Raw genomic sequence first — 55763 nt, forward strand, 5'->3', positions numbered from 1 at the left:
CAGGCTGGGGGCGGGCTGGCGCGAGGCGGTTTCGATCACGGCCTTCCAGTCCCAGCCCGAGCCGGGTTCCAGCTCTTGCGATGCGCCCAGGTAGTGGGCACAGGGCTGGAGGATTTTGGCCACTTCCACCGTGGCCATCAGACAGGCGTCGAAGCCGAGGTAGTCGAGCTTGACACCCGTGGCGGCCTGCGCGCCTTGCAGAGCGGCGGCCAGAGCAGGTATAGACATGGAGCGCGGGCCGTCCGGAAAGTTCTCGTCGCCGCCAAAGCCCTCATAGCCCGAGCCGTGATCCCACATCATCAACAGGGTGCGCTCGGCGGGGTAGGTGCGTATGGCCCAGGTCACGAAGTCTTGCAGCGTGCCGCCTTCGTTCATGTTGTGCGCGCCCAGGTCGGCCAGCTCTTTGAGCCTGCCGTCCGCCAGCTCGAAGCGCTTGACGGTCTTCCAGCTGGTGACTAGGCCCTTGGGATCCACTTTGTCAGCGCCGCCCGTGGTGATGACGATGCGGGTGTGGGGCGAGCCCTGGGCGGACAGCATTTCCATCAGATTCAGCGTGCCTGCGCTGCCCTCGCTCTCCAGGTTGGAGCCCAGCAGGTAGACGAGCAGTGTGGTGCGGGGCTGTGAAGCATCGTCGTTGCTGCCGCTATCGCCTCCGCAGGCGGTGAGCCCTGCGGCAAGCAGAGCAGCGGCGGTACCGAGCATGTGGCGGCGTGAAAGAGTGGACATATTTTTCTCCTTAGGTGGTGGGGATGGCTCAGGGTTTGAGCTTGGACGGAAGCAGGCCACGCTTGAATTCGTCGATTAGCTTGTGGGCTTGCTGCGGATTGCGGTACGTCGGGACGGCTGGGGCCCTGCGCTGCGGAGGCATATCCAGCGCCAGCGGGTGGCCCTGGCAGACGGTTTCGCGCTGTGTGGGGGATTCGCCCAGCAGGTAGCTCGTGACGGCGGGATCCACGCAACTGTCGCCATAGGGGTAGAGGCCGTGCTTATAGGAGGCTTGCACGTAGATGCGACGCGCGGCGGGGAGTTGGGAGAAGAAGTGGTCGGCCCCAGGGGTGTGAGTGGCTGTGTCGTATTGCGACTGCAGGAATAGCAGCTCCAGCGGCTTCAGTGGCTCCAGTCCGGGTTTTTGGACCTTGGGGCCGCCCCAGAAGGCGCAGGCGTGAAAAGGGATATTGCCAGGGGCGAACAGGGGAGCGCGCTGTGCCAGGCTGCGTATCCACCCGGCCCAGGCGGTCGGGTCGGTGATGGCGGGCGTGTCGTTGCAGTGGATCGCCGTGAGCACGGACTGGGAAGTGTCTAGCTCAACGTTGCCGGGCTGAGGCCGTAGCCAGGTGTTGGTGTAGGCGTACAGGAGCTCCTGCGCCTGCTGGCGGATGTTGGCATCGCGTTCGGCGTTGGCTGGGTCGAACACGTAATGCTTCAGGGCGTTGGCCGCGGTATCTGGGTTGATGGGCTGGGGCGTGTCCTTGAGCAGTATGTTCAACCCGTGCGCGGCAGAGATGGTGCCCAGGTATTGGTCGGCGTCATCGGGCCCGTAGCCGAGGTTGGTCAACCGAGCAACCAGTAGTTGCTGCACCTTGGGCTCCAGGCCTGTGACGAGGGCAAGTACCTCATCTGTCGTAGCGCCCAGGTGAAATGTATCCGCGTGCCGCGCCGCGTAGGGCACCAGGAGGTGGTCGAGCAGGTATTGGCGCGCGGACGGTTGGCCGCCAAAAACGCCTTGCTCCAGCGTGCCACTGAAATCGACGGCGCTGTCCAGCACCATGCGGCCCACTTTTTCAGGAAACAGACCGGCATACCACGCACCCAGCCAGGTGCCGTAGGAATAGCCCACGTAGTTGAGCTTTTTCTCGCCCAGCAGGCTGCGCAGCAGATCCATGTCGCGCGCCGTGGCATCGGTGTTGATGAAAGGGGTGATGGGGTTCTTCAGACAGGCCTGGGCCTGCTTGCGGCCGTTGTATTCGGCGTTGGCCAGGTTGGCAGGCGTGTCCCAGTGGGCCGCGCTGGTATCGATCGGGCGCATCAGCTCGTTGGTTGCGCATTGCAGTCGTGTGCTGGCACCGGTGCCGCGCGGCGAGAGGCCCACGCTGTCGTATTCACCCAGCAGGCGCAGTTGCATGGCGCCCTGTGGGCTGTCGGGGTTGCTCTGGGCAAAGGCCTTGAGCAGGGTGAAGGTCTGCTTTAACCCGTCTATGCCAGGGCCGCCGGGGTTGAACAGCAAAGCACCGCGCCGCTTGTCCGGCGAGGCGGCGGCCAGGCGCATTACGCTGATGAATACGTCGCCCCGCTCGGGATGGGCCCAGTCCAGCGGTGCGCGCACCATGGCGCAGCGCAGCCGCTCGCCTGCCAGCGCCCAGAGCTCGTCAAGCTTGGCGCTGCGCACGCCGACGATGGTGGGATCGCACTCCGTCCATTGCACGGCCTGCTCGCGGTACGGCTGCAGCGGATCGGGCGGGCTGCTGCTGTCACTGCCTCCGCCGCAGGCCGCCAGCGCGGCAGCCAGCGCCGCGCTGGCGGCGATCCGGGGAGTGTATTGACGGTGTTTTTGACCTGCAGCCCAGAGGAAGCCAGCGCGGATAGCTCTCATTTTTGTTACCAATGATTTTTAAGGTAACAAGTCTGCTGGGCTGCAGAGAGCTTGGGTATCCCTGAAATTGGTTATTTTTCGCAGGGAAACCCTGGCGGAATGGCCAAACCGCTCAGAGGGCGCTCATGGCCTCTGCGGTGATTTCCAGGCTGCGCAGGCGCAGATCGGCGTCGAACACATCGCTGACCATCATGAACTCGTCGGCCTGGGTCTCATCGGCCAGCTTTTGCAGGCCTTGGCGCACGGTATCAGGCCCGCCGACGACGCCCACGGCCAGGAAGTCGCCGATGGCAGACTGGGCACGCGGGTCCAGCTGTTCCCAGAAGTTTTCCACCGGTGGCATGAGGCGGCTGCGGTTGCCCGTCAGAATGCCCAGCACGCGCTGGTAGGTGCTGCTGGCCAGGAACTGAGCCTCTTCATCGCTGGGCGCTGCAATCACGGGCACGCCGACGATGGCATAGGGCTTGGCCAGCGCAGCGCTGGGCTTGAACATCTGGCGGTAGAGGCCGAGGGCCTGGTGCAGCATGCGTGGCGCAAAGTGCGAGGCAAATGCATAGGGCAGGCCCAGGTGCGCGGCCAGCTGGGCCGAGAACAGGCTGGAGCCCAGCAGCCAGATGGGCACATGGGTGCCAGCGCCAGGCATGGCCACGATGCGCGCGCCATCCTGGGCATCGCCCAGCAGGCGCTGCAGCTCCTGTACATCGCGCGGAAAGTCTTCCTCGGTCTCCACACGGTCGCGGCGCAGCGCGCGCATGGTCGGGCCGTCGGTACCGGGTGCGCGGCCCAGGCCCAGGTCGATACGGCCCGGATACAGCTCGGCCAGCGTGCCAAAGGCCTCGGCCACGACCAGCGGCGCATGGTTGGGCAGCATGATGCCGCCTGAACCCACGCGAATCTTTTGCGTGGCGCCCGCGATATGGCCGATCAGCACGGCCGTGGCCGAACTCGCAATGCCGGGCATATTGTGGTGCTCGGCCAGCCAGTAGCGTTCAAAGCCCAGTTTTTCAGCCTGCCGGGCCGTGCGCACGGCGATCTGCAGGGCTTCGGCCACGGTGCCGCCTTCGCGCACGGCGACCAGGTCGAGCATGGACAGCTTGACGGTGTTCAGGGATTTCATAACAGCCTCAGTGCTTCTTAATGTATAGCTGGCAGCGCTTGATGCATCAACGCTTTGAGCCAATTTCTCTGCCAAAGATGATGCCGACCAGCACGCCCCAGGCCAGCAGCACGCCGGCGATGGCGTAATAGGCGCTGCCGATTTGCATGGCAAACACCGAGCCCAGCAGGGCCACGAGCGCGGCCACGCGAATCACGCGGCGCAACTGCTGAACCTGCAGGCGTTTGCGGATGCCGACCAGTGCGGCAAGACTGACGACGGCCAGCGCGATCAGCAGCAGAAAAAGATCGCCGCCATAGGGCTGGGCGAAGGAGCGAAGGTTTTCAAGCATGGATTCATTGTGGCAAAGCGAAAAGAGCTTTGCGCACAGAGGCCATGCTTCTCAGGCAAGCCCTCAGTCGCGCGTCACGCGCATGACTTCCTCGGCGGTGGTGATGCCTTCGCGTACCAGACGTTCGCCGTCTTCACGCATCAGCTGCATGCCGCGGGCCTGCGCGGTCTCGCGAATCTCTGCCTCGCTGGCGCCGCTGTGAATCTGGGCGCGTATGGTGTCGTCCACCACCAGCATTTCGAAAATGCCCGTACGTCCCTTGTAGCCGCTGGGCTCGTTGACATCGATCTTGCGCACCAGGCGCTGGGCCAGCACACCCAGCAGCGATGACGAAAGCAGAAACGGCTCCACGCCCATGTCGATCAGACGCGTCACCGCACTGGGCGCGTCATTGGTGTGCAAGGTGGCCAGCACCAGGTGGCCGGTGAGCGAGGCCTGGATGGCGATCTGCGCGGTTTCGAAGTCGCGGATTTCGCCGATCATGATCACGTCCGGGTCCTGGCGCAGTATGGCGCGCAAGGCCTTGGCAAACGTCAGATCGATCTTGCTGTTTACCTGGGTCTGGCCCACGCCGGCCAGCTCATATTCGATGGGGTCTTCCACCGTCATGATGTTGTTGTGGCTGGCGTCCATGCGCTGCAGTGCAGCGTACAGCGTGGTGGTTTTGCCCGAGCCCGTGGGGCCGGTGACCAGCACGATGCCGTGGGGCTGAGCGGTGAGATGGGTGAAGCGTTTGAGCGTCTGGCCGCCCATGCCCACGGCTTCGAGGCTGAGTTTGCTCTCGCTCTTGTCCAGCAGACGCAGCACGGCGCGCTCGCCATGGGCGCTGGGCAGGGTGGAGACACGCACGTCGATTGCGCGTGTGCCCAGGCGCAGGCTGATGCGACCGTCCTGGGGAAGGCGCTTTTCGGCGATGTCCAGGTCGGCCATGATCTTCAGGCGCGAGATCAGGGCCGCATGCAGGGCGCGGTTGGGCTGCACGACTTCGCGCAGATCGCCGTCCACGCGAAAGCGCACGCTGGAGTGGCGCTCGTAAGGCTCGATGTGGATATCGCTGGCGCCATCGCGCGCGGCCTGCGTGAGCAGGGCATTGAGCATGCGGATGATGGGCGCGTCGTCGGCGGTTTCCAGCAGGTCTTCCACGGCGGGCAGGTCCTGCATCATGCGTGCCAGATCGGCATCGGACTCGACCTCGCTGACCACCATGGCGGCGCTGGAATCGCTTTGTGCATAGGCCGCACTGATGCGATGGGCCAGCGCGGCGGAGTCCAGCAACTGCCAGCGCTGTACGCCATGCTTGCGCTGCACTTCGGAAACCGCAGACCAGTCGGGCTGCGGGCTGTGCCAGAGCACGGTTTCCTGGCCGTCATCCTCGATCAGCAACTGGCTGCTGCGCGCAAAGGCATAGGGCAGTGGGTAGCGCATGCGGGGCCCTTGCTTACAGAGTGCCCGGGCCGGGTGTGGCAGGCGGCACGCTCACGGGTTTGCCGTCCACGGTAGGGTGGTTGGGGCGTGTGAAGTCCACCAGTTCGGGCTTGGCGCCGGGCACGATGACCACATTAGGCTGCAGTACTGTGGAGGGGCTGCCGAAGCCGGGCAGAACGGGCGCGGCATTGACATTGCGCATCAGCAGGTTCGGGTCGGGCTGTGCGTTTTGCTGCACGCCGCGAATGGCCTCGTAGCGGTCCTGGGACAGCTGGGTGGTCGCCGTGGCATCGCGCAGCACCGTGGGGCGCAGAAAGACCATCAGATTGGTTTTCTTGCGTGTACGAGCCGTGTTGCGGAACAGGTTACCGATCAAGGGGATATCGCCGAGCAGGGGGACACGCTCCTGGTTCTGCGCGTATTCGTCGGCAATCAGGCCGCCCAGCACGACAATGGCGCCGTCTTCGACCAGCACATTCGATTCGATGGAGCGCTTGGTGGTCGTGGGGCCGGAATTGGCGGCAGTGGCCGAGCTGGAGCCCTTGACGGCCGAGCTTTCCTGGTACACGGCCATCTTGATGGTGCCGTTCTCGTTGATCTGCGGACGGATCTTCAGCAGCGTGCCCACGTCCTTGCGTTCGTAGGTGGTGAAGGGGTTGATGGAGCCGTTGTTGCCGCCGGTATTGGTATAGGAGCCGGTGGGAAAGGGCACGTTCTCGCCGACCATGATGCTGGCTTCCTCGTTGTCCAAGGTCATCAGATTGGGAGTGGAGAGAATATTGGTATCGCCATCGCCCTGCATCAGATTGACCAGCGCGCCCAGGCTGGTGTTGCCGTTGACGGTCTGGGTAAAGCCGAGATTCATACCCTTCATGCCCGCGATGGCCGCGCCGTTGTCCTTGGAGACCGTTCCGGTATTGACCAGATCGCTGACCGCGCCGGCCACGCCAAAGATATTGGGAATACCGCTGACCGAAGTGCCATTGCCCAGCACGCCCAGCACGCGGCCGTTGTTGCGGATGATGGAGCTCCACTGCACGCCCAGCTGGGCGGCCTTGTCGGCAGAGACTTCGACAATCAGCGCCTCGATCAGCACCTGGGCGCGGCGGCCGTCGAGCTTGTCGATGACGGCGCGCAACTGGCGGTACATGGGGGCGGGCGCGGTGATGATGAGCGAGTTGGTGGTCGGGTCGGCCTGAATCAGGCCGCCTGTGGAGGGCTGCTGTGCGGTGCCAAAGCGTGAGCTGGGGCCGGCGTTGCCGCCGCCCAGGCCCACGGTGGCGCTGCCGTCGGTGCCGCGCGAGACCACGGGTTGCTGCGTGGCAGAACCCGTGCCGCCGGCTGCGGTGCTGGTCATGCCCGGCTGGTTGCCCAGGGCGCCTGCGGCCGTGGCCTGGGCACTGATGGCGGCGCGCAGCGTGGCGGCCAGGGAGACGGCGTCGGCGTTCTTCAGATAGACGACATGGATATTGCCCTCGTCGCCGCCGCCGATCATGGCCGGCTGGTCCAGGCGGGCGATCAGCGAGCGGATCTGCGCCAGCTTGGCCGGATTGGCGGCGCGAATCAGCACCGCATTGCTGCGCGGCTCGGCCAGGATGGAGGTGCGAAAGCTGTTGTCCATCTGGCCGGCCGGTGCGGCGGCGCCTCCTGTCTGCGACAGGCCTGCGGTGGCCGGGCCGCCATCCAGCAGGCGGTTGACCAGGGCCACCATGTCGGCCGCCACGGCGTGGCGCAGCGGGATCACTTCCACATCGGTGGCGTTGGAGACATCGGTGCTGGCGATGATGCGCGAGATGCGCTGCAGATTGTCCGCATAGTCGGTGATGACCAGCGAGTTGTTGCCGGGGTTGACGTTGATGGTGTTGTTGGGGCTGATCAGCGGGCGCAGCACGGGCACCAGATTGTTGGCGTTCTCGTAGTTGAGCTTGAAGATCTGGGTGACGATGCCGCCGCCGCTACGCCCGCTGTGGCCAACGGCCACGTCGTTGGTCTGCAGCTTGGCATCGGCCTCGGGAATGACCTTGAACAGGCCGGCGGACTCCACCACGGTGAAGCCCTGCATGCGCAGCGCCGCCAGATATTGCTGGTAAGCGGTGGCAGGGGAGACGGCCTTGTCCGTCAGCAGCGTGATCTGGCCCTTGACGCGGGGGTCCACCACCACGTTGCGGTTGGTGATGGCCGCCATGGCGCGCGAGACGGCCTCGATATCGGCATTGGTGAAGTTCAGCGTGACTGGCTCGCCAGGGCGCAGACTGGGTGTGGATTGAGCGTGAATTTGACCGCTAGTGCACACCACAATTGCGGCAGCAGCTATGGATTTAAGAGTGTTGCGCCAAACGGAACCCGGATGCTGAGTCATAGGTCAACCAAAAGTGATGATGGAGCGCGCGCCTTGGCGGCGTCCCAGAATATTGAGCAGATTGGAGAGCGCGGCTTCGCGCTCGGGGCTGGCAGATGCCTCGCCGTTGAAATGCAGTCGTGAGTCCACCCACTGGCCCAGGCCGCTGAGCTGCAGGTCGCCGCTCAGCGTGGACAGCTGCAGGCGGGGGCTGTCTCCACCCTGGATGTCCAGGCGGTAGCTGCCCAGGGGCTTGAGGGGCGAAAGCCTTGAGGATACGGCCAGGGCTTCCAGCCGGGTCAGCCCTTCGCTGTTGGCACGGCCCGCGCGGTAGTGCAGTTGCAGCTTTTGGGTGGACAGACGCAGCTGGCCTTGCAGCGCCACGGTATTCCAGGGGGTGCCCAGGCCTGCCAGCAGTTCCGCGGGCAACTCGATCAGGCTGTCCTGGATTTGTGCCGTCATGGCGTTCCAGCCAAGGCTGACTCTGGCCTTTACCGGAGCCGGTGTGCAGCAGTCGCTGTGCAGCGACATCTGCAGACCGTTGAAACCCGGGCGCAGCGTCCATTCCAGTCTTGTTGGCAGGCTGGTGCGGTCCCGGCTGCCTGCACCCTCGGCCAGAACCAGGCGGGCCGAACCGTTCCAGACCGTGCCGCGGGCTTCCTGCAGCAGCACCTTGCCGGCGGACGCGGCCTGCACGGCGCTGACCAGCCAGGCCGCAGGCGCCCAGATGAGGGCCGCCAGCAAAGCGCCGCAGAAGGCTCCGCTGATGGCCCAAGTCCGTGGCGAGCGCAGTGCGCTGCCGCCACGCGCTGAGCGTGCCGGGACGACGGAAGACAGAGGTGATCTCATGACGGCCTTACTGCGCCGCGCTGCCGGGCAGGTCCAGCAGCAGGCTGCCGCTCCAGCGCGTGGTGGCATCGCCAGCATTGCCGGCGGTCTGGCGGTTGAGCTTCATTTCGGCCACGGCCGCATGGCTGTTGTCCCGGGCCTGGCTCAGCCAGCGCGCCAGAGCGGGTGCCGGAGCCTGTGTCAGCGTGATCTGGGCGCGCTGGCCCAGCCACTGCAGCTTGGCGTTGGCACCGAGCTCGGCAGCGACGGATTGCTCCAGCAAGGTCTTGGCATCGGCGCTGCTGCTTTGCGGTTGCTGGCGCAGCAGTTCGGCCTGGGCCTGCATCTGCAGCATGGTCTGCAGCTCGCGGTCGGCTGCCGCATGGCGGGCCGGGGCAGTGCGCAGGCTGTTCAGGGCCGGGGCCAGGGCCACCCACCACAGCAAAGCCAGCAGTACGACAGAGCCAGCCAGCAGCACCAGATTCTGCTCGCGCTGGGCCAGCGCGTTCCAGTGCTGGCGCAGAGGTGCTAGGGCGGTCTGAATAGCGTTGGGCTGCTTCATGGCTGGCTGGACTTGGGCTTGGAGGAAAGCAGCAGATCGGCGCCTTCAGGGCTGAGCAGGTAGCCGGTGGCTTGCAGGCTTTGCTGCGCATCGGTCAGTGCCTCTGGCGTGAGGTTCAGGCCCGAGATGCGCAACTGCTTGTCCTGGTACTGCAGTGCACTGGCGTTCTGCACGCCGCTGATGGCAGCACTGGCGGCCAGCAGGGCTTCCGCGTCGCTGCTGGAGAGCGCGCCTGAGTTGCTGCGCAGCAGCTCCAGCTCGCGCTGCATCTGCGCGGGCGCATCGACGACGACCGGCACATGGGGGAAAGTGGTCTGCAGCACCTGTTTGGCCTGCTGCTGGCGCTGGGCGATGGCACGGTTTTCCTTGAAGGCCCAGGCGTTCAAGCCCAGCAACTGGGCAAGCAGGGCAATGCCTGCCGCCCAGCGTGCTGCGCGCCATTGGGGTGCCTTGGCAAAGCTTTGCCAGGCATCGAGCAGACGGCGGCGCAGCCGGGTGCTGCCGCCCAGGTCCAGATCGAACTGGGCCAGGTCGCCACGATACTGGCTGGCAGCCAGCAATTGCTGGGCCTGGGTGTAAATGCTGACCGGACGCTGCAGCGCTTCGGCAGCACGCGTGTGCTGGGGCTCGGCCAGCACGGGTAGATCGGGCGGCAGCTGGCTCAGCAAGGCCTGAAGCAGTGCCGCGTCGGCCTGCAGCGGGATTCGGGCAAGACTGGTTTTCTGCTCCAGGCCGGTAACCGTGAGCTGGGCCTGATCCGCATCACCGGACAGCAGCAGCTGTGGCTTGCTGGCAGGCCATAGCTGCGGGGCGATGCGGCTGACGGCGTGGCCGGCCGCTTCCAGTGCCTGCAGATGGGCCTGCAGCCAGGCCTTGTCGCAGGTGGCAACCCAGCTGGTCTGTCCCGCTTCGGCATCTGCGTCGAGAGCCAGATGCAACTGGCTGGAGTCATCCAGCAGTTTTTCTTCCAGCAGGCCGTCGAGTACGGCACGCACGCGTTGCTGATGGCGGCGGCTGCGCAGTTGCAGGCCGGGCGGCAGGGAGACGGCATGCCAGGAAAGGCGCGCTGCAGGAATGACGGCTGTGATCTGACTTGCACGGCCGGAGCCGGGAAGCAGGGATGCGGCAGCCTGGCCGCTGCGTTGGATGTGCTGGCCGTCGCTGCTGAGAACGTAGGAATATTCACCGCCTGCGCTGGTGTATTCCGCTGGCAGTTGTATTAGCAAGTTGCTCATGGGAGGGATGGAGCATTCTATGAGGGCAATGTGACAGTAGAGCGTCAGCGCTGCGCGATTGCGGGCATTCCCCAGTCGGCCTGCTCCTGCCACAGCGTGGTGACGGTCATGTCCTTGCGTTGTATCAGTGAGCGCTGGCTCAGTATATTGTCCCCAAGCCGCAAGCGTCCGCGGGCTTCGAAGTAGGAGGTGGTGACAGTGTGCGCGCTCTTGTCCAGCACGTTTGAGCGCCCCAGAGCGGTGCGGGCTGCCGCCACCGATTTGAAGGGGGTGCTGTCGCGCAATTGCACCAGTTGGCTGGCACCGGCCCAGTCCAGGTCTTCATCGCTGGCGTAAAGCACCTCGGCGCTGGCCGTGTTGATGTTGACCTGGGTGGCCTCTGGCAACAGGGTGACATAGGGCTCTATGCGCATCAACAACTGCGGCTCAATGCCCAGCCACGCCAGCTGGCGCACCGTGCGCGGCATCAGCGGTGCATTCTGGGCGCTGCCGCGTGCGGCCTGCTGCAGGCCGCTGGCAATCTGGGTGACGGCACTGGCGGGCAGGCCCAATCGGTTGAACAGGCGCACAAACGGCTTGAGGGCTTCGGGTGCGATGGCCTGATCGCGACCGCTGTAGAGATTGCGCAGGTTCAGCCGTGACTGCAGATCTATGACCTCGCCGGACAGAAAAGCGTCCTGCATATCGGCCATGCCATCTCCCACCTGGGTGACGTTTTTCTGCGCAGCCAGGAAAGTGGACAGGCGCGCTTCCTGCAGCGGCACAGCCCAGGGCTCGCCCAGATGGTCGATGGGATTGTTGCGGTTGGCCCGGGAGTCCTCCTGCAACACCACGCGCGACCAGTCCAGAGCGCTCAGCAACAGCCAGGCCGCCTGCACGCGGTTGCGCTCGGCGGTTTCCACCTCGACATCGCGCCACTGCTGCCACAGTGCGGCCGAAGCCAAGGTGGCCACCATGACCACGGTGAGCATGGCCGCCAGCAGCGCTGCGCCGCGCTGGCGCGCGCCTTGGCTTTGAACAGGCACGACACAAACCATGCGCTTGAAAGCGGCGCGGCCCATGCGAGAAACGCCGAGCAAGGGCCGCTCCGCAGCGAAGGTGTTGTCCCCCTGGGGGGAAGGCGCGTAGCGACTCAGAGGGGATCTCATGGCTTCATGATCTGTTATTCGAGCGCAGCGGGTTCACCCAATCCAGCGTCAGCACGCCGTTCATGGCACGGCCTGGCGGCAAGGTCAGCTCGATGCGAATGCCGTCAGGAGTGAGGGGCAGGTCGCTGCTCTGTGCATCGGTTTTGCTGCCATCGCTGGATTGTGGGTTGCTCCAGGCATTGTTGCGGTAGTAGTACACGCGCCACAGTTCCAGGGGCAGCAGCACGGTTTCACGGCGCATCTGGTCGCTGGACGGATTGCGCCCCCATTGCGCTGCCTGCATCCAGGCGTCATTCCATTCGCTGACCGTGCGCGCTGGCAGCGATTGCCAGCGCACCCATTGAAACTGACCGTCCACATTGCGGCGGCTCCAGGCCACGACCCAGGCACCCTGGTCCACCGGGCCGCTGCTTTTGCGCGTCATGCGCAGCACCTGGCCGTCCCAGTCCAGAACCTGGCGGCCTTGCAGCGGCATCAGGGCATTGAGGTCGGCACTCCATTGCGCCAGCACGGTTTGCAGCACGGCCTGCTGCTCGCCCTGGGTGCGGGTGCTTTCCTGGGTGCGGATCATGCCGTCCAGCCCGCGCCAGCTCATGATGGCAACCAGGGCCATGGCGGCTAGCGCCACCAGCAGCTCGATCAGCGTAAAACCGCGAGCCCGTTTTGTTGGAGGGGCTGCAATAGGTCGGTGAAGCATAAAACCGGCGCGGCCCAAGCCAGGGACGGCCAGCAAGGGCCTGAGCCGGCCGCGCCGCCCCGCAGCAGGGGCGGCCCCGGTAAAGGCCGTCGTCCCCACTTGGAGGGACGGCGCGAAGCGACTCAGGGGGGGCATCAATACTTCCCGACGATGGTGGAAACGCGCAGCACGGGCGAGGAATCGGCAAAGACCTGGGCATCCACACGCCGGAAGCTGGGGTTGGGGGTGGGACGCACACTGATCTGTACCTGCAACTGACGGCCCAGTTGCGGGCAGTTGACGGTGGAGTCGCCCACGGCCGGCATCTGGTTGATCAGCCTTAGCCTCACCAGCTCGTTCTGGGCGCAGGTCTGGGCCAGGATGACATCGGCCTGCCGCTGCGCATTGCGCGTCAAGGCATTGCTGGCCTGCAGTCCTGCCAGCAGGGCCACGGCGACCATGCCCACGGCGACCAGAACCTCGATCAGCGTAAAGCCTTGCTGGAGGCGATGGGGCTTCATGGCCTGCTGCCCTGCAAGGACTGCACCTTGAAGGGGCGCAGCCCATCGGTTACCAGTTGCAGTGGAGGAGAGTTGCCGTCGGGCAGCGAAAGCGTGATGGTCTGGCGCGGAATCAAAGGCTCGGGACCCAGGACCACAGGGGTGGCAGGCTGTACGGTGACAGCTGTTTGCAGCCATTGGCCGGGCATTTTCACCCCCTGAGGCAGGCCTTCAAAGCGAAACCCTTGTGGCATGGGACGCCAGATTACCAAAGAACCATTGGTGCGCGCCTGGGCGCGGGCTGACTCCAGCAGCGTGGCCAGCCGCTCGGCCTCGCGCTCCAGCTGCCGTTCTCCACCGTCACGAATGGCCAGGCTGACGCCAGCGGTTGCCAGCGCCATGATGGAGATCACCACCAAAAGCTCAAGAAGCGTGAAGCCGGTGGATTGAGTACGGGCCATGAAGTGGAGGGGCTATCTATGAAAGACCGCTGTAAAGAGCTTTTGGGCATGAGTTTTCGTCGCCGGGCCGCCCCAAGACGAAAACCGGCGCAAGCCGGTCAGGTCCCCCTCGGGGGGCTGCGACCACACGCAGTGAGGGAGCGTGGGGGCTCATTTCTATTGCCAGGAGCCAATATCCGCATCCTTGCCCTCGCCCCCAGCCTTGCCATCCGCGCCGAACGACATGATGTCGATGGCGCTCTTGATGCCGGGGTTCAGGTACTGGTACGGATTGCCCCAGGGGTCATTGGGCAGCTTTTCCAGATAGGGCTTCCAGTTGGTGGGCACGGGGCCGGAGGTGGGCTTGGTCACCAGAGCCTGCAGGCCTTGCTCGCTGGTGGGATAGCGCTGGTTGTCCAGACGGTAGAGCTTGAGTGCCTGGTTGATATTGGCGATATCGGTCTTGGCGGCCGTCACGCGCGCATCGTCGGCGCGATCGAGCACATTGGGCACGATCAGCGCTGCCAGCACGCCAATGATGACCAGCACCACCATCAGTTCAATCAGCGTGAAACCACGGCTTGCAGCGTGGCGGATGGCTTTCAGGTGGCGTCGGCAGGAAATTGTCATGTGGCGCTTGTAGGATGAATGCTGTACGCCACGATCATAATCTGCGAATGCGACGCTTATCTTTCAGCTCCGGTCAGGGCAATGCCATGCCCGTCAAACTCACCACCCTGCTGCTGTGGGCAGGAGCAGCGGGGATTGTCGTTTTCTGGGGGCTGCGCTTTGCAAGCCACTCAGGCAGCGAAGCCCCTGTGGTGGCTGCCGCGCAGCCGGTGCAGGCCAATGCTCAGGCCTTGGCCAAGGCGCTGGGTGCCGTGGCCTTGCCCGCCAGCGGCCCTGCAGTGACGCCCGTGGCCAGCCGCTATGCGCTGATGGGCGTGGTGGCAGGACGCGAGTCGGGTGCTGGCGCTGTGGTGATTGCCGTGGGTGGTCAGCCCGCCAAGGCTGTGCGGGTGGGTGAGGCCGTGGAAGAGGGGGTGATCCTGCAATCCCTGAGCACGCGCGAAGCCCGCCTGGGGCCTGCCAATGGGCCGGCCGCCACGGTGCTGGAGTTACCCAGGCCGGCGATTGCGGCTTTCAACTGAGATGCGCTAGCCGAGACGTACTTGCAGCCACTGCCCATAAGCAGGGGCAGGCAGCGTCCAGTCTGCGCTTCGTGGCTGTTCCAGGCCGTGCTGCAGCAGCCATTGCACGCAACGGGCTACACCCGCATGACAGATCCAGACCTGATGGTTGTGCGGACTGAGCCGGGCCTCTTGCAGGGCTGCGTTCACCCGCTCCAGCATCTGCATGAGTGATTCACCGCCACCAGGCGCGTGCTTGCCCAGATTCTTGGCCCAGGCGCTGATGGCGGGCTCGCCGATTTCATCCCAGCGCAGTCCCTCCCATTGACCAAAATCCATTTCCTGTAGACGTGCATCTGGTTTTGCAATGAAATCAGGCTCTAACACTTTCAGTGCATGCGCAAGCTGCTCACATCTTTGCAATGGAGAGTGAAGAATGTTGAGGTCGCCGCGCCAGGGGGGCAAGGCCTGGGCCAGAGCCTTTGCCGCTTTTTGCGTTGCCTGGGCATCGGCTACGACATCGAGGCGGCCGTAGCAGCGGTCGGTATCAATCAGAGGGCGTGCGTGGCGCACCAGCCAAAGCGTTTTTCTGAGCGTCTTCACAGAATGGGGCGCACGGCCAGAGTTGCGGCAAACAGGATGGCCAGTTCATTGAGTTGCTGGCAGGCGCCCAGACAGTCACCCGTCATGCCGCCCAGACGTTTGCGAAACCAGCGTTGCAGCAGCCAGGTGACGATGGCGCAGGCCAGTACGATTTTGGCAATCAAGGCCCAGGTGCCCAGCCACCATAGCAGGCCTAGCGCTGGCAGGCACCAGATGGCACCCGTGACCAGCCCGCCCCAGCCCAGTTGCTTGCCGGCGATGTTCAAGGTCTTGCTGGTGGCGGCCAGTCCCACATGCGGCAGGCTGTGCATGAGCAGCAGCGGCGTAAAGCGCGACAGCACATGGGCGCAGCACAGCAGCGCCATGACGGGAACCGGCCCCCAGAAAGCGGCGACGCTGCTCATGAGCACGGCAATCAGCGTGATCTTGGTCAGCAGCGCCATGAGCAGCGCCATCACGCCATAGGAGCCCAGGCGCGAATCCTTCATGATCTCCAAGGCGCGCTCTGGCGTTACAAAACCGCCCAAGCCATCGGCCACATCGGCCAGGCCATCTTCATGGAAGCCGCCGGTCAGCCACAAGGTGCCCGCCGTGCTGATGACGGCGGCCAGCAGCGGCGTCCAGGGGCTGGCCAGCGTTAACCACTGAATCAGAGCCACCAAAGCCGCGGCCCACAGGCCTACCAGCCAGCCCACGCCCGGCAGATGCGCTGCGCTGGCGCGCTGCATTTCCGGACTCCAGCCCATCCAGGCCGCCAGCCGTCCATGGATGGGGATGCGGCTGAAGAACTGCACAGCCAGCAGAAAGTGGCGCAGGGTTTGCATGGCTTGATAAAAAAGGAGCTGCATACGCTGGATAAGCTTTGATTTCAGCTGCTTTTGTCTCTGAAACCAAGCTGCAGAAAGCGCTACTAGATCCTGATTTTGCAGACCTTACTTCAAAAAAAGCTGGTAAGCCGGGTTGTTGGTTTCTTCCACCCAGGGGTAGCCCAGGTTTTTGAGGAAACTGTCGAACTTCTTGCTGTCCTTGGCCGGCACCTGCATGCCCACCAGAATGCGGCCGTAGTCCGCGCCCTGGTTGCGGTAGTGGAACAACGAGATATTCCAGGTCGGCGCCATCAGGCTCAGAAACTTGAACAGCGCGCCGGGGCGCTCTGGGAAGACAAAGCGCAGCAGACGCTCGTCCTGGGCCAGTGGCGAATGGCCGCCTACCATATGGCGCAGATGCTCCTTGGCCATCTCGTCAAAGGTCAGATCCAGGGCTTCAAAGCCGTGTTTCTGGAAGTTCTTGGTGATCTTTTCCGACTCGCCCCTGGTCGGCGTGGTCAGGCCCACGAACACATGGGCCTTGTCTTCATGGCTGATGCGGTAGTTGAACTCGGTCACATTGCGCGGGCCGCCGGGTAGCTTGCCCACGACCTCGCAAAAATGCTTGAAGCTGCCGCGCTCTTCGGGGATGGTCACGGCAAACAACGCCTCGCGCTCTTCGCCGACTTCGGCACGCTCGGCGACAAAGCGCAGGCGGTCGAAGTTCATATTGGCACCGCTCAGAATGGCGGCATAGGTCTCGCCCTTGGTCTTGTGCTTGGCCACATACTGCTTGATGGCGGCTACGCCCAGGGCGCCCGAGGGCTCGACGATGGAGCGCGTGTCGGTAAAGATGTCCTTGATGGCGGCGCAGACGGCGTCGGTATCCACCACCACAAAGTCATCGACCAGGCCCTGGGTGAGACGGAAGGTTTCCTCGCCCACCAGCTTCACGGCCGTGCCGTCGGCGAACAGGCCGACATCGGCCAGCTCCACGCGCTGGCCGGCCTCCACCGACTGCAGCATGGCGTTGGAGTCCTTGGTATGCACGCCGATCACTTTGACGTCAGGGCGCACGGCCTTGATGTAGTTGGCGATGCCGGCAATCAGACCGCCACCGCCGATGGGCACAAAAATGGCGTCCAGGCGCGGGCTGCCCAGCTTCTGCAGCTGGCTCAGCATTTCCATGGCGATCGTGCCCTGGCCGGCAATGACGTCGGGGTCGTCGAACGGGTGAACAAAGGTCAGCCCCTGTTCCTTTTGCAGCTTGACTGAGTGCTTGTAGGCGTCAGAGTAGCTGTCGCCTGCCAGCACCACTTCGCCGCCCAGAGCGGCGACCGCATCGATCTTGACCTGGGGTGTGGTCGTGGGCATCACGATCACGGCGCGGCAGCCCAGCTTCCTGGCGCTTAGCGCCGTGCCCTGGGCATGGTTGCCGGCTGAGGCGCAGATCACGCCTTTTTGCAACTGCTCGGCCGTGAGGTTGGCCATCTTGTTATAAGCGCCACGCAGCTTGAAGCTGAAGACAGGTTGCTGATCTTCGCGCTTGAGCAAAATCTTGTTGTGCAGGCGGCGCGTGAGATTCTTGGCGGGTTGCAGATCGGACTCCACGGCCACGTCGTAGACGCGGGCGTTGAGGATGCGGGTCAGATAGTCGGCGGGAGTCAGTGCTTGGGACATGGGCAAAAAGAGCAAATCAATTGCCTGGCGCCCAAGCAAGGCACAGTGTTTGTGAGAGCGGGCGCAGGATTGCGACCATCATAGGCTCTTGAAAGTGCGGCTGCAGTACTGGCTCAAGAGGTGGGTGCTGTCTGATGGAGAACTGAATGTGTATGGGCAAAAAAAAGCCCCCAGCTGTGAAGCTAGGGGCTGAATCCACCATTAGAGGAGGTGGAGGAGACAAATGGTGCGATACAGACTGGGACTTACCATGGTTCTGTGGTCCATCTGCGGGTTAGACCCCACAGGTAACGCTTGAGTTGTATTGTATGGGTTTCGTTTTTGCGGTGCAAAAAATATTCGGGTTTTTATGGATTTGATGCAAAATTGCAACAGTTTTGAGAGGAGATGCTATGGAATGCACGGTTAGTTGGACAGGCGCTGCAACGGGAACGCGCTCGGGCATGGGTTTTGTGGCAGAGACCGGCAGCGGTCATGTGGTCAATATGGACGGTGCGCCTGATGAAAAGACTCCGGCCAATGGTGGTCGCAATCAGGCGCCGCGCCCCATGGAGATGTTGCTGGCCGGTGCTGGTGGATGCACCGCCTATGACGTGGTGCTGATCTTGAAGCGTGGTCGCCACGATGTTCGAGGCTGTAGCGTTCAGCTGACTTCCGAGCGCGCAGAGACCGACCCCAAGGTATTCACCAAGATCCACATGCAGTTCACCGTCAGCGGCAAGAACCTGCCCGCAACTGCGGTGGAGCGCGCCATTGCCATGAGCCATGACAAATACTGCTCGGCGACCATCATGCTGGGCAAGACGGCAGAAATCACCACAGGCTTTGACATCATTGAAGCCTGACGGATATCGACTTCGGATATCCAAGATCAAAGAAAACGGGCTCTGTCAGGGCCCGTTTTCTTTGCATTAAGCCGCAAATCAGATGCGGTGAGCCGTGGTGGTCATGACTTTGGCGGCGAGACGCATCAAGCCTTGTATGGGGGGCGGCAGCTGTATGGCGCCCTCGTCGATGGCTGCTGCGGCATGGCGTTCTTCGTCATCCTTCATGCGTTCCACCACGGCGCGGGAGGCTTCATCCTCATCGGGCAGGCGTCCCAGATGGCTGGCCAAGTGGGCTGAGACCTGGTTTTCGGTTTCCACCACAAAACCCAGGCTGGCGGCATCGCTGACCTTGGCGGCAATCGTGCCAATGGCAAAGGCTCCGGCAAACCACAAGGGGTTCAGCAGTGAAGGGCGATCGCCCAGCGCATGCAGCCGCTCACGCGTCCAGGCCAGGTGGTCCATCTCTTCGCGTGCGGCATGCAGCAGATGCTCACGCAATTCCACATCCTTGGTCACCATGGCCTGAGCGTTGTAGAGCGCCTGTGCACAGACTTCGCCCACATGATTGACGCGCATCAAGGCGCCAGACAAGCGACGCTGCTCGTCAGATAGATCGGCCTCGGCGATGCCAGAAGCGGGGGAGCGTTCGGCGGCAGGCGGATCGGCAAACAGGGTGCGAAGGGCTGTATCTGCAGCGGTCAAAAATTTATCCATGGCTCTTAAACAACAAGGCGCGGCGCTTGCGATGGCGGCAATGCATATAAGGTACACCAGAGTGCCTCATCCGCGGCTTGCGCTGGGGCAATCCAAGGAGAGAACTCCTAGGGGCCGCCCCCTATAGCGCTGTGCTCGGTTTGTTGCGGTAGTGCAACGAAAATGGATGGAATCGGCCCGTTTTAGGTGAATTCCTTTGCGCTGCTGGCAGGGGTCTGGTGCAATAGACCCAACTTCCCCACCAGGAGGTTGGCGCGGGAAACCGGTGGAGCTCGAGGCTCAAGTCTCTCTCCCATAGAACCGGCGCCCTTCTAAACCTTGGAGTAACTCGTAATGAAAAAATCTCTGATCGCCCTGGCAGTGCTGGCCGCTTCCGGCGCCGCAATGGCTCAATCTTCCGTGACCCTGTTCGGTATCGTTGACACTGGCGTGTCTTACGTGAACAACGCTACTGGCAACGATTCCAGCAAGTATGGCGTTGGCACTAGCGGTAACGCTACCAGCCGTCTGGGCCTGCGTGGTACCGAAGACCTGGGTGGTGGTCTGAAGGCTGGCTTCTGGCTGGAAGGCGAAATCTTCGGCGACACTGGTAACGCCAAGGGCTTTGATTTCAAGCGTGAATCCACAGTGCGTTTGTCCGGCAACTTCGGTGAAGTTCGCCTGGGTCGCGAAACAACTCCCACTTTCCGTGCTGGTCTGAAGTATGACCTGTTCGGCGCTACTGGTATCGGCCAGTTCATGGGTTACAAGGACTGGGCTGGTACAGGCCTGGCCGACGGCAACACGATCCGTAAGGACAACATGCTGTCGTACTCTTCGCCCAACTTCAGCGGCTTCACTGCCAACATCAGCTACGCTTTCGACGAGAAGGCTAACCAAGCTACCCTGGGTGGCAACGGTGGCCGTTACGTTGGTGGTAACGTCGGTTACGACAACGGTCCTCTGAGCGTGACTGCTGCTTACGGCACTCTGAGCTACGGCAACGTGGGCGACCGTGACGAAATGTCCATCGGTGCTTCTTACAACTTCGGCGTGGCCAAGGTTGTGGGTCTGGCTCAGCAAGTCAAGTACAAGCCTGAAGTCGGTTCCAGCGCCAAGTTCAACAACTACATGCTGGGCGTGTCCGCTCCCGTGGGTGGCGTTGGCGAAGTGAAGGCCCAATACGCTTACTACGACCAAAAGGGCAACGACACCAAGGCTCAACAGCTGTCTCTGGGTTATGTGCACAACCTGTCCAAGCGTACCGCTCTGTACGGCACTGTTGCTTACATGAAGAACAACAAGAACTCCAACCTGGGCCTGCAAGCCAAGGGTGTGAACGACGGTTCTCTGTCGGCTCTGGGCAAGAACCAGACTGGCGTGCAAGTTGGTATCCGCCACGCTTTCTAATCATTTGCTGGCATAAGCCAGTAATTGCTTAAAGCTTAAAAGGCCTGTTGAAAGACAGGCCTTTTTGTTTTTTCGGGTAAACCTTAAAGGGGGAATACTGAGAGGGTATTTCAGGGCGGGAAAGGCCTGTGTTGTGCTTGTGCAAATGGTTACGCAGTGGGTATGAGCATTTCTAGAATGAAATTTCCACCAACCGCTTGTTAACTAAGAGAGAGACAACACAATGGCGACATCATTTGTGAAAAAAACATTGGCTTTGGCTGTGCTGGGTTCCCTGGGAACAATGGCCTATGCGCAAAGCAGCGTGCAACTGTATGGCATTGTGGATGCGGCGATTCGTCATACGACGAATGAAGGAGCGAATAAGAGCGGCCTGACCAAGATGATTGGTGGAGGTATGTCGGAGAGCCGCTGGGGTATCAATATCAAGGAAGATCTGGGCGGAGGTTTGTCGGCTATCGCCAATCTGGAGAATCGCTTTTGGACGGACTCTGGCACGCCCAGCACGGCGCAGCCTTACTTTGCTCAGTCCTGGGTGGGTTTGCGCAGTACCAGTTTTGGGCAGCTGACCATGGGGCGTCAGTACAACGTACTGTTCGATCTGGTGACTTCGACCTATGCATCGTTCCCATATTCCCCTTATATGGATGCCTACAAGCCTGAAATCGGCATGTCTCTGGGTGCGCGCGCAAACAATATGCTCAAGTACGTGGCTGAGTTTGGTCCGGTTCGCGCGGGGCTGCAGTATTCTTTTGACGAAGGTAATACTTTTGCCAAAAAAGGCGGCGGTATTGATATGACGCCAGGAGGTTTGGCGCTGAAAACCGCAGGTGGATATCTGCGCTACTCTGCCGATGGAATTTCCGTGGGTGGTGCTTTCCAGCGAACGACCTTGCCGGCCGGTACTGATGTGGACGCCTGGACACTGGGTGGCTCCTACCGTACCGGTGCTTTGTACCTGATGGCCGGCTATGGCCAGAACAAGGTCAAGGATAGTCTGGGGGCTGCGGGTGCCGGTGCTATTTTCGATGCCGGTTTGCTGAACGCATACTGGACTGGCTCTTCCAATGGAGGTTTTATTGCGGGTAATGCCCCCGGGAATTTTGCCAACAAGCGCGAGATGTTCAAGGTGGGCTTTGGCTATCAAGTCACGCCTCAACTCAATGCGGGCCTGCATTACTACCACGCCAAGCAATCGGGATCGGCGACCGGTGCCTTCAATGGCAAAGCAGACTTTATCGTTGCAGTGGCTGACTATGCCTTCTCCAAGCGCACTGACGCTTATTTCGCTGTGGATCACACCAAGACCAAAGGCGGTGCAGGCGTGATGCTGGATGCCAATGGAGCGAAAACACGTACCGGTGTCACCGTTGGTCTGCGCCATCGTTTTTAAGCGAAGCCTTCAAATACAAAAAAGCCAGCCAATCATTTGGCTGGCTTTTTTATGTTCTGGATAAACAGCCTGGACGTGAAAAAGGCCGCATTTGCGGCCTTTTGTTTTGAGCAGAACCGGATGGTCTGAAGCATCCGGTCAGCAGCCTGGCAATTACATGCCCATGCCGCCCATGCCGCCCATGCCGCCCATGCCGCCCATATCAGGGGCACCGGCGCCTTCGGCCTTGGGGGCTTCGGCGATCATGCACTCGGTGGTCAGCAGCAGGGATGCCACGGAAGCGGCGTTCTGCAGGGCGGTGCGGGTCACCTTGGTGGGGTCCAGGATACCCATTTCCAGCATGTCGCCGTAGGTGTCGTTGGCAGCGTTGAAGCCGTAGTTGCCGTTGCCGTTCAGCACAGCGTTCACGACCACCGAGGGCTCGCCACCGGCGTTGGCCACGATTTCGCGCAGAGGAGCTTCCACGGCCTTGAGCACCAGCTTGATGCCGGCGTCTTGTTCGGCATTGCCGGTAGCCAGAGCGCCCACAGCTTGCTTGGCGCGCAACAGGGCCACGCCGCCGCCGGCCACGATGCCTTCTTCCACAGCAGCGCGGGTGGCGTGCAGGGCGTCTTCCACGCGGGCCTTCTTTTCCTTCATTTCGACTTCGGTGGCAGCGCCAACCTTGATCACGGCAACGCCGCCGGCCAGCTTGGCCACGCGCTCTTGCAGCTTTTCACGGTCGTAGTCGGAAGTGGCTTCCTCGATCTGAGCGCGGATTTGCTTCACGCGGGCTTCGATTTCGGCAGCTTGGCCAGCACCGTCGATGATGGTGGTGTTTTCCTTGCCGATTTCGACGCGCTGGGCCTGGCCCAGGTCTTCCAGAGTCACCTTTTCCAGCGACAGGCCGACTTCTTCAGCAATGACCTTGCCGCCGGTCAGGATGGCGATGTCTTCCAGCATGGCCTTGCGGCGGTCGCCGAAGCCAGGAGCCTTCACGGCCACAACCTTCAGGATGCCGCGGATGGTGTTGACCACCAGGGTTGCCAGGGCTTCGCCTTCGACGTCTTCGGCAATGATCAGCAGAGGACGGCCGGCCTTGGCCACGGCTTCCAGCGTGGGCAGCAGGTCGCGGATGTTGCTGATCTTCTTGTCGAACAGCAGCACGAAGGGGTTGTCCAGAACAGCGGATTGCTTTTCGGGGTTGTTGATGAAATAGGGCGACAGGTAGCCACGGTCGAACTGCATGCCTTCAACGACGTCGAGTTCGTTGTCCAGCGACTTGCCTTCTTCCACGGTGATCACGCCTTCCTTGCCGACCTTGTCCATCGCGTCAGCGATGATCTGGCCGATGGACTCGTCGGAGTTGGCGGAGATGGAGCCAACCTGAGCGATTTCCTTGGACGTGGTGGTGGCCTTGGATTGCTTCTTCAGCTCTTCCACCAGGGCGGCGACAGCCTTGTCGATGCCGCGCTTCAGGTCCATGGGGTTCAGGCCAGCGGCCACGTACTTGGAGCCTTCGCGCACGATGGCTTGGGCCAGCACGGTGGCGGTGGTGGTGCCGTCACCGGCGATGTCGTTGGTCTTGGAGGCCACTTCCTTCACGAGCTGGGCGCCCATGTTCTGCAGCTTGTCCTTCAGTTCCACTTCCTTGGCCACAGACACACCGTCCTTGGTCACGGTGGGGGCGCCGAACGAGCGCTCCAGCACCACGTTACGGCCCTTGGGGCCCAGGGTCACTTTGACGGCGTTAGCCAGAATGTTCACGCCTTCAACCATGCGTGCACGTGCTTCACCACCGAATACTACGTCTTTAGCTGCCATTTTTGGCTCCTAGAAATTTGGTTCAATTTGGCTTTAATCGCTTACTGAATAAGCGCTAAAAGCTATGAATATGGGAGTTCTTGAAGTTCTTGCTCTCAGGCGCTCAAAGGCAGACCTGAGGCAAGCGTAAATCGAAGGTGATTTACTTTTCGACGACTGCAAACAGGTCGTCTTCCTTCATGACCAGCAGCTCGTCGCCGTTGATCTTCACGGTCTGGCCCGAGTACTTGCCAAACAGAACGCGGTCGCCGACCTTCACGTTCAGAGCGATCTGCTCGCCCTTGTCATTGCGCTTGCCGGGACCCACAGCCAGCACTTCGCCTTGGTCAGGCTTCTCGGTAGCAGCATCAGGGAGCACGATGCCCGAGGCTGTCTTGGTTTCGTTTTCGAGGCGCTTGACGATCACGCGATCGTGCAGGGGACGCAGGTTCATACCAACTCCTAAATACATCAACAAAGTTGAAACAAGACTTGCCAGCCTTCTTGGCTGACATTCGGAACATATGGGGTCAAGCTGTTAGCACTCAACCACCTTGAGTGCTAATAATAAGGCAAATTGCCCCGCTTTCAAGAGCAGACCCTGTCATGTTGAGGGCAAGTACTAGCCCGGAGGGCCGCATTTGGTCAAAGCCGGTGTTTGCTCCGCTTTGATTGCAGGGGGCGCATGGTGTGGCTCCGCAGTTCGCTGACGCAAAGCACAGGCAGAAGGCGGGAGGGATACAAGTCACGGTGCGTACCGCAGGCACCGGCTTGGGATGGTTTCAGGATTGATGCGCCCGATGAAAGCTGCTCACTCTGAAGCGCGTTTGCCGGATGGTCGAGCTGGAGGCTCAGACCAAGCGGCGATGGGGTTCCGGTTTACTGAACCGGGAAAGGATTGTTTTCGTCGCGCGGTGCGTTGAAGTCAAACGAGGGAGTGGTCTTGATTTCGTACAGGCTGCGATCCTTGCCTTCGAGCCACTTGGGAGGCTTGCCACGGCCGGACCAGGACGCACCGCTTTCCGGATCGTAGTACTTGGCTTCGGCCTTTTTCTTTTCCTCGGGCTTCCAGGGGAAGACTTGCTGCACCGTGAAGCCAAAGGTGTCGATCAGCTGCTTGATGGTGGCCAAAGCCTCTTTGGCTTCGGTGTGGCGCGCTTCTTCTATGCGCTTGTCCAGCTCGTTCTTGCGAGCAATGAGTTCTTGGTAGCTAGGCATCCACGGATTCCCATAGTGTGTGATAGGGCGGCTGATGCCGCCTCTGCTCTTGTTTTTTGGCAGAACTTCTCATTCTGACTGAAACCGAATTTGTGAACAGAACGGATATTGCGTATATCGCATTTAGTCATGGGTTTTGCGTCAGTTTGATGGCTTTCACACAAGAGTCGTTGCCGCTTTGTTGCTTTAGTTCGACTGCTTGGGGTGAGCCAGGGCCTGCAGCGCAGAGCCCGTCATACGATAGCGAATCCACTCGTTCTGGGGCAGCGCACCCAGGCTGTCATAGAACTGGATGGATGGCGTGTTCCAGTCCAGGCAGCTCCATTCGAAGCGGCCGCAGTCTTTGTCCAGTGCAATCTGTGCCAGACGCTGCAACAGTGCCTTGCCTGCGCCATGACCGCGGGCGTCGGGAGTGACATACAGGTCTTCCAGATACAGACCATGCTGGCCTTGCCAGGTGGAGTAATTGAAGAAGTACACGGCAAAGCCTATGGCCTTGCCCTCAACCTCGCAGATCAGGCCGAAGACAGCAGGATGTTCGCAAAACAGCGTGCGGCGGATATGCTCGGGCGTGGCCTTGGCTTCGTCTTCGGCCTTTTCATAAATGGCGAGTTCGCGCACAAAGTGCAGGATGAGGTCGATGTCCTGCTCGGTGGCAGGGCGGATATTCAGCTGGCTCATAATTTTTTGAAGAAAAGTGCTTCCAGCGCTTGATGGTAAAGCGCTGGAGGCTATGGTTTTTATATTGAATCTCAGGCGATCCGTCTCGCTGGCTCATTGCGTGCCAGGGTGATGGGCAGGAACTGGCAGAGGATCTGAAAATGATCCTCGAAGAACTCTGCCTCCATCTGGGCCAGATCGGCCACAGGAATCCAGCGTGCCAGCGCTGCATCGTCCGCACCTTGCACGGGCGGCAGACTGGGCTGTACGCCCAGGTCCAGATAATGCACATGGGTGATGGTGCGCCCGCGCAGGCTGCGGTCCGGGTGATCGAACACCTGCACGGCCTGCAGGGCGGCCAGCAGATCGGCCTCGCTGACCGCCGAGCAGGTCTCCTCGCGCAACTCCCGCACACAGGATTGCCAGAGGCTGTCGCGTTGCTCCAGAAAGCCGCCAGGCATGGCCCACAGGCCCTGGCCTGGCGCGTGGCCGCGCTGAATCAGCAGCACCTGATCCTTGCCCTTGGCATGGCAGCGCAGCAGGGCGTCCACGGTCACAAAAACCGGGGAGTAGGGAGCCTTGGCCCAGGCCTGCTTGTAGGCCTGCAGCATATGCCACTCTTTTTGCATACGTACATACAGCGGCTGGTGTGCCCAGTGGCGTAAAAAATCCAGAGTGCTCTGCGGCATCTGGTCGGCGAGTTGGGTCAGCGCTGCATCCATGGCCTGGGGTGAGGCGGAGCCTTCGCCAAAGAAGATTTCGCGCAGCGGCGTGGCATCGAACTGCCCCAGGCGCGGCAGGCTGATCAGCTCCCAGCCGGGAAAGCGTGCCAGATAGCTGCTGCTGGAATCCTTGAAGTGACCGACCAGGGCCACGCTGGCACCCTCGGGTACATGGGCGGCCACAGCGTCGCGCACGGCCTGCACCCACAGAGGCTCGTTGTAATAGTCGCGCACGGGCACGCAGTGCACACGCTCGGCATCCTCTTTGGATAGCGCATCGCGCATCATCTGTGCGCGTTCCTGCCAGCTGAAGGGGTTTTTCGGGTTGGGCGCCTGCCAGGCGCTGCCCAGCACCACCACCACCTGGCGTGCACGTTCCAGCGCGGCGCGCAGCAAGGCCATATGACCGTTGTGCAAGGGCTGAAAGCGGCCAATCAGCACGGCGGTGTGCAGGGGTACCGATGTCGGCAAGGTTTCCGGGGCTGTGGAAAGAACACGCTTGCTGGTGGTGTAGGAACTGGCTTGAGGCATGAGAGCAAAACCCGTACAGAAATCGGTGCCCGCGAGGGCGGATATGGTCAAAAATGGCTGCAGCGCTTATTTGAAAAGCGCGGCCAGCTCACTTTTATGGAGCGGTCACACGGCCGGGCAAACCGGAGGTTGGCGGTCGAAACGAGGCGTGAAGCCGCAGGCTGTGCGGTTGGTACGACAAGGACGGACGCCGCAGCTTCGCATCAACGTATCAAGGTTTGTGTTGACGGCTCTTATTCATAGTGTGCCGCAATTGGCATCTGCCGGCCCGTACCGAATGCGCGTGGACGTACACGCAGCATGGGCGGGGCCTGGCGGCGCTTGTACTCGCTGCGGAACACCAGCTTTTGCACGTGGGCGATCGTCTCGGGGCCGCCGGGCTGTTGCCTGAGCTGCTCCACAAACGCGGCTGCCTGAATGTATTCCTTGCCGGGCAGATGTTGGCCTTCGATATGCCACTTGAGGATTTCATCCAGCACCGGATAAGGCGGCAGGCTGTCTTCATCCTTCTGGCCCGGGGCTAGCTCGGCCGATGGCGGCTTGTCGATGATGACCTGCGGAATCAGCTCGCGGCCCGCATGCTGGTTGATGTGGCGTGACAGCTCGAAGACCTCGGTCTTGTACAGATCGCCAAGCAGACCCAGGCCGCCATTGGTGTCTCCGTACAGCGTGCAGTAGCCCACCGAGACTTCGGACTTGTTTCCCGTGGTCAGCAGCAGATGGCCAAAGGCATTGGAAAACTCCATCAGCGTGGTGCCGCGTGCGCGGGCCTGCAGGTTTTCCAGCGCCAGACCCTTGAGTGGCTCCCCAAAGCTGGCCTCGAACTGGCGTGCATAGGTGGTGACCAGCTCCTTGATCGGGTGCTCATAAAGCTTGATGCCCAGATTGCGGCACAGATCTACCGAATCGTCGACCGAGCCGGCCGAGGAGTAGCTGGACGGCATGGTGATGCCGACCACGTTGTCCGCGCCCAGAGCATCCACGGCCAGTGCCAGCGTCAAGGCTGAATCGATGCCGCCCGAGCTGCCAACCACAATTTGTTTGAAGCCGCAGCGCCGCGCGTAGTCGCGCAGACCCAGCACGATCTGCTGGCGGTAGAACTCCATGGTGGGCAGGCCCTGCACGGGTATGGCCTGGAAGGGAGCGCCATCCACGCTCTGAAAGCGGCCGTTGTCGCCCAGCTCCAGTGTGTAGATATCTTCTTCAAAACGCTTGGCCTCGAACACCACGCCGGCCTCGGGTTCGACGGCGAACGATGCACCGTCAAACACGATCTGGTCCTGGCCACCGATCTGGTTCACATAGAGGATGGGCAACTTGTGGCGCGCGGCGGCCTGGGTGAAGACCTCATGACGCTGCTCGCGCTTGCCCAGATGACTGGGGCTGGCGTTGATGCTGACGACCATGTCCGGCGCGGCGTCGCCCATGCGCGAGAAGGGGTTGGTCGCATAGTCCGCGCCTTCGTCGTTCCAGCCGTCTTCACAGACCAGAAAGCCCACTTGGCAATGGCCTATGCGCAGCACCTTGGCCGTGTCGGCGCCGGGCTCGAAGTGGCGGCGTTCGTCAAAGATGTTGTAGGTAGGCAGCAACTGTTTGTCGTACTGCAGGCGAATCTGCCCGTTCTTGAGCACCAGCAGACTGTTGTGCAGCGGTTTGCCCGGCCCTTTGTGGCGCGTGGGCGCGCCCACGACCCAGTGCAGAGCTGGAAACTCTCGCGTGGCAGCCAGCAGGTCCTGCAGACCCGAATCAAGCCGCTGCAGAAAGCTGGGCTCGTCCAGCATGTCGCCGGGGTAGTAGCCGGACAGCGACAGCTCGGAAAACACGACCAGGTCGGCCTGGTCGGCAGCGGCCTTGGCGGCGGCTTCACGCATGCGTCGGATATTGCCGCCAATATCGCCCACCATGTAGTTCAGCTGGGCAAGGGTGACTTTCAACATAAGCTCTCTCCGGTGGTTCAGGCAGCCTTGGCAGCGGGCTCGGGAATATTGAAGACCTGGCGCAGATAGGCCAGATAGGTCTCGTCGTTGCACAGCGTCTTGCCGGGCGAGTCTGAAATCTTGGCCACGGGCTGGCCGTTGGCATGGGTGAGCTTCATCACGATGTTGATGGTCTCCAGGCCCATATCATTGGTCAGCCGGGTGCCTATGCCGAAGCCGCACTGGATGCGATCGGCAAAGCGGTGGTAGAGCGCCAGGGCCGTGTCCAGGTCCAGTCCGTCCGAGAACACCAGGCGCTTGTTCTGCGGGTCTATGCGCAGCTGGGCATAGTGGGCCAACGCTTTTTCGCCCCATTCGAAAGGGTCGCCAGAGTCATGGCGCAGGCCATCGAACAGCTTGGCAAAGTACATGTCGAAGTCGGCCAGAAACGCATCCATGCCCACGGTATCGGTCAGGGCGATACCCAGGTCGCCACGGTATTCCTGCACCCAGTCTTCGAGGGCCGCGACCTGGAAGTCACGCAGCCGCACGCCCAGCGCCTGATAGCTTTGCAGATATTCATGGGCCATGGTGCCGATGGGAACCAGATTCAGATCGCGGGCCAGCAGCACATTGGATGTGCCTTTGAACCATTGCGCGGTCTGCTCGGCAAAAGCCTGCACCACCTCGCGCTGCCAGGGGCCGGAAAAGCGCCGGCGTACACCGAAGTCAAACAGCTCGAAGGGGTTGCGCAGCTTGGCCTCCATGGCCAGATGCCTGAGCTGCTCGATCTTGAGAGCCAGACGTTTGCGGCCCTCGGTGAGTGCGGTCTCGGCATCAAAGCGGCGGAAGTACAGCTCGTTGACGATGGCCAGCACATAGATCTCGAAGCCCATCACATGGACTTGCGGGCCCCTGGCCACGATGTGCAGGGTCTCACCCTCGGCCCAGGCTTTGATGAAGGAGCGCTGGAACTGGAAGATGCGCAGAAAGTCGATGAAGTCGCTCTTCATGAAGCGCAGGCTGGCCAGGTAGCCCAGGTCCTCGGGCGTGAAGCGCAGGCTGCACAGGGCATCCAGCTCCTGATTTACCTCGGGCAGCAGGTCGGTCAGCGGGAAGGCGGTGGGTGTGCGGCAGACAAATTCATACTCCGCCTCGGTCTGGGGGTGGCGGTGCAGCATGGCCTGCCACATGGTGAATTTGTAGAGGTCGGTATCCAGCAGGCTGGTGATGATGGGAGTCATGCCGTTTTTCTTTTCAAAAATAGGAGCGGCTCGCGCTTTGCAGGAAAGCGCTTGAGGCAGATTTGTCTCATAGGCCGAAGCTGACGCTGGTTTCGCAGCGTACACCGATTGCCTGCATGCGCTGCAGGAAGTCGGTGTGTGCGGACTCGAAGCCGCCCACAGGGCTCATGCAGTCCGTCAGCAGCACGATGCGCGAGAAGTCCTGGCTGCCCCAGTTTTCCACAATGTGCTCGGTGGTGGCGCGCACGCAGTGGCTGCTGGCCTCGCCTGCAATCACCAGGGTGCCGCTGGCGCGCAACTGGGCCAACAGCGCAGTGTTCAGGCCGGTTTCGGGGTCCTGCGGGTCGGGTACCTCGGCACGGATGGCGCTGTAGTGCTCGGTCCAGGGGTTCATGCCCTTGAAGACATGGCGCGCGGCGCGCAGCTGGCTTTCTTCCCAGTCGCGGCAGGCCTTGAGCACGCTGGCATGGATGCCATGGCCCCAGCTGCCGATTTCACAGTGCATGGGCCAGACCATCAGCGTATAGCTGCCCTGGGCCTCGAGCTGGTCCAGATAGGCCAGGGTGCGGGCCAGCTCGACACTGTTGCGTGGTGCAAATTCGCCGGCACGTACTTGAGCCGCCGTGATCTGGGTGAAGGGCGTGATGGAGGCACCATTGCGCTGCTGCCAGAAAGCCGGATGGGCGATGTCATAGCTCTGGTGCGAATCCAGGGTGATGGTGATCTGGTCGATACCTGCGGCATGGGCCGCGATCCAGCCCGCCAGGCGCAGCATATCTTCGTGAGCGCCCGAAACGGGTAGCACCGGAGCCAGGATGGGTTCCGGGTGCATGCCGGGATTGGAGTAGGCGGGCAGCCAGTTGTCCGGCAGATCACAGAAGTCGTTTTGCGGGTCAATGATGAGTAGCTGTGTGCTGTGGTGGCTCATGGTTTTCATCTTCCGTGCATTGTGCGATGGCTGCAGTTTAAGAGGCTTAAATTAAAAATGCAACTAAGTAATTTTTGATGATTGTGAAATAATTACTAAGAGAAAAAATAGTTGGTAAAAAAATGAATCAAAGAGATGAGCCCAGAGCTCCGGTGCATGTCAGTGTCGATGTGGTGTTGCTGACGCTGGTCGAGCAGCAGCTGCATGCCGTGCTGCTGCGGCGTGCGGCAGCTCCGTTTGCCGGTGTCTGGGCTCTGCCCGGTGGCTATATCCATGCCGAAGAAGACGCCGACGCCAAGGCCAGTGCGGCGCGGGTGCTCAGAAGCAAAGTGGGTATTGAGGGGGCGTATCTGGAACAATTGGCCACCTTTACCGGCCCGGCGCGCGACCCGCGCGGCTGGTCGGTGGCGATTGCCTATTGCGCCTTGCTGCCGGTGCAGAAACTACCGCCGGAACGCGAAGATATCAACGTGGTGGCGGTGTCTGAACTGCCACAGCTGCCGTTTGACCATCGCTCCATCCTGAATGCCGCACTGGCGCGTGTGCGCAGCAAAAGCCTTTATTCCTCGTTGCCTGTGCATCTGTGCGGCGAGACCTTCACGCTGCCGCAGTTGCAGCAGGTCTATGAAAACCTGCTGGGCGAGACGCTGAACAAGGTGAGCTTCCGGCGCAAGATGGATGAAATGGATTGGCTGGAGGCTGTGCCTGGGGCCATGCAAAGCGGTGCGGCGCATCGGCCAGCCCAGCTCTACCGTGTCAAGCCGGTCTTCAGGCAGGAGCTGGCACTGAGCCCCAGAGGTCTTTGAGCCCGGCTAAAAATACTGCATCGCAGGATCTTGGCCTACCTGACCGAGCTGGCCGTGATTCCGGTAAAACGAAGTGCGACAGTGATGAAAGACGATGGCAAGCCCATGCCCAGGTGTCGCGCAATGCTGTGGGCTCTGATGCTCTCCGGCCAATCACGCCGGCAATAAAAAAGCCACCCAAGGGTGGCTTTTGGAAAGGGCTGGGTTATTTCAGCCCGGCTGCTGCACGCAGCGCGGCAGCCTTGTCTGTGCGTTCCCAGGTGAACTCGGGCTCTTCGCGGCCGAAGTGACCGTAAGCTGCTGTCTTGCTGTAAATCGGGCGCAGCAGATCCAGCATCTGGATGATGCCCTTGGGGCGCAGGTCGAAATGCGCGGCCACCAGCTTGGCGATTTCCGCATCGGGAATCACGCCCGTGCCTTCGGTGTACACGGTGATGTTCATGGGGCGGGCGACGCCGATGGCGTAAGCAACCTGCACCTGGCACTGGCGCGCCAGACCGGCGGCGACCACGTTCTTGGCCACATAGCGGGCAGCGTAGGCGGCCGAGCGGTCCACCTTGGTTGGATCCTTACCGGAGAAGGCACCACCGCCATGGGGGCAGGCACCGCCGTAGGTGTCCACAATGATCTTGCGACCGGTCAGGCCGCAGTCGCCCTGAGGGCCGCCCACGACAAAGCGGCCCGTGGGGTTGATCAGGTACTTGGTCTCCTGCAGCCACTCGGAGGGCAGCACGGGCTTGATGATTTCCTCGATGATGGCTTCGGTGAACGATGCCTTCATCTTGGTCGCTGTTTCCGACTGATCGGGGCTGTGCTGGGTGGACAGCACCACGGTGTCGATGCTGTGGGGCTTGCCGTCCACATAGCGCAGGGTCACCTGGCTCTTGGCGTCGGGGCGCAGAAACGGCAGACGGCCATCCTTGCGCAGCTGGGCTTGGCGTTCCATCAGGCGATGTGCGTAATAGATGGGCGCGGGCATCAGCTCGGGCGTTTCGTCGCAGGCGTAGCCGAACATCAGGCCTTGGTCGCCGGCGCCCGTGTTCAGCTCGTCATCGCTGGCCTTGTCCACGCCCTGGGCGATGTCCTGGCTTTGCTTGTCGTAGGCCACCAGCACGGAGCAGCCCTTGTAGTCGATGCCGTATTCGGTGTTGTCGTAGCCGATGCGCTTGATGGTGTCGCGGGCGACCTGGATGTAGTCCACATTCGCGCCGGTGGTGATTTCACCAGCCAATACCACCAGACCGGTGTTGGTCAGTGTCTCGGCTGCCACGCGGCTGTGCGGGTCTTGGGTGAAAATAGCGTCCAGAATCGCGTCGGAGATCTGGTCCGCCACCTTGTCTGGATGGCCTTCAGAAACCGATTCCGAGGTGAACAGAAAATCGCTGTTTGCCATAAATGAAAAACTCCTTCAGTACTTGGGCAATTGCGTTGCCCGAGCCTTCAGGAGCCTGGCGAACGCTTTAGCAGTTTTGTTTTTACGTCGCCCTGCAAGTTGCTCTTTAACTCAGCGACCCGCCTATTCTAATGCCTTCCCTGTTTCGACTGTTTGCTGCACTGCCTTTGTGGCTATTACATGGCCTTGGTGCTGCCATGGGCTGGTTGATCCTGGTGCTATCACCCACCTATCGGCGCCGATTTGTGGCTAACGCGGCGCAGGCTGGCTATGGATTTGTCCAGGTCAAGGCGGCTGTAGGGCATGCCGGGCGCATGGTGTTCGAGATGCCGCGTATCTGGCTGGGGCAGTTGCCGCAGTGCAATATCGTCGGTGGTGAAAGTGCCGAGAAGGCTTATGGCCGGGGCAAGGGCATCGTGTTTCTCACTCCTCATCTGGGCTGCTTCGAGATGTCCGTGCAGGCAGCGGCGCAGCGCTGGGCTGCCGAGCATGGCGACATCACGGTGCTTTATCGTCCGGCGCGCCAGAGCTGGTTGGCCGAGATTCTGGAAACCGCACGCAATCGTCCCGGTGTGCAGGCCGTGCCCACCACCTTGGCGGGGGTGCGCCAGATGATCAAGGCCCTGCGCCAGGGCGCGGCCGTCGGTTTGCTGCCCGATCAGGTGCCACCCAACGGTTTGGGGATCTGGTCGCCTTTTTTCGGGCGTGATGCGTATACGATGACCTTGGCAGCACGCCTGGTGCTGCAGACCGGTGCCACGGTGATCCTGGCCCGGTGTGAGCGCAAGTCCTGGGGGCGGGGCTACACGCTGTATTTAGAGGAATTGCCTGTGCCCGAATCTCAAACGCTGGAAGCCACGGTCCAGCTCATCAATGAGGCCATGGAGGCCACCATTCGCCAGTGCCCGCAGCAATACCTGTGGGGCTACGGCCGCTACAAGCAGCCGCGCGAGGAAAAGCTGCAGGGAGACAAGGCATGAGCGGCAGCAAGATTGCTATCGGCTTCATGCATGTGCTGGCCAAGCTGCCGCTGCCCATGCTGCGCGGTCTGGGCAAATTCATTGGTCGGGTGCTGTTTGTGGTCGCCGGTCAGCGCCGGCGCATTGCGCTGCGCAATCTGGAGTTGTGTTTTCCCGATGTGCCGCAAGCTCAGCGCAAAGCCTGGGCAAAAGAGTCTTTTGAGGTCTTTTGCCAGACGTTTCTCGACAGAAGCTGGTTGTGGTTTGGCTCCGAAGCGCTGGTGCGCAGCCGCGTCAAGCTGGTCGGAGCGACACATGAGCTGGAGGGCGACACGCCGACCATCGTGTTTGCGCCGCATTTCTACAGCATGGATGCTGGCGGCCTGGCCCTGCCGCTGAACACCGAGCGTGAATTCACCTCCATCTTTGCGACCAACCCCGATCCCGATCTGGACGCCTGGTTCATGGCCGGCCGCCAGCGCTTCGGCAATGTACGCATGCTCAATCGCGCCGACGGCGTCAAACCCATCATCTCCTGCGTGCGCAAGGGAGGCTTGTTGTATCTGCTGCCCGATATGGACTATGGCAAGAACGACTCCGTCTTCGTGCCATTCTTCGCGGTAGAGAATACAGCCACGATCCCCTCGCTCTCGCGCTTTGCGCGCCTGGGCAAGGCCAAGGTGGTAGCGCTCTACAACCGCATGACTCCGGAAGGCTATGTGGCCGAGCTGACGCCGGCCTGGGAGAACTTCCCGACGGAAGACCATGTGGCCGACACCGCCCGCATGAACCGCGAGTTGCAGGCCGCCATCATGACCATGGTTCCGCAGTATTACTGGGTGCACAAGCGCTTCAAGACGCGCCCTGATGGCGAGCCATCGCTGTACTCCGGGAAATAGGCGTCAGATCGTTCTCCATGCCATGATGGCTGGGCGCCAGAAGCTTCCTTTTCAGGAGCGCACTGGCGTCTGAAGAAACTCGGTCAGGGCGCGCTGCACAGCCTCGGGCCTCTCATGGACCACCCAGTGGCTGCAGCCTTGCAGATGCTCTATCTCCAACTGCGGCACCCATTGCTCCAGCCCATGCAGCAAGGCGGGCTGCAGTGCCAGGTCGCTATCGCCCCAGAGAATGCGCACCGGCACAGGAATGTGCAGCATTTCATCGGGTAGGCTGAGCTCGCGAATGTCCTGCAGCTCATCGGCGCTGCCGCCGGGCCGGGGCGGCACCAGGGGGCTGGCAGCGTAGAACATGCAGGCGCCATGCACGCCCAGATCCCAATGCTCGCGGTATTGCTGCTGACGCTCGGGCGTCAGCCATGCGGGCATGCTGCCGTCGGGGTTCTGAAAGAATCCCAGCATGCGCTGCCAGCCGTTTTCGGCCAGCAGCTCGGGGGCGTCGGGCCGGCGCAGAAAATGCATGTACTGGCTGGCGGATTGCTGCACGGGATTGGACTGCAGTTCCCGCAGGAAGCTGCCGGGATGTGGGGAATTGAGTATCAGCAGCCGCTCAAGCTGCTGGGGATAGCGGTTGGCCAGGCCCCAGGCCACAGCGCCGCCCCAGTCATGGGCAATCACGCAGGCGGCGCGCTGGTCAGCGCTTTCCAGTGCAATCAAGGCGGAAAGATCATCCACCAGATATTTGGCGCGGTAGTCGCTGATGGCCGTGGGTTGGCTGGAGCGCCCATAGCCGCGCAGATTGGGCGCCACGCAGCGGTAGCGGCTGCCGAATTGCTCAAGCAGCCCATCCCAGATGAAAGCGCCTTCGGGGAAGCCGTGCAGAAACAGCAACAGGGGCTGCCCCGGCTCGCCGCTGACACGGCATTCCAGTTCAACCCCTGTGGACAGGGAATGCATGCAAGTCATGACCATGAAGCTCTCCTTTTTGTAGCTTCTGGCGCTTGCAAGATAAGCGCCTAGGGCTGATTTTGCTCAGGTGTCCCGTCGTCAGGCGTCGCTTGGGTGACGGGAGCAGCCTGGGGCATTCCCTCGGGGTGACACCAGTGCCACAGCAGTTGGGCCACATCATCCACACCCTGCTTTTTGAGGGCCGAGAACAAACGCACCTCGCCACCGCCGGCATTGAGCTTGGTGATGGACAGTATTTTGGCCTGCTCGGCGCGGGTCAGCTTGTCGGCCTTGGTCAGCACGATGAGGAACTTCAGGCCTTGCTCTACGCGGGGACGGATGGCGTCCAGCAGGGCTTCGTCCAGCTCGGTTAGGCCCAGGCGCGGGTCGCACAGCAGCACCACGGCAGACAGGCTTTCGCGGCTCATCAGGTAGTTGAGCATGACGCGCTGCCAGCGTTCCTTGTCGGTGCGCGACACGGCGGCATAGCCATAGCCGGGCAGGTCGGCCAGCACGGCATCGGTCACACCCTGCTTGCCCAGGGAAAACAGGTTGATGTGCTGGGTGCGGCCGGGCTTCTTGGACGCAAACGCCAGCTGTTTTTGCTGGGTCAGCGTGTTGATGGCAGTGGACTTGCCTGCGTTGGAGCGGCCCACAAAGGCGATTTCAGGGACCTCGACCTTGGGCAGCTGATTGAGCTGGGCTGCGGTCGTGAAAAAGCGTGCAGTGTGCATCCAGCCCATCGCAAGCTTGCTGTCGATCAAAGAATGTGTTTTTCCGGGAGTTGTATCCGGGGAAGCATGGGTCATGACGGTAACTATTTCAGGGAGGCCCATTGTAGAATTTGACGGATTAGCACTCTCAACAATAGACCCGGCCCCCTCGATATGAAGTTGCTTGCCTCTTTGCTGACTGCTGCCATTTTCGCAGCACCTGCCTTCCCTGCATTTTCTGCAGGAGAAACACCTGTCAAGGCAGATGCCGCCAAAGGGCAGGCCAGTTATGGGGCGGTATGCGCCTCTTGCCACGCCGCTGACGGCAATTCCTCCGTTCCTCTGCAGCCCAAGCTGGCAGGCCAGCACCCCGAGTATCTGGTCAAGCAGCTGCGCGAGTTCAAGGACGGAAAGCGCAACGACCCCGTGATGAAGGGCTTTGCCTCTTCGCTCAGCGAAGGCGACATGCAAAATATCGCGGTTTGGCTGCATACCCAGGCGCCCAAGAACGGTTTTTCCAAGGAAAAAGATCTGGTCGCTCTGGGCGAGCGCATCTATCGTGGCGGCATTCAGGATCGTCAGATTGCTGCTTGCGCCAGCTGCCACAGCCCCAATGGTGCAGGCCTGCCGGCCCAGTACCCACGTCTTTCGGGCCAGCATGCCGATTACACGGTGAAGTCTCTGACGGACTTTCGTGACGGCAAGCGCGCCAATAGCATTCCCATGGCACAGGTTGCTGCCAAGCTTAACGATCGCGAAATCAAGGCCGTGGCAGACTATATAGCTGGCTTGCGTTAAAGGTCTTTCACTTCCATGCCTGGGTGATTCCGGGAACTTTCAGGCTTAAGGCAACCCCCAAGTCAGGCGGGCCATCGGCTGCATCAGCAGATGGACCCGCCTTTTTGCGTCCGGATATTTCAAATCGTTCATGTCAGACCTTCCACTTCGCGATCGTGACTCTTCTCGCTCACAGGCAGTGCGCGCGACCCTGGAGTTGCTGGCCTCGATGCGCTTCGCCATTTCACTGCTGACAGTGATCTGCATCGCATCGGTCATTGGCACCGTGCTCAAGCAGCACGAGCCGCTGGTCAACTACGTCAACCAGTTTGGTCCGTTCTGGGCGCAGCTGTTTCTGGCGCTCAAGCTCAATGCGGTCTATAGCGCTTGGTGGTTCTTGCTGATTCTGGCTTTTCTGGTCATCAGCACCGGCCTGTGCGTGATGCGTCATGCGCCCAAATATCTGGCCGATATCCGCACCTACAAGGAAAACATCCGCGAGCAGAGCCTCAAGGCCTTTCACCATCGCGCCGAGGCCGATGTGCCCGGCACTACGGAGGAAGCTGCAAAGCGTATCGGTCAGCAACTGGCAGGCGGTGGCTGGAAGGTCAAGCTGCAGCAACGTGACACGGCTGCAGGCCCTGGCACAGGCTGGATGTTGGCGGCCAAGGCCGGTGCGGCCAACAAGCTGGGCTATATCGCCGCACACACGGCCATCATTCTGATCTGTCTGGGTGGCTTGTTTGACGGCGATCTGATCGTGCGTGCCCAGATGCTGCTGGGCGGCAAAACGCCCTATACCGGCGGCGGCATGATTTCCGATGTGGCACCCGAGCACCGTCTGTCGACCAGGAATCCGACTTTCCGCGGCAACCTCATGGTATCCGAAGGTACGCAGTCCGGTACCGCCATCCTGGCGCAATCGGATGGCATCTTGCTGCAAGATCTGCCATTCTCGGTGGAGTTGAAGAAGTTCATTGTGGAGTACTACTCCACCGGCATGCCCAAGCTGTTTGCCAGCGATATCGTGATTCATGATCGCGAGACCGGCGAAAAGCTGGAAAAGCGCGTGGAAGTGAACCATCCGGCCAGCTACAAGGGCATAGAGATCTACCAGAGCAGTTTTGATGACGGTGGTTCCACCGTCAAGCTGCATGCCATGCCCATGGACGGCATTTCCAAGCCCTTTGATGTGGAAGGCGTGATCGGCAACTCCACAGAAATCGTGCGTCAGCTGGCCGATGGCAAGCAGGACAAGCTCAGACTCGAATACACGGCGCTGCGCACCATCAACGTGGAAAACTTTGGCGGCAAGGACAAGAGTGCCTCGGCCACCGATGTGCGCAAGGTGGATCTGAAGCAGTCGATTGAAGACCGGCTGGGCGCTGGCCACAAGACCACGGACAAGAAGGATTTGCGCAATATCGGCCCCAGCGTGGGCTACAAGCTGCGTGATGCCTCGGGCCAGGCGCGCGAGTTCCAGAACTACATGCTGCCCGTGGATACGGGTGATGGTCAGCCTGTTTTCCTGCTGGGTGTGCGTGAGAACCAGGCCGATGAAATGCGCTATCTGCGCGTGCCTGCCGATCCCGAAGGCACGATGAACACTTTCCTGGGCCTGCGCCAGGCCATGCAGGACAAGGACATGGCCGAAAAGGCAGCCCGTGCCTATGTGCAAAAGGCTGTCGATGTTTCCAAGCCCGAGCTGGCCGAGCCGCTGACCCAGTCCGCCCTCAAGGCGCTGGAGCTGTTTGCCGGCAAGGACGGCAAGATCAAGGGCCCCGATGGCAAGCCATTGGGCGGCCTGCAGGCGATCTCGAACTTCATGGACAGCAATGTGCCCGAGGCCGAGCGCGAGCGCGCCGGCGAGGTGCTGGTGCGCATTCTCAATGGCGTGCTGTACGAGCTGGCCCGGCAGGTGCGCGCCCAGGCGGGTCTCAAGCCTTTCGAGGGTGACGAGAAGACTCAGGCCTTCATGACGCAGTCGGTTTTCTCGCTCAGCGACGCGCAGTTCTATCCCGCACCCGTGGTTTTCATGATGACGGACTTCAAGCAGGTGCAGGCCAGTGTCTTCCAGGTGGCACGAGCCCCTGGCAAGAACATTGTTTATCTGGGCTGCCTCTTCCTGATCATCGGCGTGTTTGCCATGCTGTATGTGCGTGACCGCCGCATCTGGATCTGGCTGACTCCCGCCAACAACGGTGCAAGCCATGCGAACATGGCCTTGTCCACCAACCGCAAGACCATGGATGGTGACCGTGAATTCACCATGCTGGCCGACAAGCTGATCGGGGCCAAACCCGTGCAAAAGAAGACTCCCGGAGGTTCTGTATGAACACCGCCACGACGACATTGACACTGAACGAGGGCTATTTCGCCCGCCGCAACTGGTTTGACTGGTTGTTTGCGGTCGTGGTGGCCGTGGGGCTCGGTTATGCGCTGCAGCGCTATGCCAGCTATATGGATGTGTACGAGAAAGGCATTTTGCTGGCCTCCATTCCCGCCATGATCTGGCTGGGCTGGTTCTGGCGTCCGCTGTCGGTGCTGATGCTGGCGGTGGCGGCTTTCTCGTTGATGGCCATAGGCCTGTACCAGGGTACAGACGGAGGCGAGCTGGCACGCTCGGAGACGGTCTTCGGCCTGAAGTACTTCCTCTCCAGCCAGTCCGCCATTCTGTGGATGAGCATGGTGTTCTTCATCAGCACGGTGTTCTACTGGATTGGCGTGTTCGCCAGGAGTGAGCGCTCCGTCATGTCGCTGCTGGGCTCGCGCCTGGCGTGGCTGGCCGTGGCTATGGCGCTGATCGGCACCATGGTGCGCTGGTACGAAAGCTATCTGCTGGGCCCGGACATCGGCCATATCCCCGTCAGCAACCTCTACGAAGTGTTCGTCATGTTCTGCTGGATGACGACCATCTTCTATCTTTACTACGAGCAGCATTACGACACACGCGCCCTGGGCGGCTTTGTCATGCTGGTGGTCAGCGCGGCCGTGGGCTTTCTGCTCTGGTACACGCTGGTGCGCCAGGCCCATGAGATTCAGCCGCTGGTGCCTGCCCTCAAGAGCTGGTGGATGAAGCTGCACGTGCCCGCCAACTTCATCGGCTACGGCACGTTTGCGCTGTCGGCCATGGTGGCCTTTGCCTATCTGATCAAGCAGCAGGCGACCGAGACCAAGTGGTACAAGCTGGCGCCGCTGTGGCTGCTGGGCGTGGTGCTGTGCTTCGAGCCCATCGTCTTCCGCAAGGGCGCGACCGACAATGGCGGCAGCTACTGGATTGTTTACTTCGGCATCTCGGCACTGATCGTGGCCGGCATCCTGCTGTCGCGCAAGCGCATTGCCCAGCGCCTGCCTTCGTTTGAAATCCTGGACGACGTGATGTACAAGGCCATTGCCGTGGGCTTTGCCTTCTTCACCATCGCCACCGTGCTGGGCGCGCTGTGGGCGGCCGAGGCCTGGGGTGGTTACTGGAGCTGGGACCCCAAGGAAACCTGGGCACTGATCGTCTGGCTCAACTATGCGGCCTGGCTGCATATGCGCTTGATGAAGGGGCTGCGCGGCACCGTGTCCGCCTGGTGGGCGCTGGCCGGTCTGGCTGTCACCTCTTTTGCCTTCCTGGGCGTGAATATGTTCCTCTCGGGCCTGCATAGCTACGGCGAGCTGTAAGCCTTCAGGGCTTCGTAGGCCGGCACTCTGATAAATGGAGCTGCTTGCGCTGGTGGGTAAATGACTTCAGGCTATAAAAGTCTTGAAGTCACTATCCATCAAGCGCTAGCAGCTCCTTTTTTATTGAAGAATTCGGAGGAACTTTGCTGACGCAGGGGGCTTCCAAATCGCACTACTCTTGATCGTCGTTTGGGAGCATTCCTATGCTGATACGTCACCGCAACCAAGGCTTCGAGCACCCACTGGGCAGCGAGATCACGCCGCAGACCCGGTATCTGCAGCGCCGCGCTTTCATGCAGACACTGGCCATGGGGGCTGCGGGTGCCACATTGGCCGGCTGGGCTGGTCGTGATGCGCTGGCTGCCGCCGAGCGCGCGCATCTGCCTGTCTTGAAGGGGGCGACCAGCAAGGTGGCTGGAGCCATGACCATGGAAGCGGTGACCAGCTACCAGGATGTGACCAGCTATAACAACTACTACGAGTTCGGCCTGGACAAGGATGAGCCGGCCCGCAACGCGCATACGCTCAGGACCCGGCCCTGGACGGTGCGCATAGAAGGTCTGGTGCAAAAGCCGCAGACGCTGGACATCGACAGCTTGCTCAAGCTCGCGCCCATGGAGGAGCGCATCTACCGCCTGCGCTGCGTGGAGGGCTGGTCCATGGTCATTCCCTGGGTCGGCTATTCGTTGTCCGAGCTTCTGAAGAAGGTTCAGCCTCTGGGCAGCGCCAAGTATGTGGAATTCGTCACCCTGGCCGACAAATCCCAGATGCCGGGGCTGCGCAGCGCGGTGCTGGACTGGCCTTATACCGAAGGCTTGCGACTGGATGAAGCCATGCACCCGCTGACATTGCTGGCCTTTGGCATGTATGGCGAGGTCCTGCCCAACCAGAATGGCGCGCCGCTGCGCCTGGTCGTGCCCTGGAAATATGGCTTCAAAAGTGCCAAGTCGCTGGTGGCAATTCGGCTGACCGACAAGGAGCCGGGTACGGCCTGGAACAAGGCTGCGCGCAACGAATACGGCTTCTATTCCAATGTGAATCCCGATGTGGACCACCCGCGCTGGAGCCAGGCGACCGAGCGGCGCATAGGCGAGGGCGGCCTGTTTGCCAAAAAGCGCAAGACGCTGCTGTTCAACGGCTATGGCGATCAGGTAGCACAGCTGTATGCGGGCATGGATCTGAAAAAGTTCTATTGATGCAGGCCTGGTTGCAAAAACCGTTGCTGCAGCCCTGGGCCAAGCCGCTGGTCTTTGTGCTGTGTCTGCTGCCTTGCGCATGGCTGACCTATGCAGCCTTTAACGATGGATTGGGTGCCAATCCCGCGGAAGCCCTGTTGCGCAGCACGGGCGATTGGACGCTGCGTTTTCTCTGCATCGTGCTGGCGGTAACGCCGCTGCGCCAGATCACGGGCTGGACTCTGCTGGTGCGCTATCGCCGCATGCTGGGTCTGTATGTGTTCTTCTACGCCTGCCTGCACCTGCTTTGCTATGCCTGGTTCGACATGGGGCTGGATTGGGGCGATATCGTGGCCGATATTCCCAAGCGGCCTTTCATCCTGGTGGGCTTTACGGCCTGGGCCGTCCTGCTGGTGCTGGCCGCAACGTCGCCGAAATGGGTGCTAAGGGCTCTGGGGGGCAAGCGCTGGCAGTGGCTGCACCGTGCGGTCTATCTGGTGGTCCCGCTGGCGCTGCTGCATTTCTTCTGGATGCGCGCGGGCAAGAACAACTTTGCCGAAGTGGCTGTCTATGCAGTGATTCTTGCCACTTTGCTTGGCTGGCGTGCGGTACGCGCTATCAAAAAATAATAGAACTTACGCGAACTTGGGCAAGTCGTGAACCGTCAGCCTGCAACAGCACGCAATGGTGGGCGCACCTGGCGCGATACGGGGTCGATCTCGGCCGTAGGCAACTGGTAAGAGCGCTGGTCGAACAGGTCGATGCCGCACTGCAGGCCTTCTAGCCAGTTGAACAGGTCGCCAATGGCTTGCTGGCCCATGATGGGCGCGCCATGCTGAGGCACGATCATGGCGATGGGCAACTGCCGCGCCATCTGCACCCACAGCTTCAGAATCTTGTTGGAGACCATGTAGCGGCGGTGAAAGCCTTCCATCCGGGCGATATGAGGCAGCAGGTCGGTGACGGGGGTCTGGGCCTCGGCGCCCGTAGTCAGGGATACGCCCAGGTCGCCGGTGAACAGAATCTTGCTGATCGGGTCGTAGAAGTGGAAATTGCCTTCGGCATGCAGAAAATGCGCGGGCAGCAGCACCAGTTCGCTGTTACCCAGGGGCAGGCGACCGCCGGAGTCGGGCACGCCGATGACGCGGTTTTCCGTCTTGCCGACCTTGGTGAAGTGCGGCGCAAAGCGCTCCCAGATGCGCGAGATCACCAGTTGGGCGCGGGTGCTGGTCATCCAGCGGTCCAGCGAGGCGATGATGTCCGGGTCGGCATGCGAGGCCACCACATAGGCCAGCTTTTGCGGCGGGAAATGCCGCGACATGCCCATGAACAACTCGTTGAAAGCCAGGTTGCCGCCCGGGTCGATGATGGCTCCTGTACCGTTGTCCACGATCAGGAACTGATTGGCCTGGATCGCCTGCCCATCTTCCTCAATGAGGTCGGTGAACATCAGACAGGCATGGTGTTTGTCGCGATAGAGCTCTATGGGCATGGCAGGCAATTTGTCAAAGGACAAGGTGCCTGGACTCTAGGGGCTAAGCCCCCAACCCATGTTGATATGCATCAAGCCTCGGGGCTGGCTTTTACCGGAGGCCTAATAGGCCTCATCTTGGGGAGGTGGTGCCAGAGGCACTACAGGTGCCGGCTTTGTATCCGCCGAGCGGGAGGAAATGCCCAGCGACTCGGGCAAGGTGGCGCGCTCCTGAGCTGAAGGTGTGTTGGGCAGATAGAGAGACCCTCTTTGTCCGCAGCCGGAAATAGCGGCCATGGACGCCGCACAAGCTGCAAGGGCAATGCACCTGACTAGAATTTGATTGGCTTTCAACATGGGCAAATTGTAATGACTGACCTTGAATATCTGGACCGCGCCGACCAACTGCTTTTGGCGGTCGAGCAATGCTGTGACCGTATCGACGACGAAACCGATGCCGATATCGACGCCCAGCGTGTGGGGGGCATGGTGACTCTGGTGTTTGCAAACCGCAGCCAGATTGTGATCAACCAGCAAAAGCCCCTGCATGAAATCTGGCTGGCAGCCAAGGCCGGTGGTTTTCACTATCGCTTTGACGAGGTGCAACAGATCTGGCTGGATACCAAGGGTGCTGGTGAATTCTTTGCCAACCTCAGCCAATATGCGAGCGAGCAATCGGGCCTGAAGCTGGAGTTCAAGGCACTGGCCTGAAACTGAGCACTGCTCCTCAATAAAAAAGCCTGTCACCGATGGTGGCAGGCTTTTTTGTTTGGGGCGCAGCCGCTAGTGCGGCGCAGGGGCGTCAGTTCCTGAACAGATCCAGAATGCGGCTGCGTTCTTCTGCTGCAGGGGCTGGGGTTGCGCCGGGGCCAGCATCAGAAGGCGCAGCGCTTTCCATGCCCAGGCTGGGTACACCGCCGCCGCGGGCATTTTCCTCGTAGTACCAGTCGCCACCCATGCTCACCACGCCAGGAGGCGCTTGAACCTCAGCCACGGGGACGCCCTTGAGGGCATGCTGCATGAAGCTGATCCAGATGGGCAGGCTCAGGCCGCCGCCGGTCTCGCGCGAGCCCAGATTGCGGGGAGTGTCGTAGCCGATCCAGGACACGGCGGCCAGGGAAGGCTGATAGCCGGCGAACCATGCATCCACGGAGTCGTTGGTGGTACCTGTCTTGCCATAGAGGTCAGGACGCTTGAGAGTGGCCTGAGCCCGGGCGGCAGTGCCAACCCTGGCAACGTCGTTGAGCATGGTGCCGGTGACGAAGGCATTGCGGGCCGGAATGGCCTGGGGCAGCTGGCTGACGGGCGGAGGGGTGAACTCCGACAGCACGCGCCCCTTGTGGTCCGTGACACGTGCGATCAACCAGGGGTTGATGCGGTGGCCGCCATTGGCAAACACCGAATAGGCGCCGGCCATCTGCAAGGGCGTTACCGAGCCAGCGCCCAGGGCCATGGTCAGATAGGCCGGTTGCTTGGCGGCTTCAAAGCCGAAGCGTGTTGCCCATTCCTGGCCTGCCTTGGGACCTATGGCTTGCAGCAGGCGGATGGAGATCATGTTCTTGGACTTGTTCAAGCCCGTGCGCATGGTCATGGGGCCGGCGTATGTGCCGTCGTAGTTCTTGGGCTCCCAGGGTTGGCCGCCGGTGGTCGCGGCGCTGAAGAAGATGGGCGCGTCATTGATCATCGTGGCAGGCGAGAAACCATGTTCCAGCGAAGCCGAATAGATGAAAGGCTTGAAGCTGGAGCCGGGCTGGCGCCAGGCCTGGGTCACGTGATTGAACTTGTTCTTCTCGAAGTCAAAGCCGCCGACCAGAGCGCGGATGGCACCGGTTTCGGTGGACATGGCAACAAAAGCGCCTTCCACCTCGGGCAGCTGGGTGATTTCCCAGGAACCCTTGGCTGTCTTGACGGCGCGAATCACGGCGCCAGGACGAATCTTGGTGTTGGGTGGGGCCTTGGGGCTCAGACCCGACTCGGCAGGGCGCAAGCCTTCGCCCGTGATTTCGAAATGCTCGCCATCGGCCCGTGAAGCCACAATCTTGCGCGGAGAAGCCTCCAGCACCACCGCAGCGATCACATCGCCGTTGTCGGGGTGGTTGGCCAGGACATCGTCGATGGCGTCTTCACGCTCCTGGGCGTTGCTGGGCAGATTGATGAATTTCTCGGGGCCGCGGTATTTCTGGCGGCGCTCGTAGTTCATGATGCCGTCGCGCAATGCCTTGTAGGCAGCTTCCTGTTCACCGGCATTGAGGGTCGTGTAGACGTTCAGGCCGCGGGTATAGGCTTCGCCACCGTATTGTGCAAAGATCAGCTGACGGGCCATTTCGGCTACGTATTCCGCATGCACGCGGGTGGAGTTGCTGGTGGTGCGCAGCTTCAGCGGCTCTTCGCGGGCCTGCTTGGCTTGCTCGGCTGTGATGAAGCCGTTTTCCTCCATGCGGTCAATGATGTAGAGCTGGCGGATGCGTGCGCGCTTGGGATTGCTGATGGGGTTGTATGCCGAAGGCGCCTTGGGCAGACCTGCCAGCATGGCTGCCTCAGCCACGGTGATGTCCTTGAGCGGGTGGCCGAAATAGGCCTCGCAGGCCGCCGCAAAGCCGTATGCGCGGTTGCCCAGGAAGATCTGGTTCATATAGATCTCGAGGATCTGCTCCTTGGTCAGCAAGTGCTCAAGCTTGAAGGTCAGCAGGATTTCGTAGATCTTGCGGGTATAGGTCTTCTCGGAAGACAGATACACATTACGCGCTACCTGCATGGTGATGGTGGATGCGCCCTGGCTTTTGACTTTGCCCAGGTTGGCCAGCGCGGCACGCAGCATGCCCTTGTAGTCGACGCCTCCATGCTCGAAGAAGCGCGTGTCCTCAATGGCCAGCACCGCGTCGGTCATGACCTTGGGAATCTCCTTGATGGGGGTCAGCGTACGGCGCTCTTCGCCAAATTCGCCCAGCAGCGCACCCTCGCTCGAATAGATCCGCAGCGGCAGCTTGGGGCGGTAGTCGGCGAGTTCGGAGACATCCGGCAGATTGGGGTAGGCCATGGCCAGAGCCACTGCGACCGCAAGCAAGACAGCCAGAGCGCCAGCAAGCGCAAGGCCAAACAACCAGAAGATGGAGCGAGGCAGCCAGTGCATGCGTTTTTTAGGAGCAGGCTGGCCAGGTGGCGGAGCCTGATGAGTTGAATATTCTGAAGGCGGCATTTCGCTGTTAGTACAGAGGGTGACGCATTATAGAAATGCACCCTTGAGAGCAAGGCAGGGCAGTCGGATGGCTGCGATTTTGCTGAATCCTAAAGCACAGGGTTAGCACTGTTTTAATGATGGTCGAAACAGTTCTTGTATTTGATCGTGAACAAAAATGTCTTTTTTTGGCCACGAATCGAGGCAAAACAGCCTGCTGTAAAGGGCTGGCTGCTATAGCTTGCTGCTAGCATTCCGTCGTACTGTGGGCTTTTGTTTCTATTCTTACAAAAACGGGGGGGCATGTTGATTGCTCTGAGTTCCTTATTCAGCCGTCAGCCTGCTCCTTTGCTGGGCATTGATATCAGCTCATCCAGTGTGAAGCTGGTAGAGCTGAGCAAAAGCAAAAGCGGTGAGTGGCAGCTGGAACGCTGCGCGATCGAGCCTCTGGAAAAAGGCTGGATCACCGATGGCAATATCGAGAAATTCGATGAGGTAGCCGAAGCCGTGCGGCGCCTGGTCAAAAAAAGCGGCACCCGCACCAAGCATGTGGCCATGGCGCTTCCGGCGGCTGCGGTGATCACCAAAAAGATCTCCCTGCCTGCAGGTCTGACGGATCTGGAGATGGAGGTCCAGGTCGAGTCCGAGGCCAACCAATACATTCCATTTTCTCTGGACGAGGTGAGCCTGGACTTCTGCGTGGTGGGAGCATCCGCAGTTTCTGCCGGCGATATCGACGTACTGATTGCCGCATCGCGCAAGGAAAAAGTGCAGGACAGACAGGGGCTTGCCGAAGCGGCAGGCCTCAAGCCCGTGGTGGTCGACATCGAGCCTTATGCGGCCAGGATGGCGGCGACGCGTCTGGTGTCACGCCTGCCAAACCAGGGACAGGATGCGGTGGTTGCTCTGTTCGAAGTAGGGGCCATGACCACCAGCATGCAGGTGCTGCGCAACGAAGATGTGCTTTATGAGCGAGATCAGGCTTTTGGTGGCGCACAGTTGACCCAGTTGATTGCACGCCAATATGGCTTTTCTCCCGAAGAAGCCGAAACAAAGAAGCGCAGCGGCGAGCTGCCCGAAGACTATGCCTCGGGAGTGCTCAAGCCCTTTGTGCAGAGCCTGACGCAGGAAGTGGCGCGTGCGCTGCAGTTCTTCTTCACAAGCACGCCCTACAACCGCATCGACCATATTCTGATGGCTGGCGGCTCGGCTTCCCTGCCTGGCTTGGTGGAAGCCGTGAGCCAGCAAACGGGTTGCGCCTGCAGCCTGGCCAATCCGTTCGACGGCATGGAGATAGGCAGCGGTGTGCGCCTGAAAAAGATGGCTCGTGAGGCTCCGTCCTATCTGACCTCCTGCGGCCTCGCGATGCGGAGGTTCACAGCGTGATTCTGATCAATCTCTTACCGCATCGTGAAGCGGCGAAGAAGCGCCGAAAAGAAGCGTTCCAGGTCAATATGGTTTTGGCGGCCCTTGGCGGGCTGTTGGTTGCTGGCCTGATTTACTGGTATTTCCAGGTCATGATCGAGGGACAGCAGGAGAAAAACAACTTGCTGCGTTCCGAGATCAAGGTGCTGGAAGCCCAAATCAAGGAAATCGAGGGCCTGGAAAACGAAATCACGGCTTTGCGTGCACGCCAGAAGGCGGTGGAAGACCTGCAGTCGGATCGCAACCTGCCTGTACATCTGCTCAACGAGCTGGTCAAGCAGTTGCCCGAGGGGGTCTATATCACCAGCATCAAGCAAGACGGGCTGCTGGTGACCATGCAGGGAACGGCACAGTCCAATGAGCGCATTTCTGAAATGCTGCGCAATCTGACCGACGGTACGCCCTGGTTCTCCAAACCTGAACTCATGGAAATTGTTGCCAAGACCGTGGACGTGAGTGCCAAAGAAAGGCGCCGTGCCGCAGCCTTCACGCTGCAATTTCACCTGACTCGAGCCAGCGATGCAGAGAAAAGTCAGACCCCGTCCACTCCCCCGGTGAAGGCGAAGTAATGGCTCAAAGAAAATCTCTGAACGTGGATTTCGTTGCGTTGCAGGAAAAAATCCAGCGCCAGTTTCGCAATCTGGATCCCAACGATCCATCGGTATGGCCCGCCTTGCCCAAAGCATTGCTCTATGTGGCCGTGGCTGTGGCCGTCGCGGCGCTTTTGTGGTTTGTGATGCTCAAGGACTATGAGGAAGAGCTGGAGCGGGAGCGCAGTACCGAGGTGACGCTGCGTGACGACTATCAGAAGAAACTAATCAAGGCAGTGAGCCTGGAAGGTCTGAAGAAGCAGCGCGAGCAGGTCGAGCAATATGTGACGCAGCTTGAAAAGCAGCTTCCCAGCAAGGCCGAAATGGCAGCTCTGCTGTCCGATATCAATCAGGCTGGTTTGGGGCGTAGCTTGCAGTTCGACGTCTTCCGTCCTGGAGCCATGGTGACCAAGGAGTACTACGCCGAGTTGCCTATCACGCTGAAGGTGACGGGGCGTTATCACGACATCGGCGCTTTTGCCTCCGATGTGGCGTTTCTCTCGCGAATCGTGACATTGAACAATCTGTCAATTGCCCCAACAGGCAAGGAAGCTGAAATTCTGACCATGGATGCAACCGCCAGAACCTTCCGCTATCTGGACGCGGATGAAGTTCAGGCGCAGCGGGCGGCAGCGAAGGGGAAGAAATGAGAAAAATCATGATTCCCTGGTGCCTGCTATTGGGCGGTGCTTTGTTGTCGGGCTGCACCTCTTCAGATGAAGACGAGTTGCGGGCATGGATGGCCCAGGAAAGGGCCAATGCCAAACCGCGCGTGACGCCGCTGGAAGAGCCCAAGCCTTTCAAGCCTCAGGCGTACACGGCGGCAGAGGGCATGGAGCCCTTCAACCCACTGAAGCTGATCCAGGTTTTGCGCAAGGAGTCTGCGCAGGCGAATATCAGTACGGATTTGCTTGCGCCAGAGCTGAACCGCCGCAAGGAGCCCTTGGAGGCAGAGCCTCTGGATGCCATGACCATGGTGGGTAGCTTGGACAAGAAGGGCGTGCCGACTGCCTTGCTGAGAGTCGGCACCTTGCTCTACCAGGTCCGTGTAGGCAACTACCTGGGACAGAACTACGGAAAAATTACCAGGATCACCGAGAACTCCATCCAGTTGAGAGAGATTGTTCAGGACGGCGGTGGTGACTGGATCGAAAGAACGAGTACTTTGGAGTTGCAGGAGGGGAGCAAATGATGGGCATTAACCGCAGCATTCTGGCGAAAGCCCATTGGGGCGTTGCTTTGGGCGGACTCCTGCTGTCTTCGGCAGCTTGGGCGCAGGCTCGTATTGAATCAGTGACAGGGGGGCAGCAGTCAGGCTCCGAGGTCATTCGTGTTGAGCTGTCAGAGCCACTGGCAGCGGATCCCACAGGCTTTGTGGTTCAGTCTCCGGCGCGTATTGCTCTGGACTTCCCGGGAGTGAGCAACGCTTCGGGCAAGTCGCTTGTGGACTTCAACCAGGGCAATTTGCGCTCCGCGAATATCGTTGAAGCATCTGGCCGCTCTCGTCTGGTGCTGAACCTCAAAACGGCAACGACTTATCGCGTGCAGCGACAAGGCAAAAGCTTGCTGATTTTGCTGGATCCAGCAGGTGCCTCTGCTGCGGCAGCAAATGCTGCACCGTCCCCGGTAGCCAATGTGTTCGAGAGCAAGACAGCATCTTCTGATGTGGCTCCCATTCAGGGTGTGGATTTCCGCCGCGGAAGCGATGGCTCCGGCAGGGTGGTGGTGAGTCTGAGCAACAGCCAGACCGGTGTGGATCTGCGCCAGGAGGGCAAAGGGCTTACCGTTGATTTTCTGCGCACGGCATTGCCTGAGAATCTGCGTCGCAAGCTTGATGTAGCAGACTTCGGTACACCGGTTCAGACGATTACGACTCATCAGCAGGGTGATCGTGTACGCATGCGTATCGAGCCTGTGGGCGAATGGGAACATAGCGCCTACCAGAGCGACAATCAGTTTGTGCTGGAAGTGCGCCAGAAAAAGGTGGATACCAGCAAGCTGACGCAGGGACCTGGTTACAGCGGTGAAAAGCTGTCATTGAACTTCCAGAATATCGAGGTCCGCTCGCTGCTGCAGGTCATTGCAGATTTCACGAATTTCAATATCGTGACCTCGGATACCGTGACGGGAGCATTGACTCTGAGGCTCAAGGATGTCCCCTGGGATCAGGCGCTGCAGATCATAATGGATGCCAAGGGGCTTGGTATGCGCAAATCCGGCTCGGTTCTGTGGATTGCCCCCAAAGATGAAATCGATGCTCGCACCAAGCGTGACTACGAAGCAGCGATGGAAATCCAGAAGCTGGAGCCGTTGCGCACTCAGGGTTTTCAGCTGAACTATGCCAAGGCGGCAGACATACTGCTGCAGATCACGACTTCGACGGGGGGAGGTGCTGGCGGTGCTACAGGTGCAAGCACGCGTTTTCTGTCTTCGCGTGGTTCGGCGATTTCCGAGCCGCGGACCAATCAGCTGTTTGTAACGGACACGCCCACCAAGCTCGAGGAAATGAAAGCCTTGCTGACTACGTTGGATGTACCGGTGCGTCAGGTGATGATCGAAGCCCGCATTGTCGAAGCTCGAGACACCTTTGGTAAGTCATTGGGTGTTCGGCTCGGCGGTGGGGCGCTTAACTCCCGGAATCAGATTTCCACGGGCATCGTCAACCGAAAGGAATTCAAGGTTGACCAGACTACAGGCGCAGTCACCAATACATTTGAAACGGATTTCAGCAAGAATTTTGTCAATCTGCCGGCTAATGTCTCCGGTGTGAATTCGGTAGGACAGCTTGCTTTTAGTGTATTTAACAGCGCAGCAACACGCTTTCTTTCGTTGGAGCTTTCAGCGATGGAAGCTGACGGCGATGGCAAGATCATCTCCAATCCGCGGCTAGTGACCGCCGACCAGAACAAAGCCTTGATCGAGCAGGGTACGGAGTACCCATACTCCGTCACGGCCCCGAACGGGGCCACAACGATCTCGTTCAAGAAAGCGGTGCTGAAACTGGAAGTCATTCCGCAGATCACGCCCGAAGGGGACATCATTCTGGATCTGGATGTGAACAAAGACAGCCGTGGCGAGACAACGACCCAGGGTGTGGCCATTGATACCAAACACATCAAGACTCAGGTGCTGGTCGAAAACGGCGGAACTGTGGTGATTGGCGGTATCTTTGAAATGGAAGAAACCAATCAGGTCAACAAGATCCCTCTGTTCGGCGACCTGCCGGTGCTGGGGCATCTGTTCCGCAATACCACCAAGGCATCAAGCAAGCGTGAAATGCTGGTGTTTATCACTCCCAAGATGCTCAACCAGATCCGGAACGCTGGCAAGTAAGTTTTTTGCTATGTAATTGGAAAAGGACTGTATCGATATTGATGCAGTCCTTTTTTATTGCAGCATGACAAGGCTGCGACAATCTTATGCATTGATGATGAATGCAGGCTGCAGGCTTGATGGCGCAATGAACTTCGTGATGGATTCGCATATCGCTTTGGTCGGACTTCCTGGAAGTGGAAAGTCCACGATTGGCCGATATCTGGCCCGGCGCTGGTCTGTGCCATTTGTGGATGTGGATGTTGCTATCGAAGAGCAAATTCAATGCAGCATTCGGGAATTTTTCGCCAAGGAGGGCGAGGACCGTTTTCGAGAAGTGGAGCAGGACGTTCTGGCACAGCTTCTGAAAAAGCCTGAAAAGATGGTCATTGCCACGGGCGGCGGAGCAGTGCTCAAACCAGAGAATCGCGCGCAGCTCGCTCGTCATTCGCTGGTGGTGTATTTGAGTGCTTCACCACATGAAATAGCGCGCCGGCTTCAAAAAGACACGCAGCGGCCTTTGCTGCAGGTTGGTAACCCCTTGCAGCGTCTGCAGGAGCTGCATGGAATACGCGATCCTCTCTACAAGGAAGTCGCAGATTTTGTAGTCGCTGGATCTGGTCTGTCTGCGACACAGGTTGCCCAGCGGGTCGCCATGCAGTTGGAGCTGGGAGCCTCCCGCTGAGTCGTCAGAAACTGAAGTTAAAGGGATATTGTGGAAACCGTGCAGATTGATTTGGGTGAGCGCAGCTACCCCATCGTGATTTCCGAGAACTTGCTGGCGCAGGAGCAGACTTGGCAAGCGCTGCCGCGTGCTGCTAGTGCCATGATCGTGACCAATGATGTGGTGGCGCCGCTCTATCTTTCGGCCTTGAAGCAGGTCTTGAACAGGCAGTATGCGCAGGTGCACGAGGTGGTTTTACCTGATGGTGAAGCGCACAAGGACTGGCAGACGCTGAACCTGATTTTTGATGGTCTGCTCTCCAACGGCTGTGATCGCAAGACGGTGTTGTTTGCTTTGGGCGGCGGCGTGGTCGGCGACATGACGGGTTTTGCGGCAGCCAGCTATATGCGTGGCGTTCCGTTTGTGCAGGTGCCTACGACCTTGCTGTCTCAGGTGGATTCGTCGGTGGGCGGCAAGACCGCCATCAACCACCCGCAGGGCAAGAACATGATCGGGGCCTTCTACCAGCCGCAACTGGTGGTTTGCGATCTGGCAACACTGGATACCTTGCCCGAGCGCGAACTCAGTGCAGGACTGGCTGAAGTCATCAAGTACGGTCCGATTGCCGATATGGCGTTTTTCGCCTGGCTTGAGCAGAACATCGAGGCCTTGCTCAGGCGTGATCGTGCTGCGCTAGCCCACGCCGTCAAGCGCAGCGTGGAGATCAAGGCCTGGGTCGTGGGGCAGGACGAAAAGGAGTCGGGCTTGCGTGCCATTCTCAATTTCGGTCATACCTTTGGGCACGCGATCGAGGCGGGCATGGGCTACGGCAAGTGGCTGCATGGCGAGGGCGTGGCTGCAGGCATGGTGATGGCGGCCGAGCTGTCCAGGCGTCTAGGTCTGGTCGATGAAGCATTTGTCGTGCGTTTGCGCAGCCTGATCGGGCGGGCTGGCTTGCCTGTGCGCGGTGCTGTGATCGATGCTGGTGATAACGCCGGCCGCTATCTGGAGTTGATGCGGGTGGATAAAAAGTCCGAGGCTGGCGAGATCCGTTTTGTGCTGATTGATGGCCCAGGCAGGGCCGTCATGCAGTCTGCACCCGATGCTCTGGTGCGTGAGGTCATTGATGGCTGCTGCGCCTGAGCACTGAAAGCATCCTCCAAGCTGCTAGAGTGGGCTTCATAGAATGCATGAGGCAAGTCCATGAAGACCCTGGCTGCTTATGCCTGCGATCCCCTGCAGAGCCGGGGACGCAGGTTTGAAGAACCTGTCGCACCCACGCGCAGTGATTTTCAGCGTGATCGAGACCGTATCGTTCACTCTTCGGCGTTTCGTCGTCTGGTCTACAAGACCCAGGTTTTTGTGAACCATGAAGGCGATCTGTTTCGTACCCGGCTCACTCACTCTCTGGAAGTAGCGCAACTGGGGCGTTCCATTGCCCGTTCCCTGGGTCTGGAGGAAGACCTGGTGGAGGCGATTTGCCTGGCTCACGATCTGGGTCATACACCGTTTGGCCATGCGGGGCAGGATGCGCTCAACGAGTGCATGCGGCTGCATGGAGGCTTTGAACACAATCTGCAGAGCTTGCGGGTGGTGGACAGGCTGGAAGAGCGCTACCCGGCTTTTGATGGACTCAATCTCACTTTTGAAACGCGCGAAGGCATTCTGAAGCACTGCTCACGCAGCAATGCACAGCTTATCAATGAGCGCGAGCCTGCTGGCGTGGCTCAGCGCTTTCTCGATGGTACCCAGCCCTCACTGGAGGCCCAGCTCTGCAATCTGGCCGACGCCATTGCCTATAACGCCCATGATGTGGATGACGGTGTGCGCTCGGGCCTCATCACCATGATCCAGCTGCGTGATGCTGTTCCCCTGTTTGCCCATTATTACGAGGCAACCCTGCGGGACTGGCCGGCGCTTGCCGTGCCCGAAGCCCAGCGCAAGCTGCTGTATGAGAGCATCCGACGCATGCTCAGTGATCAGGTCTATGACGTGATTGGCCACTCGCGCTTGCAGATTGAAAGCTGTGGCGTGAAATCGGTGCAAGAGGTGCGCCATTGTGGGCGGCTGCTGATGGGGTTCAGCGAAGAAATGAAGATCCGGTCCCAGGCGCTCAAGCAATTCCTGTTGCGTCAGCTCTATCGTCACCCGCAGGTCATGCAGACCATGGAAAGCGCGCAGCAAGTGGTGCACGACCTGTTTGCGGCCTATATGGTTGAGCCGGAGCGCATGAAGCCCCGCTTCGTACAGCGAGCTCAGGCAGCAGATACCTTGGGGGAAAGAGCGCGTGTGGTGGCTGACTTCGTGGCAGGCATGACAGACCGCTATGCGGCCCGCGAACATGAACGCATCACGGGGCTGCAATTGCTGGGTGCGGGCTAGGGTGGATTCCGGTCCTGGCTGAGCAGTCTGGAAACAGGCTCGCTAAAATGCCGCAACTGCGCGCCAAAGCTGGAATTTTCCACCCAGTGCGCAATCTCTGGGGGCGGAAGCCCCCGTTTGCATTTTGGAGAGCCTAGTCATGACCGAAACCAATACCATCGCCGCTCAGGGCTTTCCGCCCGAACTCGTGATTGAAGACACTGTGCGCTGGCTGGAAAAGGCCGTGATTGGATTGAATCTGTGCCCGTTTGCCAAGGGCGTGCATGTCAAGGGGCAGATTCATTACGCCATCAGCGCAGCCACCGATGCCGAAGGCGTGGCCGAAGACCTGTACCGTGAGCTGGAGGCGCTGGCCGAAGCCAGCGCCGAAAAGCGCGATACCACGTTGCTGATCCTGCCCCATGCGCTGCAGGATTTTCTGGATTTCAACGATTTTCTGGAAATTGCCGATGCCATGGTGGAGGAGCTGGACCTGGGCGGCATTTTGCAAGTGGCGTCTTTTCACCCACTGTTCCAGTTCGAGGGCACGGATGTCGATGATGTGACCAACTGCACCAACCGCTCGCCCTATCCCATCCTGCATCTGCTGCGTGAAGACAGCATCGACAAGGCCGTGGAGGTCTTCCCCGAGGCCGAGTCGATCTACGAACGCAATATGGAAACACTGGAAAAGATCGG

Annotated in this window: 54 protein-coding genes (2 of these 54 running past the window's edge); 22 read left to right on the forward strand and 32 right to left on the reverse strand. The window is 60.6% G+C overall.

Annotation, left to right across the window (positions count from 1 at the left end; all coding sequences use genetic code 11):
- From QMY55_RS03345 to gspG, 14 genes are all read right to left on the reverse strand, one after another.
- Positions 1-726 carry the 5' portion of a clostripain-related cysteine peptidase gene (locus QMY55_RS03345; protein ID WP_283487293.1) on the reverse strand. Its footprint begins 1386 nt before the window's first position, so the window shows 726 of its 2112 coding nt (coding positions 1-726); its start codon is at positions 724-726; its stop codon lies off the left edge, out of view.
- Positions 727-754: 28 nt separating this feature from the next.
- Positions 755-2590 (reverse strand): alpha/beta fold hydrolase, encoded by a 1836-nt coding sequence (locus tag QMY55_RS03350; protein ID WP_283487294.1) that lies wholly within the window; start codon positions 2588-2590, stop codon positions 755-757.
- A gap of 112 nt (positions 2591-2702) precedes the next feature.
- On the reverse strand, positions 2703-3707 hold the full coding sequence (locus QMY55_RS03355) for an LLM class flavin-dependent oxidoreductase (protein ID WP_283487295.1): 1005 nt from the start codon (positions 3705-3707) through the stop codon (positions 2703-2705).
- 46 nt (positions 3708-3753) lie between these two features.
- The gene (locus QMY55_RS03360; RefSeq protein ID WP_283487296.1) at positions 3754-4038 is read right to left on the reverse strand and encodes a hypothetical protein; all 285 of its coding nucleotides are present in this window, start codon (positions 4036-4038) and stop codon (positions 3754-3756) included.
- Positions 4039-4101: 63 nt separating this feature from the next.
- A complete protein-coding gene (locus QMY55_RS03365; protein WP_283487297.1) occupies positions 4102-5463 on the reverse strand; it encodes a GspE/PulE family protein in 1362 nt (453 codons plus the stop codon).
- A gap of 13 nt (positions 5464-5476) precedes the next feature.
- The gene (gene gspD, locus QMY55_RS03370) at positions 5477-7822 is read right to left on the reverse strand and encodes a type II secretion system secretin GspD (protein ID WP_283487298.1); all 2346 of its coding nucleotides are present in this window, start codon (positions 7820-7822) and stop codon (positions 5477-5479) included.
- Between the two features lie 3 nt (positions 7823-7825).
- Positions 7826-8650 carry a type II secretion system protein N gene (gene gspN, locus QMY55_RS03375; protein WP_283487299.1) on the reverse strand — a complete coding sequence of 275 codons (825 nt, stop codon included), beginning with the start codon at positions 8648-8650 and terminating at the stop codon, positions 7826-7828.
- 7 nt (positions 8651-8657) lie between these two features.
- Entirely contained in the window at positions 8658-9191 is a 534-nt protein-coding gene (gene gspM / locus QMY55_RS03380) for a type II secretion system protein GspM (protein WP_283487300.1), read from the reverse strand.
- On the reverse strand, positions 9188-10426 hold the full coding sequence (gene gspL / locus QMY55_RS03385) for a type II secretion system protein GspL (protein WP_283487301.1): 1239 nt from the start codon (positions 10424-10426) through the stop codon (positions 9188-9190). Before gspL ends, gspM begins: the two co-directional genes overlap by 4 nt.
- A gap of 44 nt (positions 10427-10470) precedes the next feature.
- Complete coding sequence (gspK, locus tag QMY55_RS03390; protein ID WP_407650682.1) at positions 10471-11487, reverse strand: type II secretion system minor pseudopilin GspK; 1017 nt, start codon at positions 11485-11487, stop codon at positions 10471-10473.
- 91 nt (positions 11488-11578) lie between these two features.
- Entirely contained in the window at positions 11579-12271 is a 693-nt protein-coding gene (locus QMY55_RS03395; RefSeq protein WP_283488872.1) for a prepilin-type N-terminal cleavage/methylation domain-containing protein, read from the reverse strand.
- 134 nt (positions 12272-12405) lie between these two features.
- The gene (gspI, locus tag QMY55_RS03400) at positions 12406-12771 is read right to left on the reverse strand and encodes a type II secretion system minor pseudopilin GspI (RefSeq protein WP_283487302.1); all 366 of its coding nucleotides are present in this window, start codon (positions 12769-12771) and stop codon (positions 12406-12408) included.
- Positions 12768-13211, reverse strand: a complete 444-nt coding sequence (locus QMY55_RS03405; protein ID WP_283487303.1) for a prepilin-type N-terminal cleavage/methylation domain-containing protein — start codon at positions 13209-13211, stop codon at positions 12768-12770. Before QMY55_RS03405 ends, gspI begins: the two co-directional genes overlap by 4 nt.
- A gap of 156 nt (positions 13212-13367) precedes the next feature.
- Complete coding sequence (gspG, locus tag QMY55_RS03410; protein WP_283487304.1) at positions 13368-13820, reverse strand: type II secretion system major pseudopilin GspG; 453 nt, start codon at positions 13818-13820, stop codon at positions 13368-13370.
- A 47-nt stretch (positions 13821-13867) separates the two neighbouring features.
- On the opposite strand from gspG, the gene QMY55_RS03415 reads away from it, so the two are divergent.
- The gene (locus tag QMY55_RS03415; RefSeq protein ID WP_283487305.1) at positions 13868-14341 is read left to right on the forward strand and encodes a general secretion pathway protein C; all 474 of its coding nucleotides are present in this window, start codon (positions 13868-13870) and stop codon (positions 14339-14341) included.
- Between the two features lie 6 nt (positions 14342-14347).
- Here the strand turns inward: QMY55_RS03415 and QMY55_RS03420 are convergent, their stop codons facing one another.
- The 3 genes from QMY55_RS03420 to ilvA form a co-directional block, all read right to left on the reverse strand.
- Positions 14348-14923, reverse strand: a complete 576-nt coding sequence (locus tag QMY55_RS03420) for a histidine phosphatase family protein (RefSeq protein WP_283487306.1) — start codon at positions 14921-14923, stop codon at positions 14348-14350.
- On the reverse strand, positions 14920-15747 hold the full coding sequence (locus QMY55_RS03425; RefSeq protein ID WP_283488873.1) for an adenosylcobinamide-GDP ribazoletransferase: 828 nt from the start codon (positions 15745-15747) through the stop codon (positions 14920-14922). The genes QMY55_RS03420 and QMY55_RS03425 overlap by 4 nt, the downstream gene beginning before the upstream one ends.
- 108 nt (positions 15748-15855) lie before the next feature.
- A complete protein-coding gene (ilvA, locus tag QMY55_RS03430) occupies positions 15856-17409 on the reverse strand; it encodes a threonine ammonia-lyase, biosynthetic (protein ID WP_283487307.1) in 1554 nt (517 codons plus the stop codon).
- Between the two features lie 392 nt (positions 17410-17801).
- On the opposite strand from ilvA, the gene QMY55_RS03435 reads away from it, so the two are divergent.
- Positions 17802-18254 (forward strand): OsmC family protein, encoded by a 453-nt coding sequence (locus QMY55_RS03435; RefSeq protein ID WP_283487308.1) that lies wholly within the window; start codon positions 17802-17804, stop codon positions 18252-18254.
- A gap of 78 nt (positions 18255-18332) precedes the next feature.
- Here the strand turns inward: QMY55_RS03435 and coq7 are convergent, their stop codons facing one another.
- Positions 18333-18950, reverse strand: coding sequence for a 2-polyprenyl-3-methyl-6-methoxy-1,4-benzoquinone monooxygenase (gene coq7, locus QMY55_RS03440; RefSeq protein WP_283487309.1), 618 nt, complete (start codon positions 18948-18950; stop codon positions 18333-18335).
- A 333-nt stretch (positions 18951-19283) separates the two neighbouring features.
- Here coq7 and QMY55_RS03445 point away from each other — a divergent pair, with 333 nt between their 5' ends.
- Both QMY55_RS03445 and QMY55_RS03450 read left to right on the forward strand, forming a co-directional pair.
- On the forward strand, positions 19284-20339 hold the full coding sequence (locus QMY55_RS03445) for a porin (RefSeq protein WP_283487310.1): 1056 nt from the start codon (positions 19284-19286) through the stop codon (positions 20337-20339).
- Positions 20340-20562: 223 nt separating this feature from the next.
- Positions 20563-21732: a porin gene (locus QMY55_RS03450; RefSeq protein WP_283487311.1), complete on the forward strand. Its 1170-nt coding sequence runs from the start codon at positions 20563-20565 to the stop codon at positions 21730-21732.
- A 153-nt stretch (positions 21733-21885) separates the two neighbouring features.
- Here the strand turns inward: QMY55_RS03450 and groL are convergent, their stop codons facing one another.
- The 8 genes from groL to QMY55_RS03490 all read right to left on the reverse strand — a co-directional run bounded on the left by groL (position 21886) and on the right by QMY55_RS03490 (position 30733).
- The gene (gene groL / locus QMY55_RS03455) at positions 21886-23535 is read right to left on the reverse strand and encodes a chaperonin GroEL (protein WP_283487312.1); all 1650 of its coding nucleotides are present in this window, start codon (positions 23533-23535) and stop codon (positions 21886-21888) included.
- A gap of 142 nt (positions 23536-23677) precedes the next feature.
- Complete coding sequence (groES, locus tag QMY55_RS03460) at positions 23678-23968, reverse strand: co-chaperone GroES (RefSeq protein WP_283487313.1); 291 nt, start codon at positions 23966-23968, stop codon at positions 23678-23680.
- Between the two features lie 425 nt (positions 23969-24393).
- Positions 24394-24732, reverse strand: a complete 339-nt coding sequence (locus QMY55_RS03465) for an H-NS histone family protein (protein WP_283487314.1) — start codon at positions 24730-24732, stop codon at positions 24394-24396.
- 186 nt (positions 24733-24918) lie between these two features.
- A complete protein-coding gene (locus QMY55_RS03470) occupies positions 24919-25413 on the reverse strand; it encodes a GNAT family N-acetyltransferase (protein ID WP_283487315.1) in 495 nt (164 codons plus the stop codon).
- A 71-nt stretch (positions 25414-25484) separates the two neighbouring features.
- Entirely contained in the window at positions 25485-26645 is a 1161-nt protein-coding gene (locus QMY55_RS03475) for a bifunctional nicotinamide-nucleotide adenylyltransferase/Nudix hydroxylase (RefSeq protein ID WP_283487316.1), read from the reverse strand.
- A gap of 233 nt (positions 26646-26878) precedes the next feature.
- Entirely contained in the window at positions 26879-28582 is a 1704-nt protein-coding gene (locus QMY55_RS03480) for an NAD+ synthase (protein WP_283487317.1), read from the reverse strand.
- A 17-nt stretch (positions 28583-28599) separates the two neighbouring features.
- Positions 28600-29805 carry a nicotinate phosphoribosyltransferase gene (gene pncB, locus QMY55_RS03485; RefSeq protein ID WP_283487318.1) on the reverse strand — a complete coding sequence of 402 codons (1206 nt, stop codon included), beginning with the start codon at positions 29803-29805 and terminating at the stop codon, positions 28600-28602.
- A 67-nt stretch (positions 29806-29872) separates the two neighbouring features.
- Positions 29873-30733 (reverse strand): cysteine hydrolase family protein, encoded by an 861-nt coding sequence (locus QMY55_RS03490; protein ID WP_283487319.1) that lies wholly within the window; start codon positions 30731-30733, stop codon positions 29873-29875.
- A 122-nt stretch (positions 30734-30855) separates the two neighbouring features.
- On the opposite strand from QMY55_RS03490, the gene QMY55_RS03495 reads away from it, so the two are divergent.
- The gene (locus QMY55_RS03495; RefSeq protein WP_283487320.1) at positions 30856-31539 is read left to right on the forward strand and encodes an NUDIX hydrolase; all 684 of its coding nucleotides are present in this window, start codon (positions 30856-30858) and stop codon (positions 31537-31539) included.
- Positions 31540-31744: 205 nt separating this feature from the next.
- Here QMY55_RS03495 and metK read toward each other — a convergent pair whose 3' ends face one another.
- Positions 31745-32932, reverse strand: coding sequence for a methionine adenosyltransferase (metK, locus tag QMY55_RS03500; RefSeq protein WP_283487321.1), 1188 nt, complete (start codon positions 32930-32932; stop codon positions 31745-31747).
- Positions 32933-33063: 131 nt separating this feature from the next.
- Here metK and QMY55_RS03505 point away from each other — a divergent pair, with 131 nt between their 5' ends.
- The gene (locus QMY55_RS03505) at positions 33064-33912 is read left to right on the forward strand and encodes a lysophospholipid acyltransferase family protein (RefSeq protein WP_283487322.1); all 849 of its coding nucleotides are present in this window, start codon (positions 33064-33066) and stop codon (positions 33910-33912) included.
- Positions 33909-34790, forward strand: a complete 882-nt coding sequence (locus QMY55_RS03510; protein ID WP_283487323.1) for a lysophospholipid acyltransferase family protein — start codon at positions 33909-33911, stop codon at positions 34788-34790. The genes QMY55_RS03505 and QMY55_RS03510 overlap by 4 nt, the downstream gene beginning before the upstream one ends.
- A gap of 51 nt (positions 34791-34841) precedes the next feature.
- Here QMY55_RS03510 and QMY55_RS03515 read toward each other — a convergent pair whose 3' ends face one another.
- Both QMY55_RS03515 and yihA read right to left on the reverse strand, forming a co-directional pair.
- On the reverse strand, positions 34842-35759 hold the full coding sequence (locus QMY55_RS03515; protein WP_283487324.1) for an alpha/beta fold hydrolase: 918 nt from the start codon (positions 35757-35759) through the stop codon (positions 34842-34844).
- Between the two features lie 44 nt (positions 35760-35803).
- Positions 35804-36544: a ribosome biogenesis GTP-binding protein YihA/YsxC gene (gene yihA, locus QMY55_RS03520; RefSeq protein ID WP_283487325.1), complete on the reverse strand. Its 741-nt coding sequence runs from the start codon at positions 36542-36544 to the stop codon at positions 35804-35806.
- Positions 36545-36622: 78 nt separating this feature from the next.
- On the opposite strand from yihA, the gene QMY55_RS03525 reads away from it, so the two are divergent.
- The 5 genes from QMY55_RS03525 (at position 36623) to QMY55_RS03545 (ending at position 42695) form a co-directional block, all read left to right on the forward strand.
- On the forward strand, positions 36623-37246 hold the full coding sequence (locus QMY55_RS03525; RefSeq protein ID WP_283487326.1) for a c-type cytochrome: 624 nt from the start codon (positions 36623-36625) through the stop codon (positions 37244-37246).
- 130 nt (positions 37247-37376) lie between these two features.
- A complete protein-coding gene (locus tag QMY55_RS03530) occupies positions 37377-39560 on the forward strand; it encodes a cytochrome c biogenesis protein ResB (protein WP_283487327.1) in 2184 nt (727 codons plus the stop codon).
- Entirely contained in the window at positions 39557-40891 is a 1335-nt protein-coding gene (gene ccsB, locus QMY55_RS03535; protein WP_283487328.1) for a c-type cytochrome biogenesis protein CcsB, read from the forward strand. Before QMY55_RS03530 ends, ccsB begins: the two co-directional genes overlap by 4 nt.
- A 203-nt stretch (positions 40892-41094) precedes the next feature.
- Positions 41095-42087 (forward strand): protein-methionine-sulfoxide reductase catalytic subunit MsrP, encoded by a 993-nt coding sequence (msrP, locus tag QMY55_RS03540; RefSeq protein ID WP_283487329.1) that lies wholly within the window; start codon positions 41095-41097, stop codon positions 42085-42087.
- The gene (locus tag QMY55_RS03545; RefSeq protein ID WP_283487330.1) at positions 42087-42695 is read left to right on the forward strand and encodes a protein-methionine-sulfoxide reductase heme-binding subunit MsrQ; all 609 of its coding nucleotides are present in this window, start codon (positions 42087-42089) and stop codon (positions 42693-42695) included. The genes msrP and QMY55_RS03545 overlap by 1 nt, the downstream gene beginning before the upstream one ends.
- A gap of 35 nt (positions 42696-42730) precedes the next feature.
- Here QMY55_RS03545 and QMY55_RS03550 read toward each other — a convergent pair whose 3' ends face one another.
- Both QMY55_RS03550 and lptM read right to left on the reverse strand, forming a co-directional pair.
- Entirely contained in the window at positions 42731-43558 is an 828-nt protein-coding gene (locus QMY55_RS03550; protein WP_283488874.1) for an oxygen-binding di-iron domain-containing protein, read from the reverse strand.
- Positions 43559-43660: 102 nt separating this feature from the next.
- Complete coding sequence (lptM, locus tag QMY55_RS24825; RefSeq protein ID WP_407650607.1) at positions 43661-43894, reverse strand: LPS translocon maturation chaperone LptM; 234 nt, start codon at positions 43892-43894, stop codon at positions 43661-43663.
- A 12-nt stretch (positions 43895-43906) separates the two neighbouring features.
- On the opposite strand from lptM, the gene cyaY reads away from it, so the two are divergent.
- A complete protein-coding gene (cyaY, locus tag QMY55_RS03555) occupies positions 43907-44248 on the forward strand; it encodes an iron donor protein CyaY (RefSeq protein ID WP_283487331.1) in 342 nt (113 codons plus the stop codon).
- 91 nt (positions 44249-44339) lie between these two features.
- Here the strand turns inward: cyaY and QMY55_RS03560 are convergent, their stop codons facing one another.
- Positions 44340-46667 (reverse strand): penicillin-binding protein 1A, encoded by a 2328-nt coding sequence (locus QMY55_RS03560; RefSeq protein WP_283487332.1) that lies wholly within the window; start codon positions 46665-46667, stop codon positions 44340-44342.
- 348 nt (positions 46668-47015) lie between these two features.
- Between QMY55_RS03560 and QMY55_RS03565 the strand changes: the two genes are divergently transcribed.
- The 9 genes from QMY55_RS03565 to QMY55_RS03605 all read left to right on the forward strand — a co-directional run.
- Entirely contained in the window at positions 47016-48098 is a 1083-nt protein-coding gene (locus QMY55_RS03565; RefSeq protein ID WP_407650608.1) for a pilus assembly protein PilM, read from the forward strand.
- On the forward strand, positions 48095-48706 hold the full coding sequence (locus QMY55_RS03570) for a PilN domain-containing protein (protein WP_283487333.1): 612 nt from the start codon (positions 48095-48097) through the stop codon (positions 48704-48706). The genes QMY55_RS03565 and QMY55_RS03570 overlap by 4 nt, the downstream gene beginning before the upstream one ends.
- Positions 48706-49377: a type IV pilus inner membrane component PilO gene (locus QMY55_RS03575; protein WP_283487334.1), complete on the forward strand. Its 672-nt coding sequence runs from the start codon at positions 48706-48708 to the stop codon at positions 49375-49377. The genes QMY55_RS03570 and QMY55_RS03575 overlap by 1 nt, the downstream gene beginning before the upstream one ends.
- Before the next feature lie 8 nt (positions 49378-49385).
- Positions 49386-49919, forward strand: a complete 534-nt coding sequence (locus tag QMY55_RS03580; RefSeq protein WP_283487335.1) for a pilus assembly protein PilP — start codon at positions 49386-49388, stop codon at positions 49917-49919.
- Positions 49916-52060, forward strand: a complete 2145-nt coding sequence (gene pilQ / locus QMY55_RS03585) for a type IV pilus secretin family protein (RefSeq protein WP_283487336.1) — start codon at positions 49916-49918, stop codon at positions 52058-52060. Before QMY55_RS03580 ends, pilQ begins: the two co-directional genes overlap by 4 nt.
- A 139-nt stretch (positions 52061-52199) precedes the next feature.
- Positions 52200-52724, forward strand: coding sequence for a shikimate kinase (locus QMY55_RS03590; protein WP_407650683.1), 525 nt, complete (start codon positions 52200-52202; stop codon positions 52722-52724).
- 30 nt (positions 52725-52754) lie between these two features.
- Positions 52755-53846 carry a 3-dehydroquinate synthase gene (gene aroB, locus QMY55_RS03595; protein ID WP_283487338.1) on the forward strand — a complete coding sequence of 364 codons (1092 nt, stop codon included), beginning with the start codon at positions 52755-52757 and terminating at the stop codon, positions 53844-53846.
- A 60-nt stretch (positions 53847-53906) separates the two neighbouring features.
- Positions 53907-55085 carry a deoxyguanosinetriphosphate triphosphohydrolase gene (locus QMY55_RS03600; protein WP_283487339.1) on the forward strand — a complete coding sequence of 393 codons (1179 nt, stop codon included), beginning with the start codon at positions 53907-53909 and terminating at the stop codon, positions 55083-55085.
- Positions 55086-55224: 139 nt separating this feature from the next.
- Positions 55225-55763 carry the 5' portion of a DUF1415 domain-containing protein gene (locus tag QMY55_RS03605; protein ID WP_283487340.1) on the forward strand. It continues 79 nt past the right edge of the window, so 539 of the gene's 618 nt are visible here — the first part of the coding sequence; the start codon lies at positions 55225-55227; its stop codon lies off the right edge, out of view.

The sequence above is a fragment of the Comamonas resistens genome (assembly GCF_030064165.1).
In the GTDB taxonomy this organism is placed as follows: Bacteria; Pseudomonadota; Gammaproteobacteria; order Burkholderiales; family Burkholderiaceae_C; genus Comamonas; species Comamonas resistens.

Bases quoted from the DNA above. Each gene is read 5' to 3' on its own strand.
- QMY55_RS03350 (WP_283487294.1), bottom strand. From the start codon at position 2,590: ATGAGAGCTATCCGCGCTGGCTTCCTCTGGGCTGCAGGTCAAAAACAC.
- QMY55_RS03355 (WP_283487295.1), bottom strand. From the start codon at position 3,707: ATGAAATCCCTGAACACCGTCAAGCTGTCCATGCTCGACCTGGTCGCC.
- QMY55_RS03360 (WP_283487296.1), bottom strand. From the start codon at position 4,038: ATGCTTGAAAACCTTCGCTCCTTCGCCCAGCCCTATGGCGGCGATCTT.
- QMY55_RS03365 (WP_283487297.1), bottom strand. From the start codon at position 5,463: ATGCGCTACCCACTGCCCTATGCCTTTGCGCGCAGCAGCCAGTTGCTG.
- gspD (WP_283487298.1), bottom strand. From the start codon at position 7,822: ATGACTCAGCATCCGGGTTCCGTTTGGCGCAACACTCTTAAATCCATA.
- gspN (WP_283487299.1), bottom strand. From the start codon at position 8,650: ATGAGATCACCTCTGTCTTCCGTCGTCCCGGCACGCTCAGCGCGTGGC.
- gspM (WP_283487300.1), bottom strand. From the start codon at position 9,191: ATGAAGCAGCCCAACGCTATTCAGACCGCCCTAGCACCTCTGCGCCAG.
- gspL (WP_283487301.1), bottom strand. From the start codon at position 10,426: ATGAGCAACTTGCTAATACAACTGCCAGCGGAATACACCAGCGCAGGC.
- gspK (WP_407650682.1), bottom strand. From the start codon at position 11,487: ATGGGCCGCGCCGCTTTCAAGCGCATGGTTTGTGTCGTGCCTGTTCAA.
- QMY55_RS03395 (WP_283488872.1), bottom strand. From the start codon at position 12,271: ATGCTTCACCGACCTATTGCAGCCCCTCCAACAAAACGGGCTCGCGGT.
- gspI (WP_283487302.1), bottom strand. From the start codon at position 12,771: ATGAAGCCCCATCGCCTCCAGCAAGGCTTTACGCTGATCGAGGTTCTG.
- QMY55_RS03405 (WP_283487303.1), bottom strand. From the start codon at position 13,211: ATGGCCCGTACTCAATCCACCGGCTTCACGCTTCTTGAGCTTTTGGTG.
- gspG (WP_283487304.1), bottom strand. From the start codon at position 13,820: ATGACAATTTCCTGCCGACGCCACCTGAAAGCCATCCGCCACGCTGCA.
- QMY55_RS03415 (WP_283487305.1), top strand. From the start codon at position 13,868: ATGCGACGCTTATCTTTCAGCTCCGGTCAGGGCAATGCCATGCCCGTC.
- QMY55_RS03425 (WP_283488873.1), bottom strand. From the start codon at position 15,747: ATGCAAACCCTGCGCCACTTTCTGCTGGCTGTGCAGTTCTTCAGCCGC.
- ilvA (WP_283487307.1), bottom strand. From the start codon at position 17,409: ATGTCCCAAGCACTGACTCCCGCCGACTATCTGACCCGCATCCTCAAC.
- QMY55_RS03435 (WP_283487308.1), top strand. From the start codon at position 17,802: ATGGAATGCACGGTTAGTTGGACAGGCGCTGCAACGGGAACGCGCTCG.
- coq7 (WP_283487309.1), bottom strand. From the start codon at position 18,950: ATGGATAAATTTTTGACCGCTGCAGATACAGCCCTTCGCACCCTGTTT.
- QMY55_RS03445 (WP_283487310.1), top strand. From the start codon at position 19,284: ATGAAAAAATCTCTGATCGCCCTGGCAGTGCTGGCCGCTTCCGGCGCC.
- QMY55_RS03450 (WP_283487311.1), top strand. From the start codon at position 20,563: ATGGCGACATCATTTGTGAAAAAAACATTGGCTTTGGCTGTGCTGGGT.
- groL (WP_283487312.1), bottom strand. From the start codon at position 23,535: ATGGCAGCTAAAGACGTAGTATTCGGTGGTGAAGCACGTGCACGCATG.
- groES (WP_283487313.1), bottom strand. From the start codon at position 23,968: ATGAACCTGCGTCCCCTGCACGATCGCGTGATCGTCAAGCGCCTCGAA.
- QMY55_RS03465 (WP_283487314.1), bottom strand. From the start codon at position 24,732: ATGCCTAGCTACCAAGAACTCATTGCTCGCAAGAACGAGCTGGACAAG.
- QMY55_RS03470 (WP_283487315.1), bottom strand. From the start codon at position 25,413: ATGAGCCAGCTGAATATCCGCCCTGCCACCGAGCAGGACATCGACCTC.
- QMY55_RS03475 (WP_283487316.1), bottom strand. From the start codon at position 26,645: ATGCCTCAAGCCAGTTCCTACACCACCAGCAAGCGTGTTCTTTCCACA.
- QMY55_RS03480 (WP_283487317.1), bottom strand. From the start codon at position 28,582: ATGTTGAAAGTCACCCTTGCCCAGCTGAACTACATGGTGGGCGATATT.
- pncB (WP_283487318.1), bottom strand. From the start codon at position 29,805: ATGACTCCCATCATCACCAGCCTGCTGGATACCGACCTCTACAAATTC.
- QMY55_RS03490 (WP_283487319.1), bottom strand. From the start codon at position 30,733: ATGAGCCACCACAGCACACAGCTACTCATCATTGACCCGCAAAACGAC.
- QMY55_RS03495 (WP_283487320.1), top strand. From the start codon at position 30,856: ATGAATCAAAGAGATGAGCCCAGAGCTCCGGTGCATGTCAGTGTCGAT.
- metK (WP_283487321.1), bottom strand. From the start codon at position 32,932: ATGGCAAACAGCGATTTTCTGTTCACCTCGGAATCGGTTTCTGAAGGC.
- QMY55_RS03505 (WP_283487322.1), top strand. From the start codon at position 33,064: ATGCCTTCCCTGTTTCGACTGTTTGCTGCACTGCCTTTGTGGCTATTA.
- QMY55_RS03510 (WP_283487323.1), top strand. From the start codon at position 33,909: ATGAGCGGCAGCAAGATTGCTATCGGCTTCATGCATGTGCTGGCCAAG.
- QMY55_RS03515 (WP_283487324.1), bottom strand. From the start codon at position 35,759: ATGGTCATGACTTGCATGCATTCCCTGTCCACAGGGGTTGAACTGGAA.
- yihA (WP_283487325.1), bottom strand. From the start codon at position 36,544: ATGACCCATGCTTCCCCGGATACAACTCCCGGAAAAACACATTCTTTG.
- QMY55_RS03525 (WP_283487326.1), top strand. From the start codon at position 36,623: ATGAAGTTGCTTGCCTCTTTGCTGACTGCTGCCATTTTCGCAGCACCT.
- QMY55_RS03530 (WP_283487327.1), top strand. From the start codon at position 37,377: ATGTCAGACCTTCCACTTCGCGATCGTGACTCTTCTCGCTCACAGGCA.
- ccsB (WP_283487328.1), top strand. From the start codon at position 39,557: ATGAACACCGCCACGACGACATTGACACTGAACGAGGGCTATTTCGCC.
- msrP (WP_283487329.1), top strand. From the start codon at position 41,095: ATGCTGATACGTCACCGCAACCAAGGCTTCGAGCACCCACTGGGCAGC.
- QMY55_RS03545 (WP_283487330.1), top strand. From the start codon at position 42,087: ATGCAGGCCTGGTTGCAAAAACCGTTGCTGCAGCCCTGGGCCAAGCCG.
- QMY55_RS03550 (WP_283488874.1), bottom strand. From the start codon at position 43,558: ATGCCCATAGAGCTCTATCGCGACAAACACCATGCCTGTCTGATGTTC.
- lptM (WP_407650607.1), bottom strand. From the start codon at position 43,894: ATGTTGAAAGCCAATCAAATTCTAGTCAGGTGCATTGCCCTTGCAGCT.
- cyaY (WP_283487331.1), top strand. From the start codon at position 43,907: ATGACTGACCTTGAATATCTGGACCGCGCCGACCAACTGCTTTTGGCG.
- QMY55_RS03560 (WP_283487332.1), bottom strand. From the start codon at position 46,667: ATGCACTGGCTGCCTCGCTCCATCTTCTGGTTGTTTGGCCTTGCGCTT.
- QMY55_RS03565 (WP_407650608.1), top strand. From the start codon at position 47,016: ATGTTGATTGCTCTGAGTTCCTTATTCAGCCGTCAGCCTGCTCCTTTG.
- QMY55_RS03575 (WP_283487334.1), top strand. From the start codon at position 48,706: ATGGCTCAAAGAAAATCTCTGAACGTGGATTTCGTTGCGTTGCAGGAA.
- QMY55_RS03580 (WP_283487335.1), top strand. From the start codon at position 49,386: ATGATTCCCTGGTGCCTGCTATTGGGCGGTGCTTTGTTGTCGGGCTGC.
- pilQ (WP_283487336.1), top strand. From the start codon at position 49,916: ATGATGGGCATTAACCGCAGCATTCTGGCGAAAGCCCATTGGGGCGTT.
- QMY55_RS03590 (WP_407650683.1), top strand. From the start codon at position 52,200: ATGGATTCGCATATCGCTTTGGTCGGACTTCCTGGAAGTGGAAAGTCC.
- QMY55_RS03600 (WP_283487339.1), top strand. From the start codon at position 53,907: ATGAAGACCCTGGCTGCTTATGCCTGCGATCCCCTGCAGAGCCGGGGA.